The following is a 57,500-nucleotide window of genomic DNA, read 5'->3' as shown; positions in this document are numbered from 1 at the left end:
AAGCGCGGCGACAATTTCGGCAAGGGCGAGATCGAGGGCGTGCTGGCGCCGGAGACCGCGGCGCACGCCGCCGGCACCGCCGCGCTGCTGCCGATGCTCGCGCTCGGCATCCCGGGCTCGGCGACGGCGGCCGTGCTGCTCGGCGGGCTGATGATCTGGGGCCTGCAGCCCGGGCCGATGCTGTTCGTCGAGCAGAAGGACTTCGTCTGGGGCCTGATCGCGTCGATGTATCTCGGCAATGTCGCCGGCCTTCTGATCGTGCTCGCGACCGTGCCGCTCTTCGCCGCGATCATGCGGATCCCGTTCGCGATCGTGGCTCCGATCATCCTGGTGGTGTGCGCGATCGGGGCCTACACGGTCGGCAACTCGATCTTCGACATCTGGCTAATGCTGCTGTTCGGGGTCGTGGGCTACGTGTTCAAGAAGCTCGGCTTCCCGCTCGCGCCGATGGTGCTGGCGCTGGTGCTCGGCGACCGCGCCGAAGACGCCTTCCGCCAGGCGCTGCTGGGTTCGGGCGGAAGCCTCAACGTGTTCTGGGCCAACGGCCTCGTCACCACGCTCGTCGTCCTCTCCGCCATCCTCCTCTTCTGGGGACCACTCTCAGACCTCATCGGATGGGCCAAGGGACGCGGCAAGTCGTCGGGCGGCGCGAGCCCGAGCGCAGCTCGCTAAGCCAAGGGCGTCATCCTGACGGCGCCGCAGCGCCGATCCGGGATCGTCCTCCGCATCGGCTTGAGCCTCATGCTGAAAGCGATCCCGGCTCTCCGCTCCGCTGCGGCCGGGATGACGCCACTGGATTGAGCACATGCACGGCACGTTCAAATCGCTGACCCGCAACACCGCCCTCGAACGCGCGCTCGGCAACGCGCTCGAAGGCGAGACGCGGTTCGACGCCTTCACCCGCGGCCGCTATTCGACCGACGCCTCGATCTACCAGATCATGCCGGCGGGCGTGGTCTTCCCGAAGTCCGAAGCCGACGTCCAGGCGGCGCTGACGATCGCGGCCGAACACGGCGTCCCCGTCATCGCGCGCGGCGCCGGCACCTCGCAGAACGGCCAGCCGATCGGCGCGGGGCTGGTGCTCGATTTCTCGCGCCACTTCAACGGGCTCATGGCCTTCGACGCCGAAGCGCGGACCGCGACGGTGCGGCCCGGCATGGTGCTCGAACATCTCAACGCGCGCGCCAAGAAGGACGGGCTGTTCTTCCCCGTCGAGCCCTCGACCCAGAGCCGCTGCACGCTCGGCGGCATGACGGGCAACAACTCGTCGGGAGCCCGGTCGCTGCGCTACGGCAAGACTGTCGAGAACGTCATCGGCATGCGCGCGCTGTTCCACGACGGCGAGGCGTTCTCGCTCGACGACGGGCCGGTGGGCGACAACGCCTCGACCCGCGCCCGCGATCTCATGTCCCGCCTGCTCGGCCTCGCGGACGCCCACCGCGCCGACATCGAGGCGATCTATCCCAAGGTCCAGCGCCGCGTCGGCGGCTACAACCTCGACGAACTTCTGCCCGCGCGGCCGAACCTCAGCCATCTGCTGGTCGGCTCGGAAGGCACGCTCGCGGTCACGACCGAGATCACGCTTCAGCTGTCGCCGCTGCCCAAGCATCGCGTGATGGGGGTCGCCCACTTCCCCGACTTCCGCTCGGCGATGGAGACCACCCAGCACCTGGTCGCGCTGGCGCCGGTCGCCGTCGAGCTCGTGGACAACAACGTGCTGGTGCTCGGCGCCGACATCCCGCTGTTCAAGCGCACGCTCGGCGACATCACGAAGGGCAAGCCCAACTGCCTGCTGCTGGTCGAGTTCGCGGGCGACGACCTGAACCTGCTGCGGCTCGACCTCAAGCGGCTCACCCAGTGCATGGCCGACCACGGGTTTCCGGACGCCGTCGTCGAGGTGCTGGAGCCCGCCCGGCAGGCCAATGTCTGGGGCGTGCGCGAGGCCTGCCTCAACATCATGATGTCGATGAAGGGCGACGGAAAGCCGATCTCCTTCATCGAGGACTGCGCGGTCCCGCTCGAGCATCTGGCCGACTACACCGACGCCGTCACCGCCGTGTTCGAGAAGCACGGCACGCGCGGCACCTGGTACGCGCACGCATCCGTGGGCTGCCTGCATGTGCGCCCGATCCTCAACATGAAGACGGAAGACGGCGCGCGGAAGATGCGCGCCATCGGCGAGGAGGCCTGCGAGCTCGTCCGCAAGTACAAGGGCAGCTTCTCGGGCGAGCACGGCGACGGCATCTCGCGCTCGGAATTCGTCGAACCGATGTTCGGCTCAAAGCTCACCCGCGCCTTCGAGCAGGTGAAGGACGGGTTCGACCCGAAGAACCACCTCAACCCGAACAAGATCGTCCGCGGCCCGAAGTTCGACGACCGCGAACTGATGCGCTTCGCGCCGGGCTACGAGACGCCCGCGCCCGCGACGCCCGCGCTCGACTGGTCCGAGCAGGGCGGCTTCGGGCAGGCCGTCGAGATGTGCAACAACAACGGAACCTGCCGGAAGATGACCGGCGGGACCATGTGCCCGTCGTACCGCGTCACGAAAGATGAGCAGCACCTCACCCGCGGGCGGGCCAACACGCTCAGGCTTGCGATTTCGGGCCAGCTCGGCGAGGACGCCTTCACCTCGGACGAGATGAAGGAGACGCTCGACCTCTGCGTCTCCTGCAAGGGCTGCCGGCGCGACTGCCCGACGGGCGTCGACATGGCGCGGATGAAGATCGAGTTCCTTTCGGCCTACCACGCCAAGAACGGCCTGCCGCTCAAAGAGAAGCTGATCGCGCATCTGCCGGCCTATGCGCCCTGGGCGGCGAAACTGTCGTGGCTCATGAACCTGCGCGACCGGCTGCCGGGCGCGGCGAAGCTCACCGAAAAGCTCCTCGGCTTCTCGGCCCGCCGCACGCTGCCGCAGTGGCGGCGCCCCTGGGCGCAGAAGGGCGCGCCGTCCGATCCGTCTCGCGTCGAGGGCGACGGCCGCGACGTCGTGCTCTTCGGCGACACCTTCAACCGCTACTACGAGCGCGAGAATCTCGAGGCCGCCGAGCGGGTGCTGGCGGCCGGCGGCTATCGCGTCCACCGCGTCGAACCGGCGGACCGAGGCCGGCCGCTCTGCTGCGGACGCACCTATCTTTCGGCCGGCATGGTGGAGGAGGCGCGGAAGGAAGCGCGGCGCACGCTCGACGCGCTCTCGCCATACGTCGCCAAGGGCGCGCGCGTCGTGGGGCTCGAACCCTCCTGCCTCTTCACGCTCCGCGACGAGTTCTTCGCGCTGCTTCCGAAGGCCGACGTCCAGCCGATCGCCGACGCCGCGCTGCTGATCGAGGAACTGATCGCGGCCGACAAACCCGAACTCCCGCTCAAAGACCAGGGCGGCCGCGTCGCCCATCTTCACGGCCACTGCCACCAGAAGGCCTTCGACGCCATGGGCGCGGTTCAGGCGGCGCTCAAGTCGGTGCCGGGCCTCGACGTCCGACCGATCGAGTCGAGCTGTTGCGGCATGTCGGGCGCCTTCGGCTATGGCGCGAAGACCATCGACGTCTCGATCGCCATGGGCGAGCTCTCGCTGCTGCCGGCGGTGCGCAATGCCGGCCCGGACGACGTCGTGGTCGCCGACGGGACCAGCTGCCGCCACCAGATCCATGACGGCGCCTCGCGCGAGGCGCTGCACGTCGTTCGAATTCTCGACTTGGCGCTGGAGGGCTGACGACCGCCGCCGACGCGATGCGACGCCCGGATCAACCGGGCGCGACATGGGAGGACTGGCATGCGAACCAAGAAACGGACGATGACGCTTGCGTTCTCGGTCGCCGCGCTCGCGGCGGCGACCGTCGCGGGCGGACCCGCGCTCGCGAAAGACTACTTCCTCGCCTCCGGGCGGTGGGACAACGTGGTCCTGGTCATCGACCTCGAGAAAGCGATCGACCCCAAGAACGACGCCACCCCCAACGCCGTGATCAACCGGCTGCGCGTGACGCCCGACATCGAGGTCGAGGGCAAGACCATTCCGGCGAGCGGCCAGCCGATCATCGTCACCATCGCGCCCGACGAGAAGCGCGCCTACGTCTCGCTCCACTCCGGCGCCACGACGCCTGAAAAGGCCGAGGCCTTCCAGCACGGCTGGCCCGGCATGGTGACGGTGGTCAATCTCAAGAAGGCGCTCGACCCTTCGGTCAACGGCACGCTCGGGGCCGTGGAGGGCTTCATCGACTCGAAAGGCTTCGGGGCGACCGGATTCGCGCTGCTGCCGGACGGCAAGCATGGCGCGCTCGCCCATGCCGAGATGAAGCACCACGAGGACGGCGGCCGCCACATCAACGTCGTGGACCTGAAGCGCATGGAGGTGACGTCGCGGATCAAGCAGCGCTTCGGCGAGCCGGGCTTCGAGTGCCCGCCGCCCGTGATCCCGAAGCGCGCGCCCGATCCGAACTTCGGCTGCTTCCCGGATTCGAACGGCGTCACCGTCAGCCCGCTCGGCGGCGGAACGATCTTCACGGCGAACGGCGGGACAGACGACGTCTCGGTCATCAGCGTCGAGAAGGCGCTCAAGGGGCTGGCCAAGCCGGAGGTCGCCCGCATCCCGATGCAGGCCGGCGGCTTCGGAATCTCGACGAGCCCTGACGGGACGCTCGTCGCCCACGCCTCGCGCGAGAACGCCCAGACAGGCAAGGAGGGCAACACCGTCTCGCTGATCGACGTGAAGAAGGCGCTGAAGAACCCCGCCAAGGCGGAAGTGGCGCGCATCCGCGTCGGGACCGACGACAAGAAGGTCGGCACCCGGCCGTTCGTCGCGGCCTTCACGCCGGACGGACAGCGGCTCGTCACCACGCAGTTCCGCACCGACAACGTCGACATCGTCGACGTGAAGAAGGCGCTGAAGGGCAAGAACGCCACGCTGAAGCGGATCACGCTCAAGACGCCGGACGGCGGACCGTCGAACCCGCGCGGGATCGCGATCACGGCCGACGGACGCTATGCGGCGATCACCGGCGTGCCGCGCGGAGCGTCGAACTCCAGCGTCGTCTGGATCATCGACCTCGAGACCTACAAGGTCCGCGGCCGGGTCACGCAGATCGGCAACGAGAGCTACATGATCGGCGCCTTCCGGGGCGATTGACGAGACCGAACGGCGAATCCGACGCGCGGCCCAGGGGCCGCGCGTCGCCTGCCTCATCGCCTCGTCGCGAAGCTTTGATGGCCGCTGCGTGCGGGGCCGGGGCCCTAGACCCTCCAATTTTGCATTCATAATTATCACAAATCACTGCTTGGCGCGTGCATAGTGATCGGCGGATCGAGGAATTCGATCGTCGATCCCGATGCGCCGGCGACCGCATGACCGGCGCTCCACAAGCATTTGGGAGACGGACCATGAGCGGCCGATACAAGATCCTGATCCTCGGGGCGTCCTACGGATCGCTGCTCGGGACAAAACTGCTCCTCGCCGGAAACGACGTCACGCTCGTGTGCCTGCCCGCCGAGGCCGAGCTCATCAACGCCGAGGGCGTACGCATCCGCATGCCGCTGAAGAGCGGCGAACGGGTCGAGGTCGACACGCGCAAGGCGCCCGGAAAGCTCTCCGCCGCGGGTCCCGACGCGGTCGATCCGGCGAAGTTCGATCTCGTGTGCCTTGCGATGCAAGAGCCGCAATATCGCTCGCCCGGCGTCCGCGAGCTGCTCGCGCGCATCGGCCGCGCCAAGGTTCCGGCGATGTCGATCATGAACATGCCGCCGCTGCCCTATCTCGCGCGGCTGCCGGGCGTCGACGTCCGCTCGATCGGCGCCGCTTCTGCCGATCCGTCCGTCTGGGCGCCGGTCAGCCCCGAGCTTCTCACCCTGTGCAGCCCGGACCCGCAGGCGTTCCGGCCGCAAGGGCAGCCCTCAAACGTGCTGCAGGTCTCGCTGCCCACGAACTTCAAGGCGACGCGCTTCGAGCAGGACGCCCACACCAAGATCCTGCGCGACCTCGAGGCGGGCGTCGACGCGGTGCGCTGGCCGGCGGGCTCGGACGTCGAGCTGCCGGTGAAGCTCAGGGTGCATGAGAGCGTGTTCGTGCCGCTCGCCAAATGGGCGATGCTGCTCACCGGCAACTATCGCTGCGTGACGCCGCAGGGTCCGCGCGCGATCCGCGACGCGGTCCATTCGGACATCGAGGCCTCGCGCGCCGTCTACGCCTGGGTCCGAGACGTCTGCGTCGCGCTTGGCGCGCAGGAAAGCGATCTGGTGCCCTTCGAGAAATACGCAAACGCGGCGAAGGGGCTGTCGAGCCCGTCCTCGGCCGCGCGGGCGCTGTTCGCCGGCGCGCAGAACATCGAGCGGGTCGACAAGCTCGTGCAGACGCTTGCGGCGCAGAGGGGGATGCGGAACGAGACGCTCGACGAAACCGTCGCGCTGATCGACGCGCGGCTCGAACAAAACCGCCGCGCCGCGGCTTGAATATGAATTCAAAATGACACGGGTCCCGGGCCGGACGCCGCGACGGCGCCCGGCCCGGGCGAGGGTCAGGAGCCCTTGGCCTTCTCGGCCATGCGCTTGGCGTAGTCGGTCGGGGCGATGCCCCACTTCTTCTCGAGCTCGACGATCTTGCCGGTCTTGAACCAGTCGTTGGTCGTGTCGGTCAGGAACTTCGCGAAGGCGGTCTCGCCGTGCTTCACGCCCATGATCCAGGGCGTCTCGAGAATGCCGGGCAGCGGCATGCCGTAGCCCTCGCTCCACTCGGCGTCGAGCAGCTTCCCCTGCACGAAGGTCTGGTCGTAGAGATAGCCGACGCACTCGCCCTGCTTCAGCGCGAAGAGCGGCTTCTCGGAGCCGTCGAAGGCCTTCACGGTCGCGCCGTACTTCGCCTCGACCTCCTTGTTGTAGAAGGCGCCCGAGGTGCCGCAGAGCGTCTTGCCCTTCAGCTCCTCCCAGTTCTTGAAGCTGGCCTTCTTGTTCATGAGCACGTTGACCGAGTCCGAATAGTATTGCGGGTCGATCGCGAGCACCGACTGACGGCGCTCGGGCTTGTCCGACATGGTCGCGACCACGAGGTCGATCTTGCCCTGGTTCACGAACTCGATGCGGTTCGACGAGACCACCGGCACGATCTCGAGCTTCACGCCCAGCCGCTGGGCGATGTCGGCCGCCAGATCTGGCTCGATGCCCACCACCGCGCCGGACGTGTCGCGGAAGCCGAACGGCTTGTAGTCGGCCTTGATGCCCACGATCAGCGTCCCGCGCGCCTTGATCGTCTCCATCACGTCGGCGGAAGCCGGGAGCGCCGCTCCGGCGAGCAGGAGGGCGGAAAGGGCTGCGATTTTGAGCATGTCGAGGTCCTGTTGTGTCCGGCGAAGGGCGCCGCGGCCCTGGCACGCAAGCGATATGCCACTTTGGTCGTATCCTGCTTCACGTTTGATCCAGCCCAGGGCGGCCTGCGTCGATCCCTCAGCTGGTCCATTTTGAGGGAGCTACGCGTTCCTGAGGGGCCCCGTCTGCGGACATGCGGGTCGCATTCCGCGTCAATCGTGGTTTTATCGCGCAGCGGCGCGCCAAGACGCCGCACGGAGGAGGAAGCGTCATGTCTGGCCATCACGCGCCGGATGCGCCGTCGCGCGCCGAGCTGCTGAACCGCCTGACAGGCGTCGTCGGAAGCGCCGACGTCCTGACCTCGGACGCCGAGACCCGCCGCTACGTCAAAGGCTTCCGCTATGGCGGCGGCCCGGTGGCCGCGGTGGTGCGGCCGGGCTCGCTCGTCGAGATGTGGCGGGCTCTCAACGTGATCGTCGAGGCCGGGCGCGCGGCGATTTTCCAGGCGGCCAACACCGGGCTCACGGGCGGCTCGACGCCCTGGGGCGACGACTATGACCGCGAGATCGTGCTGGTCAGCGTCATGCGGCTCAAGGGCGTCCACCTGATCGAGGAGGGCCGCCAGGTCTGCTGCCTGCCCGGCGCGACGCTCGACTCGCTCGAAAAGCTGCTGCGGCCGCTCGGGCGCGAGCCGCATTCGGTGATCGGGTCGTCCTGCATCGGCGCCTCGGTGCTCGGCGGCGTCTGCAACAATTCCGGCGGCTCGCTGATCCAGCGCGGGCCCGCCTACACCGAGATGACGCTGTTCGCCGAAGTCCGCGAGGACGGTTCGGTGGCGCTCGTGAACCATCTCGGCTTCGATCTCGGCGAGGATCCGGAGGAGCTTCTTTCTCGCGTCGAGCGGGGCGATCTGCCGGCCCCGCAGCCCAGCAACGCCTGGGCGTCGGACCGCGAATACGCGAGCCATGTCCGCGACGTCGACGCCGACACGCCCGCGCGCTTCAACGCCCATCCGCGTCGCCTGCGCGAGGCCTCGGGCTGCGCCGGAAAGCTCGCGGTGTTCGCGGTGCGGCTCGACACCTTCGCGGCCGAGACCGAGACCGCGGTGTTTTATGTCGGAACCAACGATCCCGCCGAACTGACCGAGATCCGGCGCCATGTCCTGGCGAGCTTCGAGACCCTGCCGATCGCCGCCGAGTACCTTCATCGCGAGGCCTACGACGTCGCGGCGAAATACGGCAAGGACACCTTCCTGTTCATCCAGAAGGCCGGCACGGACCGGATGCCGGCCTTCTTCAGCGCGAAGTCGCGCGTCGACGCGCTGACCGAGCGCCTGAAGCTCGGCGCCACGGTGTCGGACAGGCTGGCGCAGGCCGCCGCGGCGCTGACGCCGCAGCATCTTCCGGCGCGCATGAACGGGTTCCGCGACGCCTACGAGCATCACCTCATGCTGAAGATGGGCGGCGCCGGCGTGGCGGAGGCGCAGGCGTATTTGTCCGTGATCTTCCCCTCGAAGACCGGCGCGATGTTCCGTTGCACGCCGGAGGAGGGCAAGGCCGCGTTCCTCCACCGTTTCGCGGTGGCGGGCGCCGCCAACCGCTACCGCGCGATCCATGCGCGCGAGGTCGAGGACATCGTCGCGCTCGACATCGCGCTGCGTCGCAACGACCGCGACTGGGTCGAGCGCCTTCCGGCCGAGATCGAGGCCAAGATCGAGAAGAAGCTCTATTACGGCCACTTCTTCTGCCACGTCTTCCATCAGGATTACGTGGTCAAGAAGGGCCATGACTGCATCGCGGTCGAGCACGAGATGTGGAAGCTTCTCGACCAGCGCGGCGCGGAATATCCGGCCGAGCACAATGTCGGCCATCTTTATCACGCCAAGCCCGCGCTCGCCGATTTCTACAAAAAGCTCGATCCGACCAACAGCCTCAATCCGGGGATCGGCCAGACGTCCAAATGTCGGCATTGGGGCTGCGCGGATGCGGACGTCGGCGGCCACGGCCCTAGATGCGTGCCCGCTGCTGCGGAAGTCTGACGGATGTTCAGCGATGCTTAGGCTAGCGTTCAGGCAGGACGCCGAATTCCACGGGCGCCGGGCATCGAGGCGGTCGCCCCCAAAGAGACAAGAACAGGCAGGGAGAGCCCGATGATGGACCACGACGACGGAGACGCCCTCGAAGTCCAGGACTGGCTGGAGTCGCTCGAAGCGCTGAAGGAGCGGCGCGGCGAGGGCCGTGCGAGCCACATCGTCGACGCCGTGCTCGAGGCGGCGCGGCGCGAGTGGCTCTACGTTCCCCAATCCCTGACGACGCCCTACCGCAACACGATCCCCGTCGCCGAGCAGCCGCAGCTTCCCGGCGACCGCGCGCTCGAGCGCAAGCTGCGCTCCATCATCCGCTGGAACGCGCTCGCCATCATTCTGCGCGCCAACAAGGAGAGCTCGGAACTCGGCGGCCACATCGCCAGCTTCCAGTCGGCCGCGACCCTCTACGACATCGGCTTCGGCCATTTCTGGCACGCGCCGACGGAGGGGCATGGCGGCGACCTGATCTTCGTGCAGGGCCATTCCTCGCCCGGCATCTACGCCCGCGCCTTCCTCGAAGGACGCCTGACGGAAGAGCAGCTGCTCAACTACCGGCAGGAGACCGAAGGCAAGGGCATCTCGAGCTACCCCCATCCCTGGCTGATGCCGGACTTCTGGCAGTTCCCGACCGTCTCGATGGGCCTTGGGCCGCTGATGGCGATCTATCAGGCGCGGTTTCTGAAATATCTCGAAAGCCGTGGATTTGCTGAAACAGCAAATCGCAAGGTCTGGGCCTTCATGGGCGACGGCGAGATGGACGAGCCGGAGTCGATGGGCGCGATCTCGCTCGCGGGCCGCGAAAAGCTCGACAACCTGATCTTCGTCATCAACTGCAACCTGCAGCGCCTCGACGGACCCGTGCGCGGCAACGGCAAGATCGTCCAGGAGCTCGAGAGCAACTTCCGCGGCGCCGGGTGGAACGTCATCAAGGTGCTCTGGGGCACCGGCTGGGACGCGCTGATCGAGAAAGACAAGTCCGGCATGCTGCTGAAGCGCATGGAGGAGTGCGTCGACGGCGAGTACCAGACCTTCAAGTCGAAGAGCGGCGCCTATGTGCGCGAGCACTTCTTCGGGAAATACGAGGAGACCAGGGCCCTCGTCGCCGACATGAGCGACGACGACATCTGGAAGCTGACCCGCGGCGGCCATGACTCCGCGAAGGTGTTCGCGGCCTATGCGGCGGCGGTGAAGCACACGGGCCAGCCGACGCTCATTCTGCCGAAGACCGTCAAGGGCTACGGCATGGGCGAAAGCGGCGAAGGCCAGATGATCGCCCACCAGGCCAAGAAGATGACGGCCGGGGCGTTGAAGGGCTTCCGCGACCGTTTCCAGATCCCGGTGTCGGACGAGGACCTCGACAAGGTCCCCTTCATCAAGCTGCCCGAAGACGCGCCCGAGATGCAGTATCTGCGGGCCCAGCGCGCGGCGCTCGGCGGCTCGCTGCCGCAGCGGCGGCAGAAGTCCGAAGCGCTCGAGATCCCGGCGCTGTCGAGCTTCCAGCGCCTGCTCGACAACTCCGGCGAGCGCGAGATCTCGACCACCATGGCCTTCGTGCAGATGCTCGGAAGCCTCGTGCGCGACAAGCAGATCGGCAAGCGCATCGTGCCGATCGTGCCGGACGAGAGCCGCACCTTCGGCATGGAGGGCATGTTCCGCCAACTCGGCATCTACTCGTCGGTCGGCCAGCTCTACCGGCCGGAAGACGCCGACCAGCTGATGTACTACCGCGAGGACAAGCAGGGGCAGGTGCTGCAGGAGGGCATCAACGAAGGCGGCGCGATGTCGAGCTGGATCGTGGCGGCGACGTCCTACAGCACGAACAACGTGCCCATGATCCCGTTCTACATTTTCTACTCGATGTTCGGACTCCAGCGCGTCGGCGACCTCGCCTGGCTCGCCGGCGACATGCGCGCCCGCGGCTTCCTGCTCGGCGGCACCGCCGGCCGCACCACGCTGAATGGCGAGGGCCTGCAGCACGAGGACGGGCACAGCCACGTCTTCGCGGCCGCGATCCCGAACTGCATCTCCTACGACCCGACCTTCGCGTATGAGGTCGTCACGATTATCCGCGACGGCATGCGGCGGATGTATCAGGAGCAGGAGGACGTCTACTACTACGTCACCCTGATGAACGAGAACTACGCCCACCCCGGCATGGCCGAGGCCGCGGCGGGAGACGAGACCGAGGAGGGCATCCTTCGCGGGCTCTATCTGCTGCGCAAGGGCGAGCGCCAGGCGTCGGGCAAGACCGTCCAGCTCGTCGGATCGGGCACGATCCTGCGCGAGGTCATCGCCGCCGCCGAACTCCTCGAGAAGGACTTCGGGGTCGCGGCCAACATCTGGTCCGCCACGAGCTTCAACGAGCTGCGCCGCGACGGCATGGCGGCGGAGCGCTGGAACATGCTGCATCCGACCGAGGATCGGCGGAAGAGCTGGGTCGAGGCCAAGCTCGGCGCGCATGACGGGCCGGTGATCGCCTCGACCGACTACGTCCGCAACTACGCCGACCAGATCCGCGAATACGTGACCGCGGCCGGAAAGCGCTACGTCGTGCTCGGCACCGACGGGTTCGGGCGCAGCGACTACCGGGTGAACCTCAGACGCTTCTTCGAGGTGGACCGCCACTATGTGGCGGTGGCCGCGCTGAAGGCGTTGGCGGACGAGAACATGCTGCCCTCCTCCGTCGCCGCCGAAGCGATCGCGAAGTACGGGCTCGACCAGGGGCGCGCCGCGCCCTGGACGGTCTGACGGCGACATTCGGAGGACAAGACGATGAGCAATGCGATCGACATCGAAGTCCCGGACATCGGCGACTTCACCGACGTTCCCGTCATCGAAATCTTCGTGAAGCCCGGCGACTCCGTGAAGGCGGAAGACCCGCTGATCTCGCTCGAATCCGAAAAGGCCACGATGGACGTGCCGTCTCCTCGGACGGGCGTCGTCAAATCGGTCTCGATCAAGGTCGGCGACAAGGTCAGCGCCGGCGTCGTGATCATGCAGATGGAAGGCGAGGGGGCTCCGGCCGCCGCCGCCGAGGCGCCTGCGCGCACGAACCTCACCGCGCCGCCGCCGTCCGTCAGCGCGCCGACCGGCGTCGCCGAGGTGCGGGTGCCCGACATCGGCGACTTCAAGGACGTGCCGGTCATCGAGATCTTCGTGAAGCCGGGCGACGAGGTGAAGGCCGAGGATCCGCTGCTCGCGCTCGAAAGCGAAAAGGCCACGATGGACGTGCCCTCGCCGCTGTCGGGCAAGGTGCAGGACATCCGCATCAAGGTCGGCGACAAGGTGAGCGAGGGCGCGGTCATTCTGACGCTCGCCTCCGGCGACGGGGCGGGCGTGACGGCCGCGACGCCGGCGCCCGCGGTGAGCGCCGCCGCGGCTGCGGCGCCGGCGGCTCCCGCGTCAGCGCCGGGCGGGGCGATCGACGAAAAGGCCTTCACGCTCGCCTACGCCAGCCCCGCGGTGCGAGGCCTCGCCCGTGAGAAGGGCGTCGACCTCGGCAAGGTGACCGGATCCGGCAAGCACGGCCGCATCACCCGCGAGGACGTCGAGGCCTTCGCCCAGGGAGGCGGGAAAGTCGGCGGCGCGGCGGCGCCCGCCAAGGCCGCGTCCGGTCCTGCGGCCTCCGGCGGCGGGATCGGGGGCGTCGACCTGCTCCCCTGGCCCAAGGTCGACTTCGCCAAATACGGGCCGGTCGAGCGCAAGGAGCTTAGCCGGATCAAGAAGATCTCCGGCGCAAACCTCCATCGCAACTGGGTGGTGATCCCGCACGTCACCAACCACGAGGAGGCCGACATCACCGACCTCGAGCAGTTCCGCGTCCGCATGAACAAGGAGCTGGAGAAGAGCGGCGTGAAGCTGTCGCTGCTGCCCTTCATGGTGAAGGCCGCGGTCTCGGCGCTGAAGAAGTTCCCCGAGTTCAACGCCAGCCTCGACGGCGACAGCCTCGTCTACAAGAACTACTGGCACATCGGCTTCGCGGCCGACACGCCGAACGGTCTGATGGTCCCGGTGATCAAGGACGCGGACAAGAAGTCGATCCCCGAGATCGGCAAGGAGATGAACGACCTCGCCAAGCTTGCGCGCGAGGGCAAGATCAAGCCCGCCGACATGCAGGGCGGGACGTTCTCGATCTCCTCGCTCGGCGGCCTCGGCGGCACCTACTTCACGCCGATCATCAACGCGCCCGAAGTCGCGATCATGGGCGTGTGCAAGAGCTTCTGGAAGCAGCACTCCGCCGACGGCAAGAACTGGGAGGCGCGGCTGACGCTTCCTCTGTCCCTCTCATGGGACCACCGCGTGATCGACGGCGCCGCCGCCGCCCGCTTCAACACCCACTTCGCCGCTGTCCTCGCGGACATGCGGCGCGTGCTGTTCTGAGAGGGAGGGCGACGAGATGGCGAACCAGATCGAAGTGAAGGTTCCGGACATCGGCGACTTCAAGGACGTCGCCGTGATCGAGGTGCTGGTGACGCCCGGCGAGACGATCCGGGTCGACACCAGCCTCATCATGGTGGAATCCGACAAGGCCTCGATGGAGATCCCGTCCTCGACGGCGGGCGTGGTCAAGGACATCCGGGTCAAGGTCGACGACAAGGTCTCGGAAGGCGCGGTGATCCTGACCGTCGAGGCGGCGGCCGACACGGCCTCCGCCTCCGCGCCGAAGGACGCGGCCGCGGCTCCGGCCGCCTCGGCGCCCTCGGCGGCGGCCCCCGCGCCATCCGCCGCCCCGGCGCCGGCCGCCGCGGTTTACGGCGGCAAGGCCGACATCGAGTGCGAGGTCGTGGTGATGGGCGCAGGCCCCGGCGGTTACTCGGCGGCCTTCCGCTCCGCCGATCTCGGCATGAAGACGGTGCTGGTCGAGCGCTACGCGACGCTCGGCGGCGTGTGCCTCAATGTCGGTTGCATCCCGTCCAAGGCGCTGCTGCACTCGGCCTTCATCGTGGATGAGGTGGCGGCGCTTAGCCGCCACGGCATCTCGTTCGGCGCGCCGCAGGTCGATCTCGACAAGCTGCGCGGCTTCAAGGACGGGGTGATCGCCAAACTCACCGGCGGTCTCGCGGGCATGGCCAAAATGCGCAAGGTCGAGGTCGTCACAGGCGTCGGCGCCTTCCTCGATCCGCACCATCTCGAGGTCGAGACCTCGTCGGGCAAGAAGACGGTGAAGTTCGCCAAGGCGATCATCGCCGCCGGCTCGCAGGCGGTGAAACTGCCGTTCCTGCCGGAGGATCCGCGCATCGTGGATTCGACCGGCGCGCTGCTGCTGAAGTCGATCCCCAAGCGCATGCTCGTCATCGGCGGCGGAATCATCGGGCTCGAGATGGCGACGGTCTATTCCACGCTGAGCGCGCGCGTCGACGTCGTCGAGATGCTCGACGGCCTGATGCCGGGCGCGGACCGGGACCTCGTGAAGGTGTGGGAGAAGAAGAACGCTCCCCGCTTCGACAACGTCATGCTCAAGACCAAGACGGTCGGCGCCAAGGCGACCGAGGCCGGCATCGAGGTGACGTTCGAGGGCGAGAAGGCTCCGGCCGGGCCACAGCTCTACGACCTGGTGCTGGTCGCGGTCGGCCGTTCGCCGAACGGCAAGAAAATCGGCGCGGAGAAGGCCGGCGTCGCGGTCGGCGACCGCGGCTTCATCTCCACGACCAAACAGATGACCACCAACGTGGCTCACATCTACGCCATCGGCGACATCGTCGGGCAGCCGATGCTGGCCCACAAGGCGGTGCACGAGGCCCATGTCGCGGCCGAAGCCGCGAACGGCCAGCCCTCGCATTTCGACGCGCGCCAGATCCCCTCGGTCGCCTACACCGACCCGGAGATCGCCTGGACGGGCAAGACCGAGGAGCAATGCAAGGCCGAGGGGATCAAATACGGCAAGTCGGTGTTCCCCTGGGCGGCCTCGGGCCGCGCCATCGCCAACGGCCGCGACGAGGGCTTCACGAAGCTCATCTTCGACGAGGCGACGCACCGGGTGATCGGCGGCGGGATCGTCGGCACGAACGCCGGCGACCTGATCAGCGAGATCTGCCTCGCGGTCGAGATGGGCTGCGAGCCGGCCGACATCGGCAAGACCATCCATCCGCATCCGACGCTCGGCGAGTCCATCGGCATGGCGGCGGAAGTGTTCGAGGGCGTCTGCACCGACCTGCCGCCGCAGAAGAAGAAGTAGCGCCGGCGTCCAGGATCGCTTGAACGCGTTCTGGTATATGGTATGCCAAGATGCGGGCGTGTCCGCCGCCGTTCGAGACATGCGGCGGCGGCGAGCCTGTCTGGAAGAAAGTTCAACGACAAGATTGCCAGAGTTGCTCTAAAGGGAGCAAATGCTGCGCGGCCGTGGGCGTACGCCCGCACGGTCCGCAATCCCACCCAATGTCGTCGTTTGACGGCCGCTCTCCTTTCCGGCTGTTCCGCCGGAGCATGATCCAAGGGTTCTAGGGGGTCCTTAGTGAAAATCGGTTCGCCAAAAGAGACGTTCGCAGGGGAGTCGCGCGTCGCGATGACGCCCGACAGCGCGGCGCAGCTTCAAAAACTTGGCCATGAGTGCCTGATCGAGGCCGGCGCCGGCGCCGCCGCGGGCTATCTCGACGACGCCTATCGCGCCGCGGGCGTCGAGGTGGTTCCGACCGCCGAGGACCTCTGGGCGAAGGCCGACGTCATCGCCAAGGTGCGCCCGCCGGAGGACGCCGAGGCGTCGCGGCTCTCTTCGGGCAAGACCCTGATCTCGTTCTTCTACCCGGCGCAGAGCGAAGAGCTGCTGAAGCGTTGCGCCGACACCGGCGCGACCGTCGTCGCGATGGACATGGTGCCCCGCATCAGCCGCGCGCAGAAGATGGACGCGCTGTCGTCGATGGCGAACATCGCCGGCTATCGCGCGGTGATCGAGGCCGGCGCCAACTTCGGCCGCTTCTTCACCGGCCAGGTGACCGCCGCGGGCAAGGTGCCCCCGGCCAAGGTGCTGGTGATCGGCGCGGGCGTCGCGGGACTGGCCGCGATCGGCACCGCGACCTCGCTCGGCGCCGTCACCTATGCGTTCGATGTGCGCCCGGAAGTCGCCGAGCAGATCGAGTCGATGGGCGCGAATTTCGTGTTCCTCGACTTCGAGGAGAGCCAAGCCGACGGCGCAGCGACCGGCGGTTACGCGGCTCCCTCGAGCCCCGAATTCCGCGAGAAGCAGCTGGCCAAGTTCCGCGAGCTCGCGCCCGAGATGGACATCGTCATCTCGACCGCGCTGATCCCGGGACGCCCGGCGCCCAAGCTCTGGCTCGCCGACATGGTGGCGATGATGAAGCCGGGCTCGGTGGTGATCGACCTCGCGGCCGAGCGCGGCGGCAACTGCGACCTCACGGTCCCGGACCAGAAGGTCGTGAGCCCCAACGGCGTGACGATCGTCGGCTACACCGACTTCCCGAGCCGCATGGCGACCCAGTCGAGCGCGCTCTACTCCACCAACATCCGCCACATGATGACGGACCTGACGCCCGAGAAGGACGGCGTCATCGTCCACAACATGGAGGACGACGTCATCCGGGGCGCGACGGTGACCCATGCGGGCGCCGTCACCTTCCCGCCGCCGCCGCCCAAGATCGCGGCAATCGCGGCCCAGAAGCCGAAGGAGAAGGCCAAGGAGCTGACGCCTGAGGAGAAGCGCGCCAAGGAGCTCGCGGGCTTCAAGGCTCAGACCAAGAGCCAGGTAACGACGCTCGCTGCCGGCGCGGCCGTCATGCTGCTCGTCGGCGCCTTCGCGCCCGCGAGCTTCATGGCGCATTTCGTCGTGTTCGTGCTCGCCTGCTTCGTCGGCTTCCAGGTGATCTGGAACGTCAGCCACTCGCTGCACACGCCGCTGATGGCCGTCACCAACGCCATTTCGGGCATCGTGATCATCGGCGCGCTGCTGCAGATCGGCTCGAGCTCGACGATCGTGGCGATTCTCGCGGCCATTTCGGTGCTGATCGCGACCATCAACATCGTCGGCGGCTTCCTGGTCACGCGCCGGATGCTCGCCATGTTCCAGAAGTCGTGAGGGCGATCCCATGAGCATCGGAATCGTCTCCGCCGCCTATATCGCGGCCGCGGTCCTCTTCATCCTCTCGCTCGGCGGCCTCTCGGGCCAGGAAAGCGCCAAGCGCGCCGTGTGGTACGGCATCGTGGGCATGGCCGTGGCGGTCCTCGCCACAATCCTCGGCCCGGGCGTTGGGCATCTGTGGCTCGTCATCCTGATGGTCCTGATCGGCTCGGCCGCCGGCTGGTACGTAGCCGGCAAGGTCCAGATGACCGAGATGCCGCAGCTCGTCGCGGCGCTGCACAGCTTCGTCGGCCTCGCCGCGGTGTTCATCGGCTACAACGCCGACATCGAGCTCTCCCACGTCCAGTCGCTCGACGAGGCGGGGCGCGCGGCGCTCACCGGCTTCGCCGCGATCCTCGCGCACAAGTCGGGCGTCGAGATCGCGATCCTGAAGGTCGAGGTGTTCCTCGGCGTCTTCATCGGCGCGGTGACGTTCACCGGCTCCGTGGTGGCCTTCGGCAAGCTCGCCGGCAAGGTCGACGGCAAGGCCGTCAAGCTGCCGGGCGGCCATGCGCTGAACGCCGGCGCCGCGGCCGGGTCGCTGCTGCTGCTGATCCTCTACTGCAACGGCGCGGGCATCTGGGCGCTGATCCTGATGACGGCGCTCGCGCTGTTCATCGGCTGGCACCTGATCATGGGCATCGGCGGCGCCGACATGCCCGTCGTCGTCTCGATGCTGAACTCCTATTCCGGCTGGGCCGCGGCCGCGATCGGCTTCACGCTCGGCAACGACCTGCTGATCGTGGTCGGCGCGCTGGTCGGCTCCTCGGGCGCGATCCTGTCCTATATCATGTGCAAGGCGATGAACCGGAGCTTCATCTCGGTCATCCTGGGCGGCTTCGGCACGACCACCGGCCCCGCGCAGGTGATCGAGGGCGAGCAGGTGGCGATCGACGCCGCCGGCGTCGCGGCGGCCCTCAACGACGCCGACAGCGTCATCATCATTCCGGGCTACGGCATGGCGGTGGCGCAGGCGCAAGGCTCGATCTCGGAGCTGACCCGCAAGCTGCGCGCGTCCGGCAAGACGGTGCGCTTCGCCATCCACCCGGTGGCGGGGCGCCTGCCCGGCCACATGAACGTGCTGCTCGCCGAGGCCAAGGTGCCGTACGACATCGTCCTCGAAATGGACGAGATCAACGAGGACTTCCCCTCGACCGACGTCGCGATCGTGGTGGGCTCGAACGACATCGTGAACCCGGCGGCCCAGGACGACCCGAACTCTCCGATCGCCGGCATGCCGGTGCTCGAATGCTGGAAAGCGCGTCAGGTGTTCGTCTCGAAGCGCGGCCAGGGCGCGGGCTATTCGGGCATCGAGAACCCGCTGTTCTTCAAGGAGAACACGCGCATGTTCTACGGCGACGCCAAGGCCTCGGTCGACAAGCTGCTGCCGATGATCAACTGAGGCTGCGGACGGCCGAACAAGGAGGCGCGGCGAGCGATCGCCGCGCCTCTTTTCGTTTCGAGCATCGGCCTGCCGGGGCTGGCCTTGTCTCCGCCTCCGCACGCTCCGGGCGGTCGGTTGGCTCGCGCCGCCCTTGCGTCGGCGGAGCCGGGCGTCGGCGATCGGCCGGATCGTGGATCTCCGATTCGGAAGGCGCGGACGCCGGAGACGGGGCGCCCGGAGCGCGGCGCCGGAGCACGACGCCTTCAGGCTGACCCGCCACGTCATGCCCGCGTCTTGGCGGGCGTCCGCGACTTCGACCTAAGGCTCGCCGGTGCGGGAACGTCGTGGATGCCGGGGCCGCCGGGCATCACGGCGGGAGCGGACGAGATCGCATCACGCTTCAGCCGGCTCGCTCGCGAAGCCTGTGAGGCGGCGCCGGCCGCATCGTCCCTCGCTCCCCTTGCACCCAGACACAAAAAAACGGCGAGCCCACGTTGGAGCTCGCCGTGTCCATAAGTTATGCCCGGGCCGAGGGAGGAGGAAAGCCCGCGCGACTGCGCATGGAAGTTCGTCGTGGGCGGCCCCCCGGCAGGGCGCCGCCCTAGACCTCGTCAATTCGTGGGAAGGTGGAAGACCGTGAGCTGGCCGCCGAGAGCGGTGTAGTTGGCGAGCGCCGCGTAGCCGCCGACCGCGCCGAGGCCTTCGGTGCCGCCGGTGAGGCCCGCCGCGAGGCCGATGCCCGCCCAGCCGCCGACGCCCGAGAGCACCGCGACGTACTGCTTGCCCTTGTTCTCATAGGTCATGACGTTGCCGATGATGCCCGACGGCGTCTTGAACTTGTAAAGCTCCTTGCCGGTCTTGGCGTCGACGGCCTTCAGGTAGCCTTCGAGCGTACCGTAGAACACGATGTCGCCGGCGGTCGCGAGAGCGCCCGACCACACCGAGAACTGCTCCTTGTTCGACCAGACGATCTTGCCCTTGAGGTTGTCCCAGGCGACGAAGTTGCCCATGCCGCCATGGCTGTTGGGGGCCGGGTACATCGACAGCGTCGCGCCGACATAGGGCTGGCCCGCAGTGTAGCTCACGCGGAACGGCTCGTAGTCCATGCAGACGTGGTTGGTCGGCAGGTAGAACAGCTCGGTCTTCGGCGAATAGGCCGAGGGCTGCTGGTCCTTGGTGCCAAGCGCCGCCGGGCAGATGCCCTGGCTGTTGGTGTCTTCGCCGTTCTGCTCGGTCGAGTATTTGGCGACGACCAGCGGGCGGCCGTAGGTCTTGGACGACTTGTCCATGTCGATCTTGGTGGCCCAGTTCACCGCCGGGTCGAACTTCTCCGCCACCAGCAGCTCGCCGGTCACGCGGTCGAGCGTGTAGGCGAAGCCGTTGCGGTCGGGATGCGTCAGCAGGTGGCGCTCCTTGCCGTCGATCTTCTGATCCGTGAGGATCATCTCGTTGACGCCGTCGTAGTCCCACTCGTCATGCGGGGTCATCTGGTAGACCCACTTGGCCATGCCCGTGTCGGCGTCGCGCGCCCAGATGGTCATCGACCACTTGTTGTCGCCGGGGCGCTGCTTGGGGTTCCAGGTCGAGGGGTTGCCCGAGCCGTAATAGATCAGGTTGAGCTTCGGGTCGTAGGAGTACCAGCCCCAGGTGGAGCCGCCGCCGATCTTCCACTGATCGCCTTCCCAGGTCTTCAGCGACGAGTCCTTGCCGATCGGCTTGCCGAGCTCGGTGGTCTTCTCCGGGTCGACAAGCAGCTGGTCGTCCGGGCCGACCGAGTAGCCGCGCCACACGCGCTTGCCGTCGGCGATGTTGTAGGCCGTGAGGGAGCCCTGGACGCCGAACTCGCCGCCCGAGATGCCGACGATCAGCTTGTCCTTCACCGGCATCACGGTCGCGGTGTTGGTCTCGCCCTTCTTCGGGTCGCCGTTCTGGACCGACCACTTCTTCTGGCCCGTCTTGGCGTCGAGCGCGACGACGGTCGTGTCGGCCTGGTGCAGGAAGATCATGCCGTCGGCGTAGGCGACGCCGCGGTTGACCGTGTCGCAGCACATCACCGGCACGACGTTGTTGTCCTGCTTGGGCTCGTACTTCCAGATGATCTTGCCTTCCTCGTTGAGGTTGAGGGCGTAGACCGTGTTCGGGAAGGGCGTGTGCACGTACATGATGTCGCCGACCACGAGCGGGCCGCCCTCATGTCCGCGAAGCACGCCGGTCGAGAACGACCAGGCCACCGTCAGCTTCTTGACGTTGTCCTTGTTGATCTGGTCGAGCTTGGAATAGCGGGTGTTGGCGTAATCGCCGGTCTGGATGCCCCACTGCTTGGGGTCTTTCACGATGGCTTCCACGCTGTCGTTGGCGAAAGCCGGAACGGTTCCGGCGAGCAACGATGCGCCGAGCCCGAGAAACAGTGCGCGTTTCATGGACGTCCTCCGAAAAAGCGGGCGGCGGCGCCGGCGTTACGGCATTCTTTTTCGCCCCGTGGGCGTCCCGTCCGCAGAGGACTGTGAAACTGCTAATAAGGGCGCGAAACCGTAGAGCCGGCTTCCCGGGGTCGGCTGGGAGATTTTCCCGATCTTGCGCGAGAGGCTTGCGCGCAAGCCTCCAGTTTCGGACACCAAGACGTTGAGCTGAAAGGCGAAAGCCATGTCCTTGCTGACTGGACTCATGCTGCGCGTCTTCGCCGTCGTGGCCGCCTGTCTGGCGGGCGCCAGCGCCTGGACCATGGTCGAGGCCAACCAGTCCATAAGAACCGAGCTCGCCGCCACCGCGACCCGCGTCCAGACCGAGGCGCGGTCGCTCGCCTGGCGTGAGGTGATGTTCCGCGGCAACGAGGGCTCGCAGGCGCGGCTGGCCTTTCCCGAGTGGCGCACGGCGAATTCGCTCAGGATCGTCGGGCCGGGCTATTGCGTGACGCTCGAATGGAACGGCGACGCGCCGGCGCGGGTGTGCGGCGGCGATCCCGGCCGCAAGACCGGCGCCGCTCCGGAGTGGTTTTCGAACTTCAACGCCGCATTGTTCGGACCGATCGAACCGGAGCTGAGAACCGTCACCTCGGGCCGGCACGAGGTCGGGACCATCCGCGCCGAGGCCGACCAGGCGATCGTGGACTGGCAGGCCTGGCGGCAGGTCAGCGTGGTGGTGGGGGTCGCGGGCGCGATGGCGGTCGCGATCGCGCTTCTGGCGAGCTTCGCCATCGGGCATGCGCTGCGGCCCGCCGAGGTCATCACGCGCGGCCTGAAGAAGCTCGAGGACGGCGACCTGAGTGTCCGCCTGCCGAGTTTCGCGGCGCGCGAATTCGCGCAGGTGGCGAGCGCCTTCAACGAGCTTTCCGAGCGCCTCGCGCGCTCGACCGAGCAGCGCGCGGCGGTGACGCGGCGCCTGTTCCAGGTGCAGGAGGACGAGCGCCGCTCGCTCGCCCGCGACCTTCACGACGAGTTCGGCCAGTGCCTCGCCGCGACGCGCGCGCTTGCGGCCGCGGTCGCGGTCAGCTCGCGCGACCGGCCGGCGGTCTGGGACAGCGCGCGGGAGATCGGCGTGATCAGCGAGGGCATGGCGGCGACGCTGCGGAGCACGCTCGCGCGGTTGCGGCCTCCCGAGCTCGACGAGATCGGCCTGCGGCCGAGCCTCGAGCATTTGGTCTCCGGCTGGAACGCCCGGACCGCGACCGCGACGCGGCGGCCGACCTTCCGCCTCGAGGTTTCGGACGATTTCGACGACCTCGCGGCCCCGACCGCGCTCGCCGTCTATCGCATCGCGCAGGAGGGGCTCACCAACGCCGCCAAGCACGGGGCGCCGAGTCTCGTGCGCATCAGGGTGGCGCGCGTCTCGGCGCCCGAGCCGGGCGTCGCGGTCTCGGTCGACGACGACGGCGGCGGCGACGCAAGCGCGCTTTCCGGAGGCGGGACCGGCCACGGCCTCATCGGCATCCGCGAGCGCGTCGACGCGCTCGGCGGCCGCTTCGTGGCCGAGGCGTCGGACCTCGGCGGCGTCAGGATCGCGGCGAGCCTTCCGCTCGGCGCGGCGTCGGCGATGGCGGCTTGATCCGATGGGCGACCGCACCGTTCTCCTCGTCGACGATCATCCCGTGGTCCGGGCCGGCTACCGGCGGCTGATCGAGATGCAGCCCGGCTATTGCGTGATCGCCGAGGCCGACAGCGCTTCCGCCGCCTATCTCGCCTATCGCCGGGCCCCGGCCGACCTCGTGATCATCGACCTCACCATGCCGGGCACCAGCGGCCTCGAGGGCATCCGCCGGATCAAGGCGGTGGACCGCAAGGCGCGCATCCTCGTCTTCACCATGCATGACGGGCTGTCCTACGCGCTGAAAGCCTTTGAGGCGGGCGCGTCGGGCTATGTCACCAAGTCGAGCCCGCCCGAGGCGTTGATCTCGGCGATGGAGCAGATCTGCCACGGCGGCAAGGCGGTGAGCGACGACATCGCGCGCGAGATCGCGGCCGAGCGGCTGCTCGGCCGGCGCTCCGCCGTCGAGGGGCTCGGGCCGCGCGAGGTCGAGATCCTCAAGCTGATCGCCTCGGGCATGACCACCGAGGAGATCGCCGACGCGCTCTCGCTCAGCCAGAAGACGATCCAGAACTACCACTCGGCCATCAAGGCCAAGCTCGACGCGCGCACCGACGCGCGGCTGGTGCGCATCGCGATCGACGCCGGGTTGATCGACCTCTCGCCGGCGGACGTCGCTTGAGCGTCAACGCGCCGGGACGGTCACGACCGGGCCGCCGCCCTGGGGCGTCTCTGCGAGCGACATCAGCATCTGGATGACCGAGAAGGCGAGCTTGCTGTCGAAGTCGTCGTTCTCGATCCAGTAGGCGCGGCCGCGATAGTCGATGCGGGAGAATGCGTCCTTGGGGGCCTTCTCGCCGCTGCGCACCACGACGGCGGGCCGGCGCAGGATGTCGGCGTAGCTCGCCGTGCCCATGGTCGAGCCGCGCGAGACGTCGGCCTCCGACACCTCGACTTCGGAGGCGACGAAGCTCAGCACGCCGAGCATCGAGCGGGTCAGCACCGAGACCTTGCCGCCGGCCGAGGGCGCGCGGCCATAGACGACCTCGGCCTCCGTGGAGCCCGGCCTGAAGCCGAGCATCGCCCGCGTCTCGTCGGCGACGGCGCGCGACGCCGGGTCTCCGCCGGCCGCGATGGTCAGCATCAGCCGGCCGGCGGCCTTGGCCTTCGGGTCGCCGCCGCCCTTCTGGTCAAGCCGCACGCCGATGAGGTCGGCCTTCTGCAGCCGGCGCAGGTTCACGAGGAGCTTGGCGAAGCCCGACGAGCCGCCGCGGCCGCCCGATTCGAGCAGCCGCACATTGGTCAGCCCGTTGACCGACTGCACCGACAGGCGGAACAGCACGTCGACCGGGATGCCGCTCACCGTCAGCGGCAGCAGCTCGCTCGGCGAGAGCGGGCGCACGAAGCTCTGCGCGAGCGCCTCGCCGGTGACGGGCTGATAGGTGAAGGTCGGGGTCTGGCCGACGGTGACGCCGGGCGTGCCGACGACCGAATTCCAGCCCGCGGACGGCACAAGGCTCGCGCCCACCGTCTGCTGCAGCGAATAGCCGGAGATCACCTGCGTGGTCTTCAGGAACACCGGGAAATCGCCGTAGCGCAGCCGCACCACGTTGAGCAGCGTCTGGGCCTTCTGGCTGTCGCCGAGCGACTCGGAGTAGCCGATCTGGTCCTGGTAGAGCCGCTCGGGCGCGAAGCTCGAGCAGCCCGAGAGGCTAAGCGACGCCACGGCGCCGAGGCTCAGGATGAGTTTCGAGATGCCGGCCCCCGCCCGTTTCATCGCGCGACCCTAGCGGCGCGGGGCCACGCCGAAAACCCTCGGTCGGCGTTATGGCGACCACGCGTCGCAAGTTAGGGCAGGGGCGCGCCGGCGGGGCGAACGGCCGCCGGCGCGAGGAGACTTCAGGGCTTGGCGCGGGTCTCAAGCCCCGCCCATTTCGCCGCGAAGGCCCACATGTCCGCGACCTCGGCGATCATCTTGTCGGTCGGCTTGCCGCCGCCGTGGCCGGCGCGCGCCTCGACGCGGAGAAGGCGCGGCTTGGGGCCGAGATCGGCGGCCTGGAGCGCCGCGACATATTTGAAGGTGTGGCTCGGGACCACGCGGTCGTCGGTGTCGGCGGTGACGGCGAGCACCGCGGGATAGTCCGCGCCGGACCGGACGTTGTGATAGGGCGAGTAGGCGATGAGCGTCGCGAAGTCCGTGTCCTTGGCCGGGTCGCCATATTCGTCGACCCAGAACTGCCCGCCGGTGAAGCGGGGGAAGCGGACCATGTCCATCACGCCGACGCCTGGAATGGCGGCGGCGAACAGGTCCGGCCGCTGGTTGGCGACGGCGCCGACGAGAAGTCCGCCGTTCGACTCGCCCTGGATCACGAGGCCGTCCTGCGAGGCGATCCCCTGCGCCTTCAGGAACTCGCCCGCCGCGATGTAGTCGTCGAACACGTTCTGCTTGTTGGCCCGCCGGCCGGCGTCGTGCCAGGCCTTGCCGTATTCGCCGCCGCCGCGAAGGTTGGCGACGGCCGCGACGCCGCCCTGTTCGACCCAGGCGAGGAGCGGCGGCGAGTAGAACGGCGCGAGCGGAATGCCGAAGCCGCCATAGCCGTAAAGCAGAGTCGGCGCCGGCCCCTCGACGTCCTTGCGGCGGATGACGAAGATCGGGATCTTGGCCCCGTCCTTCGATCCGTAGAAGCGCTGCTCCACCACGATCCTGTCGAGGTCGATCGGGACCTTGGGCGCGGCCCAGACCGTGCTGGCGCCGGTCTCGACGTCGTAGCGATAGATCGTGGTCGGGGCGTTGTAGCTCGTGAAGACATAGAAGACCTCACGGTCGCTCGCCTCGCCGAGGAAGCCGCCCGCGGTCCCGACGCCCGGCAGCTCCACCTCGCCCGCCGGCGTCCCGTCGGTCTCGAAGCGCCGGACGCGCGTCTTGACGTCCTCGAGATAGGTCAGGATCAGCTTGCCGCCGAGCAGGCCGCCGCCGCTCAGGACCGTCTGGCGCTCCGGGATGAGGTCGCTGAAGACCGGCTCGTCGCCGCCGAGGTCCATCGCCAGGACCTTGCCGCGGGCCGCGCCCTTGTTGGTCATGACGTAGAGCGTCGGTCCCTCGTTTCCGACCACGTACCAGAAGTCGCCGTCGGCGGCCGCCACCGTCTTCGGCCGCCAGTCGGCGCTGTCGAGATCGATGATCGTCAGCGCGTTGTTGCCGGCGCCGGGCGTCGAATAGACCGCGAGATAGCGGCCGTCGTCGGTCGCCTCGACCGAGTGGATGAAGTGCGGCCGCTCGGGGTCGGAATAGACGAGGCGGTCGGCGGACTGCGGCGTCCCGAGCGCGTGATGGTACACCGCATGGCCCGAGACCCCGGCCTGGAAGGTTCCGCCGGCCACGGGCTCGGGAAAGCGCGTGTAGAAGAAGCCCGCGCCGTCCTTCGACCAGGCGATCGAGGCGAAGCGGGCCCACTCGATCTTGTCGTCCAGCACGTCGCCGGTGTCGACGTTCACGACCCTGATCACGCGCCAATCCGAGCCGTCGTGCTGGATCCCGTAGGCGACGTGCTTGCCGTCCTTGGAGGGCGCCCATTCGCCGAGCGCGGTGGCGCCGTCCTGCGACCAGCCGTTCGGATCGATGAGGAGGCGGTCCTTGCCCGCGGCGCCGTCGCGCACATGCAGCGCCGCCTGGTTGTCGAGGCCGGCGTTGCGGGTGAAGAAATAGCGGTCGCCGCGCTTGCGGGGCGGGGCGAGCCGCTCGTAGTTCAGCAGCGCCGAAAGCCGGTCGCGGAAGATCTTCCTGCCCGGCAGGGCCTCGAGATAGGCCTCCGTGACGTCGTTCTGCGCCGCGACCCAGGCCGCGACCTCGCCGTCTTCCCGGATGTCGTTCTCCAGCCACCGGTAGGGATCGGAGACCTTCTGTCCGAAATGGTCCTCCACCAGTTCGACGCGCTTGGTCTGGGGATGGGCGAATGCGGGCATGATCGTCTCCGATAGCGGATTGGCGAATGAGGGCGAGGGGAGGGCGGCGACCGGCAGGGCGAGCGCCGCGCACAGCAGCGCGGCCCGGAGGGGCGGCGAAGGAGGCGAGGGGCTGCGCGTCACGGCCTGCCCCCGAAGACGTTCGGAATCACGGGATCGCAGATCGGCAGCGTGCTCGCCGCGCGGATCGCCTTCGCCATCTGCTCGACCACGTCTTCGAGCGTGAATGTCTGCTTGTGGCGGATCGCCGCGACGCTGATGGTCTCGTCCACGATCCGGATCGCCGCCACCATGGTGGCGGCGCACAGGCGCACGTCGAAATCCTTGACCGAGCGGTCGAGCCGGTCGGCCACGATCGCGATCAGGGCGTCCTCGGTCTCCTGACAGGACATCAGCCAGACCGAGCGCAAATCCGGCTCCTCCGGCATGACGGCGATGAGGCGCACGATCAGCACCTCGTCGGCGATCTCCTGCTGCGTCTTGGCGTCGAGCCGGAAGCACTCCCTGAGATGGGCCTCGATCGTGGCCTCGCGCGGCCAGCGCTTCAGCTTCTCCAGAAAGCCGCGGTGAGAGGCTGAGAACAGCGGGTCGACGCAACTCTCCTTGGTCCGGAAATACCGCCAGACCGTGCGTTTGGAGAGCCCGGCCGCGGCGGCGATGTCGTCGCCGCTCGCGCCCGAGACGCCGCGCTCGAGGAAAAGCTTCGCGGCGTGGCGCGCGACCGACAAACGGGCGTCATCTCGATCGTCGACCATTGTTCCGCGTCGATGTGTGTCACTAAGTGACATTTATCGTGGCGCAAAGTGTCAGAAGTGGGGCGCGGTCGTCGACCATGCGCGATGGGCGCAGATGGCGGCCTCCGGCGCGGATGACGAAGTCGCGGACGGCGCACAAACTGTCTGGCGGATACGTATTTCTACCTATACGGTCCGTCGCGGCGATCGTCGCCGGTTGGGGGGTCCATGAAGCTCGTTCGGTCGGCGCGGCTGTGGTTCAAGGAAGGAACCTCGGACAAGCTCTACGAAGTCGATCTGATCGAGAACGACGCCCTTCAGTCCGACCAGCGCTTCATCGTCAATTTCCGTTACGGCCGCCGGGGCGCGACGCTGCGCGACGGGTCGAAGACGCCGCAGCCCGTCGCGGCCGCCGCTGCCGAAAAGATCTTCGACAGCATCGTCGTCTCCAAGGTGAACGACGGATATCGCCGGACCGACCAGCCCGCCGCCGCCGCCCAGACCCCCGAAGCCCCCGGGGCGTCCGGCCCGACCGCCCTGCAGGGCGAGGCGCTCGACGGACGCGGCCGCGAGCTGATCGCGCGGCTCGAGGCCTGCGTGCGAAGCCCCTGGCCCGCCCGCGACCTCGACCGGCTGGTCTGGCGCATCGGCCAGCTGAAGCTTCGCGCCGCCGGTTCCTTGCTCGTCGAGCTCGCGTCGCGGATCGGTCCTTCGGAGGCGAGCTACTCGCTCGTCTGGGCGCTTGCGCGCGCTGGGCAGGAACGCGCCGCGCCGATGCTTTCGGAGGTCGCCGCCAAGTCGAAAAGCGCGCTGACCCACGACCTCGCACGTTTTGCGCTCGCTTCGACGCTGATGGGCGAGGCGCGGATCCACGACAGCCGCGACGGCGACATCCTCGACGCCGTCTCGCGCGCGGCCGCCGAGGCCGGCGGCCTCGTCCAGGCGCTTGTCGATCTCGGCTCGCGCGAGCCGGCCCGCGTCGGCGGCGTGATGGCGGCGCTCGCGCGTCGCGCGCAGGGCGATCGGGCGCGCCACGCCGCGCTCGTGGCCGCGATCCGGTCGCTGCCTGCGCGCCCGCCGTTCCTCATCGGCCTGCGCCGCCTCTTCAAGCACGCCGAGATGGCCGACGACGCCGCGCTGTTCGCCGTGACGGCGCGCGCCTTCGAGACCGCGCGGCCGATGTATGTCCGGCCGAACTATCCCAACGCCCGGCCCTGGATCCCGGAGCTCGGCGCGGCGATCCGGATCGCCGACGTCGCGGGCCGGCCGGACGCGAAGGTCGGCCTCTCCAACGTCACGCTCGCCTATCTCAAGCGCCGCATCTGGCGCTCGCTGCGCAAGCGCGGCGAGGTCGGCGACCCGGCCTACGCCGAGCTCAGCTGCGGCTATCTGCTCAGCCTTCGGTCCGAAGACATGTCGCCCCCTGTCGTCAAGACGTTCTGGAAGCGCGGCGACAACGGGCGCTGGAGCCGCGAGGAGCGCGCGACCGGCGGAGGCCTCAACCGCAACTGGTCCGCGAGCCAGATCCTGCGCCGCGACGATCCGCTCGCCGAGCCGCGCTATGCGAGCCTCACCTTCGGCGAGAAGCCCTCCGACACGGGCGCAACCGAGCGCCCGGAGGCCTTCGCCGCGCTCTGGGACGCCCGGCCGGACCTCGCGCTCGATCTCGCGGCCGACGGCGCGGTCGAGCCCGTGTCGCGGCTCGGGGTGCGGGTGCTGAAGGCCAATCCCGGCTTCCTGAAGAGCGTCGACGCCGCGGCGCTGCTGCGCCTGCTGCGCTCGGTCGACGTCGCGGCCCAGGGGCTCGGCTTTTCGGAGGCGCGCGACCGCCTGGCGAGCGGCGAGGCCGATCCGGCGCTGCTCGCGGCGTTGCTCGCCGCCGACTTCCCCGAGGCGCGCCGCCTCGCCGTGACGCGGATCGACCGCGACCCCTCGCTGCCCTGGAGCGACGCCGGGCTCGGCCTTGCGGCGCTCACCTCTCCGCATGACGACCTCTCCGACACCGTGCCGCGCTGGGCGGGCGAGCGGCGCGTCGACGCCGTCGTCGGGGCCGAGCTCGCCGACCGCCTCGGCGCATGGCTTCTCGCCATCGCCCCGGAGCCCGAGGAGGCGACCCAGGCGCTTATCCGCCGGGTGCGCGAACGCATCGGCGCGCTCTGGCGCGACGGCGACATGCCGATCGGCCACGCGGCGATCGACGCGCTGTTCGCCCATCCCGCGGCCGCGGTCGTGGCCGCCGGCATCGACATCCTGGCGCTTGCGGGCGCGGACGTGTCGTCGGTTCCGAACGAGCGCTGGGCCGCGCTGCTCGGCTCGTTCGAGACCGACGTCCAGAGCGCGGCGTTGCGCCTCTTCGGCCGGCTCGACGACGACACGCTCGCAAGCCATGCGAGCCTCGTCGTCGCCTTCGCCACCGCGCCCTCGAGCGAGCTCCGCCGCGCCGCCCGGCCGCTCGTCGTGCGGCTCGCGGCGCGCGATCCGGGCCTCGCCGAGCGCCTGTCGCGCGATCTGATCGACAGCCTGTTCCGGACCGCGCCCGACGAGGCCTATCCGGGCGACGTGGTGGCGCTGCTCAAGGAGGCGACGCCCGCGCAGGTCGCCGCCATCGATCCCGGGACGCTGTGGCGCCTGCTGCAGGCCCGCGCCAAGGGCGCGCAGCTGCTCGGCTCGACCGAGATCCAGAACCGCCCGGCCTCGCAGCTTTCTGTGCGCCAGATCGCGCGGCTCGGAAACCACCCGCATCTTGCCGCGCGGACATGGGCGCTCGCCGCGTTCCGCGACGATCCCGGCCGCTTCCAGAACGAGGCCGAGGACGCGGTGCTGCTGGTCGAAAGCGACTGGGACGACGCGCAGGAGTTCGCGCGCTCCTACTTCGACGGCTGGCCGGAGGACGCCTGGAGCCCGGCGGCGCTCGCCGTCGTCACCGACAGCGTGAAGCCCGACGTGCTCGCCTTCGCCCGCCGCCTGCTGCGCAGCCGCCTCGCCCCCGGCGACGCCGCGGCGCAGCTGACGCGCCTGCTCGAGCACCCCGCGCAGTCGATGCATCTGCTCGCCACCGAGCTCATGACCGAGGACGCCGCCGCAAGCGAGGAGGCGTTCGACAAGCTCCTGCCGCTCGCCCGCATCGTCATGCTGCAGGTCCACAAGGGACGCATCGCCAAGGACCGCGTCACGGCCTTCCTGCTGAAGGAGGCGCTGCGCGACCGCGGCCGAGCCGAGCGCGTCGCGCCGCTGTTCGCCGATCTCTCGATCGCCGGCGTCGCGCGCGACCGCGCCGCCGCGATCCTGGCGTTGCGCGACATCGGCGCGGCCCATCCGGGAATCGAGACACCGCTCAATCGGCGCGCGGCGCCCGTGAGGGCCGCCTGATGAATTTCGTGCATCGCTATTTCGGCGCGACCTCGGCGTCGTCGGACGCGCTTTCGACCGCGCTCGCCTTCGCGCCCGACCTCTTGCGCGAGCCCACTTATTTCGTCGGCAAGGTGCGCCGCCACCTGCCGTTCCGCGAGGCGATCTCGGCGCTGCATCACGTCGTGGTCTCGGACCTGCGCTTCAAGCCGAAGGACCGCACCGCCTATTTCGCCTGGCTGAAGGACCACGAGGAGCAGCTGCTCGCCGAGGCCGTCGCCGAGCGCGGCGCGGTGAGGGAGCGGATCGACGCGCTTCGCGTGGAGTTCGCCGACATCCACAAGCTGTCGAGCGAGATCATGCGCCCGTTCTACGGCGCCCAGAAGCGCTACTTCGACTGGCTCTACCAGAACAACCGCGACGCCTGGTTCGTGCTGGACCCGGTCATCACCGTCCATCCCGACGAGGTGTTCTTCGAGTGCTTCAGCCTCGACGAATCCACCTATGGCCGGCTGTCCTGCGACCACGACGTGTTCGAGCGCGTCGAGGAGATGGCCTGTGGCACCACCAACATCGACTACAGCCACGCGCTCTACGACGAGTTCCAGAAGATCCGCAGCTATCGCGACACCTCGCTCACCATCGAGCCCTCGGGCTTCGAGGTGCAGACGGCGGGCGAGGCCAATTTCCGCGAGGAGAAGATCGACCTGCCGGACAGCTGGATGCGCGGCTTCCTGCAGGTCTCGAGCGCGATGGCGCAGCCGGCCCACGTCGTCGACCTCGCTCCGGTCGACATGCACGCGATCCTCAGCCGTCTCGCGGCCAAGCGCGAGCGCCACGGGCCGCGGTCGCTGCGCTTCCTGCTGGAGCCCGACAAGCCGGTCGAGGTGCTGATCGAGCCGTGGAACGACCGGCTCACCTTCCGCCGCTCGATCTACAAGGGCTCCGAGCCCGCCGAGATCCGCATCTGGGGCCGGCGCCGGCTCGCCATCCTCGAACGCGCGCTGCCGCTCGCGAAATCGGTGCGGCTGCATCTGCTCGGCAGCGGCCTGCCGTCCTTCGCGGTCGTCGACTATGGCGGCCTGCGCTTCACGCTCGGGCTTTCGGGCTGGACCGCCAACGACTGGTCGCGCGCCGGCCAGTTCGACCTGCTCGCGCCCCGCACGGAGGTCGACGAGACCACCGCGCAAAAGGTGTTCGACGCGCTGAAGGGCCAGCATTTCGCGACCGTCCCCGAACTCGCCTTCGAGACGGGGCTCGACCGCTCGATCGTGGCTGGCGCGCTCGGCCTCTATGTGCAGGCGGGCCGCGCGATGTACGACCTCGACAAGGGCGTCTATCGCCTGCGCGAGCTCGTGCGCGACCCGCTGAAGCCCGGCGCGCTGCGCTTTTCTTCGGAACAGGAGGAGAAAGCCGACCGCTTCGTCGCGGCGAGGCTCGTCACGATCGGCTCGGTGGATACGCGCGAGGGAAAACGCGTCGTCTCCGGCGAGGTGATGGACGACGGCAAGACGCATCATCCGCGCCTCGTCATCGACGCCGACGATCGGCTCTCGACCGCGGCCTGCGACTGCTGGTTCTACGGTCACAACAAGCTGATGCGCGGCCCCTGCGAGCACATGCTGGCGCTGCGCCGGCTCTATCACTTGGAGGTCGAGGGCAAGCCCCGCGCCTTCCGGGCGGAGGGCGTGGCGTGATGGTTTGCCATGCAGGCGCGGGAGCCGCGACGCTGTCCGTCCTCGCAAGGGGGAGGGGCGCGCGCGCGGCGCGTCCCGCGTTTTCGAGATTGATGGATCGGCGCGGGGCCCCTAAGCTCCGCGTCATGAGGGGCGCCGGCCGGCGAGGACCTTGCAATCCGGGCGGCGTTTCGCCGTCCTTGCACCTTGCCCGGCAAAGCGTCACTGGCCCGCTCTTCACTGGGGCGGCATTGGGCACCGGTGCGTGTTTACGGTTTGGGTTCGTTGAACCCAAACACGCACCGGTGCCCATGCCGCCTTCGAGTGGACCGGTCCAGTCCCAGGACGAGACGAAGGCAAGCCGTCCGGCGCTCCTCATCTCCCCCCTTAAGACGATCTCCGCGGGGCCGCGCCCATGAACGCGCAGCCCGGCTCCATCACGCGCCAGCAGCTTCACGACCGCATCCGCGAATCCTCGCGCGACGAGGTCATCCTCGAGGAGATGATCCGCCTCGGCTTCTGGCCGGGCGGCGAGGACAAGCCCAACCTCCCCGAGGGCCTGATCCGCCGGCGCGGCGAGATCACCCGCGAGCTCTCCGAACTCGCCGCCAAGGACGCGCGCCTGCGCGACCCCGAAGCCGCGATCAAGGAGATGCACAAGCGCCGCAAGAAGGCGGCGATGGAGCGGCGCAAGGAGACCAGGAAGAAGAACGCGCAGGGTCGCTACGATCGCGCGCTCGCCTGGAGCGAACGGCGCAGGAGCGAGCTCGTCTATCTCGGCGAGGGCGTCTCCGGCGGCCTTCAGGCCGAAGACGCGCCCGCGACGCCGAAGGCGGGCCTGCCCGACATCGCGAGCCCCAAGGCGCTCGCCGACGCGATCGGCGTGCCGCTTGCCGAACTCCGCTTCCTTGCCTTCGACCGCAAGCTGACGGCGATCAGCCACTATCAGCGCTTCTCGATCGCGAAGAAGACCGGGGGCCTGCGCCAGATCTCGGCCCCGATGCCGCGGTTGAAGCGCGCCCAGTACTGGATCCTCGACAACGTCCTGGCCAAGGCCGCGATCCACGAGGCGGCGCATGGCTTCGTCCCAGGCCGCTCGATCGTCACCAACGCGCAGGCGCATGTCGGCCGCGACGTGGTGGTGAACCTCGACCTCAAGGACTTCTTCCCGACGCTGACCTTCCGCCGGGTGAAGGGCAAGTTCCGCGGCCTCGGCTATTCGGAGCCGGTCGCGACCGTCCTGGCGCTGCTCACCACCGAGCCCGACGTCGACGAGGTCGAGATCGACGGCGAGCGCCTGTTCGCCTCCAAGGGGTCGCGTCTCCTGCCGCAGGGCGCGCCAACGAGCCCGATGCTCACCAATCTCGTTTGCGTGCGGCTCGACAAGCGCCTCGCCGGCCTCGCGAAGTCGATGGGCTTTTCATACACCCGCTACGCCGACGACATGACGTTCTCGGCCTCCGGCGAGGCCGCCGCCAAGGTCGGGGCGCTGCTGAAGTTCGTGGGCGAGATCGTGGCGGCCGAAGGCTTCACGGTCCATCCCGACAAGACGCGGGTGATGCGGCGCGGGACGCGCCAGGAGGTCACGGGCCTGACCGTCAACGATCGCGTCGGCGTGCCGCGCGACGTGCTCCGCAACTTCCGGGCTCTGCTCCACCAGATCGAGAAGACCGGCCCCAACGGCAAGCGCTGGGGCAAGGCCCGCGACGTGATGGACGCGGCGACCGGCTTCGCCTGCTTCGTGCGGATGGTGACGCCCGAGACCGGTGAGGCGCTGCTGAGCGAGGTTCGCCGGCTCGACGCGCGCCAGGGCCGGGCGGTCGCGGCGCCCGCGCCGTTCCGCGCGAAGTCGGCCGCCGGCCAGCAGCCGCTCGAGCGCTGGTGGACGCCCGCCGAACCGGCGCCCCCTCAGCCCGAGCCGGTCCTGCTCGAGCCCGAGCCGCAGCCGGAGCCGCCCTCCGAGAAGAAGCCGCGCAGCGCGTTCGACATGGCCGGGATGCGGGCCCAGATGCGCGACCGCGTCGCCCAGCCCGCCGAGCCTGAGCCGATCGACGAGCCCGAAGGCGGCATGAAGCCCTGGGTCGCGGTGATCGGCGTCATCGTGCTGGTGCAGTTCGCGTTCGCCGTGAACCCGCTGCTCGGCCTGCTGGTCGCCTTCGCAGCCGGCTTCATCGCGTTCCGCCGCTGGCTCCGGCGCCGCAAGCGCAACCGTCGCTGAAGGCGCGAGGTCTTGGAGATCGCGCGCCGGGCCGCATGGCTGCTGGTCGGCTTTTCGGGCCGGGTCACTCGGGGCGCCTATCTCGCGGGACTTATCGGCTCCGCTGCCGCGCTGATCCTCGCGCTGCTGGTCTTCGAGCCGGCGGCGCTGGAGGCTGAGACGCTCGCCTTCACGCCGACGGTCACGGCGGCGCTCGTCGCCGGCTGGTGGACCTGGCTTGCGCTGCTGGTGAAGCGCCTGAGGGACGTCGGCCTCGGATGGGGCTGGTCTCTGCTCCTTCTGCTGCCGGGGCTCCAGCCCGTCGTCCTCGTCGGTTTCGCGGTTCCGAAAAGCCGGCCGGCGGACGGCGAGCGGCGTCAGGGATAGGGTTCGCGCTCGAGCGGCTTCAACTGGAGCACGTCCTCACCGCGGCGCATCCGCAGGCTGAGGCGGAAGGAGCCGCCGATCCGCTCCGAGCGCTCGATCCAGAAGGCCGCGACGTCGGGCGGGCAGATCTCCTCGACCGTCAACCGGAACAGCGCCAGCCATCGCCGGAAATGCGCGTCGCCGAGCTCGGGCAGGCGGATGTGCTTGGCGAGCGGCCGGCCGTCGTAGCGGCGGGTTCCGAGGAGCATCGAGCTCCAGAAATCCACGATCGTGTCGAGATGCGCCGACCATCTCTCGTCGGGGACCGCGGCGACGAAGACGGGGCCGATGACGGCGTCCTGGCGGGCGAGCGCGTAGAAGCGATCCACCACCGCGCGGATCATCGCCTCGTCGAGCCCGGAGGCCGAGAAAACCGGGACGTTCCGCGCGGGCGGCGTGGCGGATTGCGTCATGGGCGCGCCTCGCAAAACGCCGCGCCGACATGGTCGAGGAACCGCTCGAAGGCCGCCGTGAGCAGGCTGTCGGTCCGATGGACCAGCAGCGTCCCGACCCGCCCTTCATCGTCCGCAAGGCGGTGCATCGACACCCTTCCGGCGCGCTCCATCGGCTCGGCGACCACGCGCGGCAGCAAAGAAACGCCCATGCCGGCCTCGACGCAGCCGATGATTCCGTCAAGCGTTCCGAACTCCATGCGCCGGACATGGACGAGGCCGTGCGCGGCGAGAAAGGTCTCGAACCGCTGACGATAAGAACAGCCCGACCTGAAGACGAGAATTCTCGCCTCGCGCTTCTGCGCGAGCATGGAGACGACTTCGTCGAAGCTCTTGATCCTCGGGGCGGCGACGAGCACGAGCTCCTCGTCGAGCACGGGATACGACGTCAGCTCCGCCTGGAAGATGGGGCCGGCGACGAAGGCGGCCTCGACGCGACGGTCCAAAACCGCGGCGAGCAGGGCCTCGGTCGGGCCGAGCTCCAGCTCGACGTCGACCTCGGGAAAGGCCGCGGCGTAGCGCGTCAGCAGCTTCGGCAGCCTGAGCGCCGCCGTCGTCTCCATCGCGCCAAGACGCAGAGATCCTTGGGGAGTTTCATCGGAGAGCACGGCCTGCTCGGCGTCGGCGAGCAGCCGCGAGACCTGCGTGGCGTAGGGCAGCAGCCGTTCGCCCGCCCGCGTCAGCGTCACGCCCTTGGCTCCCCGGTAGAACAGCGGCGCGCGCAGCTCCTGCTCGAGCGAGCGGATCCGGCCCGTGACGTTCGACTGCACGGTGTTGAGCGCAAGGGCCGCTCGGCCGATGCCGCCGGCCTCGGCGACGGCCGTGAAGAAGGCGAGGTCGGTGCTGTTCATGGCATCGTCAATCGAGATGAGGGTGATCTGAACTAATCATTATTCGAGAAGGCGTCGGCGCGCTAGGTCTGGCTTCGACGACCCGCGCCGTTCCGCGGCGCCGCGACCTGGAGCCGCCATGACGCTCAAGACCCGACTGACCGAAACCTTCGGACTCCGCTGCCCCATCGTGCTCGCGCCGATGGATCCGGCGTCCGGCGGAGAACTCGCAGCCGCCGTCAGCCGCGCCGGAGGCCTCGGCCTGATCGGCGTCGGCTATGGCGACGGCGCGACCCCCGAGGCGGAGTTCGCCAAGGCCGGCGGGGCGTGCGTCGGCTTCGGCTTCATCACGTGGGCGCTCGCGAACGCGCCGGACCTGCTCGACCGGGCGCTGGCGCTGAAGCCGGCGGCCGTGATGCTGTCCTTCGCCGATCCGACGCCCGTCGCGGGCAAGATCCGCGCAAGCGGCGCGCCTCTGCTCTGCCAAGTCCACAGTCTCGACCACGCCAGGCGCGCGCTCGACGCCGGCGCGGACGTGATCGTGGCGCAGGGAAGCGACGCCGGCGGCCACGGGCTCACCACGCGCGGCACGATCTCGCTGGTCCCGCACGTCGTCGATCTCGTCGCCGCGAGGCGTCCGGAGGTCCTCGTGCTCGCGGCCGGCGGGATCGCGGACGGGCGCGGGCTGGCGGCGGCGCTCACGCTCGGCGCCGACGGGGCGCTGCTCGGCACGCGCTTCTGGGCGACGCGCGAGGCCAAGATCCCCGACGCCGCCAAGGCCCGCGCGCTGGCCGCGACCGGCGACGACACCATCCGCACCACCGTCTACGACATCGTCCGCGACCGCGACTGGCCGGCCGAATACACCGGGCGGCTGCTGCGGAACCGCTTCGTCGACGAGTGGCACGGCCGCGAGAACGAGCTCCGCGCCATGGACCTCGGCGCGCGCAAGGCCGCCGAGGAGCAAAGCCGCGGCGGCGACCCGGTCTCCAACGTGACGGTCGGCGAGGCCATCGGCCTCATCGACGACCTTCCGCCGGCGGGCGAGCTCGTCGAGCGCATCGCCGCCGACGCCGAACGGCGGCTCAGGGCCGCGTCGCAGGCGCTGTCCGCCGACTGATCTCACGCCTTGGGAGAAGACCCGCCATGCCGCTTTTGCGCTTCGATCTCGTCGAGGGCCGCAGCCCTCAGGAACTGCGGACGCTGCTCGACGCCGCCCATGAGGCGATGCTCGCCGCCTTCAAGGTTCCGCCGCGCGACCGCTACCAGATCGTCCACGAGCATCCGGCCGCCCATATGGTCGTCGAGGACACCGGTCTCGACATTGCGCGCAGCGATCAGCGCGTCGTCCTACAGGTGACGACGCGCCCGCGGGGACGCGAGATGAAGGAGACGTTCTACCGACTGCTCTGCGAGCAGCTCGAGGCCCGGTGCGGGATTTCGCCCGCCGACGTCGTCGTCTCGATGGTCGAGAACGGCGACGAGGACTGGTCCTTCGGCCACGGGCGCGCCCAGTTCCTCACCGGGGAGCTGTGAGCGCCAGACGCGAAACGAAAAAGGGGGCGACGCGACGCGCCGCCCCCTTCGCTCGTCATCGGACCGATTACTTCAGGCCCATGCAGTTGGCGTAGTAGCTGACGGGCGCCGGCCAGTCGGAGAAGATCGCGCGGGCGCCGACGTCCTGCGCCAGCACGTCGATGACGCGCATCAGGTCGCCCTCGCGGCTGACCGCCCGCTCGATTGTCTGGTAGTAGAAGTCGCCGTTGAGGTCGGCGAGGCGGCCGGACCGCTCGAGCGACCAGATGATGAGGTCGAGGCCCGCGGCCTTGGCGTTCTTGGCGGCCTTGGACGCGACGATCTCGTTCTTGCCGTTCACCGCGAGCGCGGCGAAGACCGGCGGCGCCCAGATGCGGATGCCCTGGTCGCGATAGCTCTGCAGCTCGGCGGCGTTCGGAAGATCGGCGACCGTGTTGGCGTCGTCGAGATAGACCGCCTGGCGGCCGAACGTCGGCTCCTTCTGGACCCAGTACAGCACGTCGTTGATGTCGAAGGACTGAGGGAACACGTCCTTGGCCTTGACGCCCGCTTCCTTGTACTCGTTGATCAGCTTCTGGGCGTAGTCCTGCTGGCTGAAGCCGCGGAACGGCATCTCGACCACGGGGCTCTTCAGCTCCGGCGTCATCTTCACGCCGAGCTTCTTGAAGAGCTCGATGCTTTCCTTGTGCGTCATCAGGTGGCCGCTGGTCTCGCCGGCATAGAGATCCGTGCGCCACTTCGCGGTGCCGTCGACGAACTCCTCGACGGTGGTCGCGCGCGGATTGAAGGCGTCCATCTTGCCGCGCAGCGACTTGAACTCGGCGAGCGTGATGTCGCTCGTCCGGCACTCGGCGCTCGCCGGGGTGACGACCTCGCCCTTGTCGTTGATCTCCGCCGGCGTGAAGCCATTGGTGCACTTTTTCGCGAGCGGGGTCAGCAGGATGTTGGTGGTCGTGTGCAGGTCGTTCTGCGCGTGCCGGCAGACGAGCTCGAGATCCTTGGTGAAGGCGACGTCGCATTCGAGCACGCCCGCGCCCATGCGGGCGGCCGCCTCATAGGACTCGACGGTGTGCTCGGGGAACTGAAGCGGCGCGCCGCGGTGGCCGATGGAGAACTCGGTCGGCTTGAGGCTCTTGTTCTCGCACTGCTGGAGCTTGCGCTTCAGCGGGCCGTTGTCCATGTCGTTGATCAGGAAGTACGGACGCGGGCCGAGCTGCACGTTGATCTGCTGCTTGCCTCCCTTCGCGCCCTCCTGGGCGGCCGCCTTGTCCGCGACGGCCAGCGCCGACGCCGCGACGGCGAGCGCGAGGCCGAGTGTGACAATCTGCTTGCGCATTGTGATCCCTCGTTGGGCGATACCGGGACCATTCCGATATCGGCCGGGACCGTAGCGGCCCGTTCTGACGGCGCGGTGACGACGGACCAGCGACCGGGCGGAAAGCCTATCGACTTCGTCAGAGCGAGACGAGATCGTCCTCGAGCCACTCGCGCCGAGGCAGCGGGCGAAAGCGCGCGTCCGGGTAGATCGCCTGCGCCGCGGCCGCGATCACGTGAGCGGTCCGCGGTCCGAAGCCCGTGAAGGCGAGCGCGTCGGCGACCGCGACCCTGTTCTCGCGCGCGGCGGCCGTCCCCTTGAGCGCCGGATGGGCGGAGACGTCGGCCGCGAGCAGCGGCGCGCCGATCGACAGCGCGACGACGGCTTCCGGCTCGAGCGCCGCGACCTGATCGTTCTTGAGCGCCTTCCAGCCGCTGAAATGTCCTGTCGCGTTGACGCCGCCGGCCATTTCGAGCGCGAGCGCGGCCGGCGAGCCGGCGCCGCCGACGATCATCGGGTGGCCGCTGCCGAGGCCCATGACGATGAGGGCGCGTCGCCGCGCAGGCAGGCGGCCGAGATCGTCGGACAGGGACGAGAGATCCTCCGCCACTGCGTCCGCGAGCGCCGCGCCGCGGCCGGGGTCGCCGACCGCGTCTCCTGCGGCGCGGATCCGCTGCGTGACGTCGCTCGCCCGCCGCACGGACTTGAGCGAGGAGACGCGCACCGAGGACCGCGCGAGCGCGTCCTTCACGTCGGCGATGCTCGTCTCCTCGCCGCTGACCACGAGATCGGGCGCATGGGAAAGAAGCTGCGCGGCCGAGAGGTCGTCATGGAAGCCGGCGTCGCCCTTGCGCCGGGCCGCTCCCGGAAAGCGGGAGGTCTGGTCGACGGCCACGATCTGGTCGCCGCACCCGAGCCCGAACAGGATCTCGGTGATCGGGCCGCCGATGGCGATGATGCGTTTGGGTCTCCAGGCCGCCGCGAGCCCGATGTTGGGAGCCGCGAGCGCGCCGATCGCGCCAGCGATCAGGCTGCGTCTCGAAAGCATCGTCGATCTCATAATTATTACAATTCGCTATATACTGTTTCTTTGGCTGCTTATTTTCTGCCTGAGTTGAAGATTGCGACAAAGAATTATTGAACGTCGTGACGATGAAGTGTTGATATTAGATTTTATTGATTATTGAACTGCGGCCGGCCATCCGTCACGATGGCGCCTAGTCGCCGATAGCCCCGCCTGCCTGGCCGCCGAATGTGTCCCGGCGGCGGGCGCCGCTCCGGCCTTCATGATTGGCGACGCGATAGGCTTAATGCCGCGAGAGCGGGCGCCGGGCCATCGGGGCGAAACCCGGCGCGACAGCAAACGCTTATTTGCCAATGGCTTGAGCGCCAGCGCCCTGATCAGGAAGGCGCTCGCATCTGCAAAAACTTTGCTCTTGGGCGTCCCAACCAACATTTGTAGGCTGCTCACAGAACATTCGTGGGGCGGCCAAATGTCCAGCTCGAACAGTCATGGCGACGGCGGCGCGCCTTCGGCGAAGATCGCGATGCACGACGCCACGCTCAAAGGAAACCAGGCCTACGACCTGCTGAGGCGAGAGATCGTCTCCTGCCGGATCATGCCTGGCGCGCGCTTCACCGAGCCGGAGATGATGGAGCGCTTCGGCCTCGGCAAGGCGAGCCTGCGGATCGCGCTCCAGCGCCTGACCGAGGCCGGCCTCATCGCCTCGATCCCCCGCCACGGCTACCGGGTCGCGCCCGTCACGGTGAAGGACGTCGACGAGGTCTTCGCGATGCGCGTCGTGCTGGAGCCGCTCGCCGCGAGGCTTGCGGCGGGCCGCGTGAACCGCGCGCATCTCGAGCGGCTCGAGCGCGCCTGCCGCGGCCAGATGCCCGGCGACGTCGGCAACCAGCTCGACTTCTTCCTCGAGGCCAACCGCTCCTTCCACATGGCGATCGCGACCGCGTCCGGGAACGGGCGGCTGTGCCGCGCGCTGTCGGGCCTGCTCGACGAGATGACCCGGCTCGTCGCGCTCGGCTTCGGCGTGCAGCGCGTGCGCCCCAACATCGAGAACGACCACACGCTGATGATCGACCATCTCGTCGCCGGCGACGCGGACGCGGCCGAAGAGGTCGCCCGCCGCCATGTCGAGACCTTCCGCGCCATGGTGATGGAGAAGGTCATCGCGAGCCTCACCGAAAGCGCCGCGGTCGTGCCGGTCGGCGTCGCGGTCAAGGCGCGGGAATAGAGCCATGGCGTCGGTCAAGCTTCAGTGCGTCAGCAAGTGGTTCGAGCGCCGCGACGGCGACAGCCTCCACGTGCTCCAGAACATCGACATCGACGTGCCCGAGAAGTCGATCGTGGCGATCGTCGGCGCGTCGGGCTGCGGAAAGTCGACGTTGCTCAACATCGTGGCGGGCCTCGTGAAGCCCGACCGCGGATGCCTGTTCCTGAACGGCGTCAAGGCCGCCGACTTCAAGGACTGGCGCTCGATGACCTACATGTTCCAGGAGGACCGGCTGCTCCCCTGGCGCACCGCCGCGCAGAACGTCTCCTTCGGGCTCGAGGCCGGGGGCGTCGGCCGCGCCGAGCGCAAGGAGCGCGTCGCCGAGACGCTGGCGCTTGTCGGCCTCTCGCAGTTCGCCGACGTCTATCCGCATGAGCTTTCGGGCGGCATGCGCAGCCGCGTGGCGCTGGCGCGCAGCCTCGTCACGCGGCCGACCCTGCTGCTCATGGACGAGCCCTTCTCCAAGCTCGACCCGACCATCCGCTCGCAGATGCACGGCGAGGTTCTGCGCATCGCCGAGCTCATGTCGATGACCATCGTGTTCGTGACCCACGACGTCGAGGAGGCGGTGGTGCTCGCCAACAAGGTGGTGGTGCTCAACCCGCGCCCCGGCCGCGTGCGCGAAACGCAGACGATCGATCTTCCCTATCCGCGCGACCCGGCCTCCGCCGAGGTCCACGAACAGGCGCGCGCCCTGCGCGGGAGACTCTGAGCATGGCGGCCTCGCCTCCCAAGACGCTAGCGCAGGAAGTCGCGGGCGCCCCGATCCGGCCGCACGCCGCGCGCGAGCGCCGGTTCCGCCTGTTCATGCTGCGCATGGGCCTTCTCGCGCTGCTCGTCGGCGTCTGGCAGATCGCCTCGCTCGGCGCGCCGGCCTTCGTGCTTCCAGGGCCGGCGCGGGTCTACGCCGCCTGGTCGAGCCTCGTCGCGACGCCGAGCTTCTGGAACGACTTCGGCATCACCTTCTGGCGCGTCTTCATGGGCTTCGCCATCGCGGCGGTCGTGGGCGTGCCGCTCGGCCTCGTCCTTGGAGCCAGCGAAAAGCTCGGCGAATTCTTCGAGCCGGTGCTGACCGTCATCAACACCGTGTCGTCCTCGATCTGGGCGATCTTCGCGCTGATCTGGTTCGGCCTCTCGGACTGGACCACCATCTTCGTCGTCTTCATGACCGCGATGCCGCTGATCCTGACTAACGTCTGGCAGGGCACGCGTACGGTGAACGCCGACTTCATCGAGCTCGCCCAGACGTTCCGCATGTCGCGGGCGCAGGTGCTGACCAAGATCTACCTGCCGACCATCCTGCCGCCGTTCTTCTCGGCCGCGCGCCTCGCCTTCGGCTTCGGCGCCCGCGTCAGCCTCGTGGCCGAGACGCTCGGCGCCTCGAGCGGCATCGGCTACCGGCTCCGCCAGGCCGCCGACCTCGTGCAGACCGACCAGGTGTTCGCCTGGACGCTCACGCTGATCGCCCTGATGATCGTGCTCGAAGCCCTTATCCTGAAGCCGCTCGAGAACCGCCTCTTCCGCTGGAAGAAGAAGGCCGGGTCGCAGTGACGCGTCCTTCCTCCCAAGACCTGAAACCTGAGACTCGGAGCATCCGCATGAAACGCATCGCAGTTCTCGCCGCAGCCCTCGCGGCCGTCGTCGGGGTCGCGGGACCCGCGCACGCCGACAAGGTCCGCATCGGCTACTGGAGCTCGGGCGTCAGCCTCGGCTTCGGCGCAGTGATGGAGGCCGGAAAGTTCGTCGAGAAGGAAGGCCTCGAGGTCGAGTATGTGAAGTTTCCCGACGTCAACGCCCCCACCAAGGCGATGGCCGCCGGCGCGATCGACTTCGGCATCGGCGCCGCGGCGGGCGGCTCGCTGAGCGTCGCGGCCGATGGCCTGCCGATGTCGATCATGCTCTCGACCCAGGTCGCCGAGCTCGACTTCGTCGTGCCGGAAGACAGTCCGATCAAGACCATCGAGGAGCTGAAGGGCAAGAAGATTGGCTCCTCGCCGGCCGGCAGCGCGACCGCGGCCATCACCGCCGCGATCCTTGAGAAGAACTACGGCATGAAGGCCGGCGACTACACGGCCGTGCCCGGCAACGACCCGCGCCTCGCGCAGTTCCTCGCCCAGAAGGACATCGACGCCGCGGCGCTGCGCACGGTCACCCAGGCGCTCGTCAAGGACATGAAGCTGAGGAAGCTCGCCTCCTTCCGCGACGAGTGGAAGAAGATCACGCAGCAGGACGCCCCGCCCGTGCTCGGAGTCGGACTCGTGCGCAACGAATGGTTGAAGGCGAACCCCGAAGCCGCCGCCAAGCTCGTGGTCGCGATGCGCAAGACCTACGAGTTTGGCAAGGCCGACAAGCCGGCCGTGGCCAAGGCGCTCGTCGCAGCCGCCAACATGAACGAGGAAGACGCCAAGAACTACGCGGCGCTCTGGGACGGCATCTACGCCGTCTCGATGGAGCCGGCCGACGTCGCCTCGCTCAAGGCCGAGTTCGAGGTGTTCAAGTCGGTGGGCGCCGTGAAGGGCACGCTGCCGGACAGCGCCCTCGTCACCGCGCCTTACGAAGCCTCGAAGTCGATGAAGTGACCGGCGTCGACTGAGCGCCGCGCAACCTGCCTCCTCCCCAATCGGGGAGGGGCAGGCCCCGACCAGCCCCTCCCCAACGACAAGCGCGCAAGCGCCGCAAGAAGAGAAAGCATTCCGATGACTGCGACTATGAAGGCTTTGCTGCTCAAGCAGCACGGCGACGTCAGCGATTTGACCGTCGTGGACGACTATCCGGTTCCGACCGCCGAGCCCGGCCATGTGGTGATCCGCGTCGGCGCCTCCTCGTTCAACTACCACGACGTGTTCACCGTGAAGGGCATGCCCGGCATCAAGGTGCCGCTGCCGGTGATCATCGGCCTCGACATGGCCGGCGAGATCACCGAGCTCGGCGAGGGCGTCACGGGCTGGAAGGTCGGCGACCGCGTGCTCGTCAACCCGCTCTACCCGAACAAGGGCCTGATGGGTGAAATGCTCGACGGCGGCATGGCGCAGTACTGCCAGGTCTCGGTCGGCCAGCTGATCGCGATGCCGGACAAGGTCACTTATTCCGAGGCCGCCTCGCTCCCCGTCGCCTACGGCACCGCGCACCGCATGCTGGTCACCCACAAGACCATCAAGCCGGGCGACAAGGTGCTGATCCTCGGCGCTTCGGGCGGCGTCGGCACGGGCTGCGTGATGCTGGCGAAGCAAATGGGCTGCGAGGTCATCGCCTGCGCGGGTTCGCAGGACAAGATGGACCGGCTGAAGGAGCTCGGCGCCGACCACGTGGTGAACTACCGCGAGACCGACTTCTCCAAGTGGGCGATCCAGCAATACGGCAAGCCGCAGCGCCGATCTTACGAGGGCGGCGTCGACGTCGTCATCAACTTCACCGGCGGCGACACCTGGGCGCCGTCGCTCAAATGCGTGAAGCGGGGCGGCGTGATCCTCACCTGCGGCGCGACCGCCGGCCACGATCCGAAGGAAGACCTCCGCTACATCTGGAGCTTCGAGCTCAAGATCATCGGCTCGAACTCGTTCTACGACGACGACCTCTCTTCCCTTATGGACATGATCCAGGAAGGCACGCTGAAGCCGGTCATCGACAAGGAGCTGTCGCTTGAAGAGGCGGCGGAAGGCCTGCGGATGATCCGCGACCGCGAGGTCATGGGCAAGATCGTGGTGACGCCGTGAGCGAAACCACAACGCTCCCCACCGCGGCCGAGATCGAGGAAAAGCTCCTCAAGGGCCCGTTCCACCAGTGGCTCGGCCTGAAGGTGCTCTCCGTCGGCGACGGGACCATCGAGCTGAAGGCGACCTGGCGGCCCGAAATGGTCGTCAACGCCGAACGTGGGTATATGCACGGCGGTATCCTCGCGACGCTCGTCGATCTCACGGCCGACTGGGCGCTGGTGTCGAAGACCGGCCGCGGCGTGCCGACGGTCGATCTGCGCGTCGACTACCATCGCGCCGGCATGCAGGGCGACCTGATTGCCAAGGGCAAGGTGGTCAAGTTCGGCTCGACGCTCTCGGTGGCGGAAGCCGAGATCCTGTCGGAAGACGGCAAGCTGCTCGCGAGCGGCCGCGGCGTCTACATGACGGCGAGCCCTAAGTGACCGAGCCGCTCGACCACGTCGTGGTGAACACGCTCCGCGGCATGGAGGCGGCGGCTGAGATCTTCGCGGCGTTGGGTTTTCGCCTGACGCCGCAGGGCCGCCACTCGCTCGGCTCCATTAACCACCTGATGGTGGCGCCGCGCGCCTATCTCGAACTGGTCGGGGTGCCGAGCGAGGGCAAGCAGCGCCAGGAGGTGCTGGACAGCCCCTTCGGATTGAACGGTCTGGTGTTCCGCAGCGCCGACATCGAGGCCACGTATCGGCGGCTCGAAAAGGCGAAGCTGTCGCCGTTCGAGCCGGTCGCCTTCTCGCGGCCGGTCGAGATCGACGGCGAGGCGAAAGAGGCGAGCTTCCGCACGGTGCGCGCGCCCAACGGCCTGTTTCCCGCGGGCCGGGTCTATTTCTGCCAGCACCTGACGCCCGAATATGTCTGGCGCGACGAGTGGCTGGCGCATCCGAACGGCTTTAACGGCTTCGACCGCATCGAGGTCGCGTCCCGCTCGCCGGAGGCCGACGGTCGGCTTTACGCTTCTGCGGCGGGCTCTGCCCCCGAGCCGCATGGCGAGGGCTGGCGCGTGATCTCGGACGGCTTCGCGATCGACGTCGTGGCCGGCGAGGCGCCGCGCTTCACCGCGCTCGGGCTTCGCTTCGACGGGCTGGACGCGCTTGCGGGCTTCGCAAAGGCTGCCACAGGCGTGACGTGGACCGACGCCGGCGCCGACGGCGTCGCGGCCCTCGAAATTCCTTCTCTCGACCTGCGCATGGAATGCCGGAGCGCCTGATGACCCAAGCGACAAATCTCGGCGACGTCCTCCGCCGCGACGGCCATCCCGACGCGCCCGTGATCATCGGGGTCGGGCTCGACGGCGCCGAGACCGTGCTGACCCGCGGCGGGCTCGACCAGATGGCCGACGCCTTCGCCCGCGGCCTCGTGGCCCGCGGTTTTCAGCGCGGCGACCGCATCGCGATCCTCTCGGCCAACCGGCCGGAGTTTCTCGCCGTCATGCTCGGCGCGATGCGCGCCGGGGTCGTGCCGACGCCGGTGAACTTCAAGTTTCCGAAGCCGACCATCGCCCATGTCGTGGCGGATTGCGGCGCGCGGGTCGTGTTCTGCGACGCCGCCCGCCGCGACCAGCTCGACGAGGGCGTCGAGGCGGTCGAGTTCGACAGCGCCGATTTCGGCGACTGGCTCGACGCCGGCCCGTTCGATCCCGTCGAGCCGCGCGCCGACGAGGCCGCGCTGATGCTCTACACCTCCGGCTCGACCGGGCGCCCCAAGGGCGTTCTGCTCTCCCACGCGGCGCATCTCTGGGTCGTTTGCGCCCGCATGGCCGAAGACGATCTTTCGGGCGACCGGGTGCTGATCGCCGCGCCGCTCTACCACATGAACGCGTTGGCGAATTCGCTTCTGGCCATCGCCGCCGGCGCCTCGATCGTGCTGCTGCCCCAGTTCCAGGCCAAGGCCTATATCGAGGCGATCGCGCGCCACCGCTGCACCTGGGCGACCGCGGTGCCGCCGATGATCGCCATGATGCTGCGCGAGAAAGAGGCGCTGTTCGGCGCCGATCTTTCGAGCGTCCGCGTCGTGCGGATGGGCTCCGCGCCCGTCAACGACACGCTCGCCGACCAGATCCGCGAGCTGCTACCCAACGCCCGCATCATCAACGCCTATGGCACCACCGAGGGCGGCCCCGTGGTGTTCAACGACAAAGGCGGCGCGCCGAGCGGGTCGGTGGGCAAGGTGCACGCGGGCGTGGAAGTTCGTCTCGTCGGCGAGGGCGCGCCCGAGACCGGCGTGCTCCAGATGAAGAGCCCGGCCGTCATGCTCGGCTATCACAACCGCCCGGACGTGCGCTCGCCCGTGACCGCGGACGGCTTCTACGACACCGGCGACGTGTTCCGGCAGGACGGGGAGGGGAACTTCTATTTCGTCGGCCGCGCCGACGACATGTTCGTCTCCGGCGGCGAGAACATCTTTCCGGGCGAGGTCGAGGCGGTTCTGGAGACCCATCCCGAGGTGCTTCAGGCGAGCGTCGTGCCGGTCGACGACGACATCAAGGGCCAGAAGCCGGTGGCCTTCATCGTGCGCAAGCCCGGCTCGACCGTGGACGAGCAGGCGATCAAGAGCTTCGCGCTCGAGCATGCGCCCGCCTACCAGCATCCGCGCCGGGTCTGGTTCCTCGACCAGATGCTGCTGGCCTCCACCAACAAGATCGACCGCGCCGCGCTTCGCGCCCGCGCCGAGGCGGAGCTGAAGGCCCGATGAGCGGCGCCGCTCTCGCCAAGGCTCACGTTTCCGCAGCCGATCCCGATCGCCGGGCCTGGGTCGCCTGGGCGATCTCGCGGCTCGAGGCCGACGTCAACCGCTCGGCCGACACCCATCTCATCAAGCTCGACCTGCCGCGCGCGCCAGGAATCAGCCTCTATCTCAAGGACGAGTCCAGCCACCCGACCGGGAGCCTGAAACACCGGCTGGCGCGTTCGCTGTTCCTCTATGCGCTCTGCAACGGCTGGGTCGGGCCCGAGACCACGATCGTGGAGTCCTCCTCCGGCTCGACCGCGATCTCGGAGGCCTATTTCGCCAAGCTGCTCGGCCTGCGCTTCATCGCCGTGATGCCGCGCACGACCGCGCGCGAGAAGATCGCGGCGATCGAGTTCCATGGCGGAAAGCCGCATCTCGTCGACCGCGGCGACGTCTCGGGCGAGGCCGAAAAGCTCGCGCGCGAGATCGGCGGACACTTCATGGACCAGTTCACCTACGCCGAGCGGGCCACCGACTGGCGGGGCAACAACAACATCGCCGAGTCGATGTTCGCGCAGCTCTCCCATGAGGACCGGCCGGTCCCCGACTGGGTGGTGTGCGGCGCCGGCACCGGCGGCACCTCGGCGACGATCGGGCGCTACATCCGCTACCGCAAGTTCCCGACATCGCTCTGCGTCGCCGATCCCGAGAGCTCGGTGTTCCACCGCCACTACGCCGAGCGCTCGGTGCATCGGGTGGAATGTTGCGACAGCGTGATCGAGGGCATCGGCCGCGCCAAGGTCGAGGCCTCCTTCGTGCCGGACCTCGTCGACCGCATGATCGCCGTTCCGGACGCCGCCTCCATCGCCGCGGCCCGCATGACGAGCGCGCTTCTGGGGCGCGCCTGCGGCGGCTCGACCGGCACCAATGTCTGGGCGTGCCTGAAGATCATCGAGGAAATGAAGGCGGCAGGCCAGGAGGGGACCATCGTGACGCTGCTCTGTGATTCAGGCGAGCGCTACCGGTCCACGATTTTCAACGACGCATGGCTCGCTGAACGCGGCCTCGACCTCGCGGATCCCCACGCGCGGCTCGAGGCCGTGTTCGGCGGGGCCTGAGCGAGCTATGTAGCGCGGCTGAAGAGGCCGACTGCGCGCTTCGAGACGCTTGGCTGACGCCAAGCTCCTCGAGCCATGAGGGATGTTTGTGGGAGTGAAGCCTCGCACGGTCCTCATGCTGAGGAGCCGTCCGCCAGGACGGCGTCTCGAAGCACGCAGTTCGTCTCCGCGAATGGAGTTGTGATGACCCAGAATTTTGACTGGACCGCGGGATATCCGTCGCGCCGCCTACCGATGTTCGGGCGCAACATCGTCTCGACCTCGCACCCGCTGGCGGCTTCGGTCGGCCTCAAGATCATCAGCCAGGGCGGCAACGCGGTCGACGCCGCGATCGCGACCGCGGCCGCCATGGCGCTGGTCGAGCCCTGCTCCAACGGCCTCGGCTCCGACGCCTACTGCATCGTGTGGGACGGAAAGAAGCTGCACGGCCTTAACGGGTCGGGCAATTCGCCGGAGACCTGGACGCCGGAGTACTTCGCGAAGAAGCACGGCGAGGGTCACGCCCGCCCGCCGATGCGCGGCTGGGACTCGGTGACCGTCCCCGGCGCGATCGGCATGTGGGTCGCGCTGCATGAGCGGTTCGGCAAGCTGCCTTTCGGCGACCTGCTCCAGCCCGCGATCGAGATCGCCGAGCGCGGCTATCTCTGCCCGACGGTGGTGCAGGGCAAATGGGCCGCCGCCGCGCAGGTGAAGGACCTCGTGGCCGCGCCGGGCTTCGCCGAAATGTTCCTGCCGCGCGGCCGGGCTCCGGAAGTCGGCGAGCTCGTGACGCTGAAGGGCGCGGCCAAGATGTTGCGCGCGGTCGCCGAGACCAAGGGCGCGGCGCTCTATGGCGGCGAGATCGCGCAAGCCATGGAAGCCCATTCGCGCGCCAATGGCGGCTCGATGACCGCCAAGGACATGGCCGGCTTCAAGGCCGAATGGGTCGAGCCGATCGAAAAGAAGTATCGCAGCTACACCGTCCACGAGATCCCGCCGAACGGGCAGGGGATCGCGGCGCTGATCGCGCTCGGCATTCTGGGGAACTTCGACCTCGCGGGCATGGCGGCCGACGGCGTCGACGTCACCCATCTCGAGATCGAGGCCATGAAACTCGCTTTCGCGGACACCTATGCGCATGTGGCGGACCTCGCCCACATGAAGGTGACGCCCGCGCAGCTGCTCGACGACGCCTACCTCTCGGAGGCCGCCAAGCTCATCGATCCGAAGCGCGCCCAGAAATTCGCGGCGCGCAATCCCGTGCGGGGCGGCACGATCTACCTCACGGCCGCCGACGAAAACGGCATGATGGTGAGCTTCATCCAGTCGAACTTCATGGGGTTCGGCTCGGGCGTGTGCCTGCCCGAATGGGGCCTGTCGCTCCAGAACCGCGGCCACGGCTTCGTGCTCGATCTGAACCACGCCAACGTGGTCTCGCCGGGCAAGCGCCCGTTCCAGACCATCATCCCGGGCTTCCTGACGAAGGATGGCCAGCCGGTGATGAGTTTCGGGGTCATGGGAGGCAACATGCAGCCGCAGGGCCACCTGCAGACGCTCGTCCGCATGATCGACTTCGGCCAGAACCCGCAAGCCGCCTGCGACGCGCCGCGCTGGCGCTTCAACGCCGGGCTCGACATCAACGTCGAGGCCGGGATGGCGACGGAGACGGTGGCGGCGCTCCGCGAGCGCGGCCACGAGATGAGCGTCATCAACGACAGCTATCAGGACTTCGGCGCCGGCCAGTTCATCTGGCGGATGGGCGATCCGGCCGTGGAAGGCTATGCGGCCGCGAGCGATCCCCGCCGCGACGGCTACGCGGCGGTCGGCTGACGGAAAGTATACGAGAGCAAGCCTGCGCCGCCGGCCATTCCCCTCCCCACAATGGGGAGGGGGCGGAGGCGCCGAGGCTGTTTCGCTGAAATTTGAAGAAACGACGGAAGAAAAGGAGACCGGCATGGCCGGAGAGATCGAAGCCAAGCTCGCCGAACTCGGCGTCACCCTGCCTCAGCCGGTCGCGCCGGTGGCGAACTACGTGCCGGCGGTGCTCGCCGGAAAGCTGCTGCACATTTCCGGCCAGTTGCCCATCGGGCCCGAGGGCTTGAGCCTCAAGGGCACGCTCGGCGCCGGCGTGTCGGTGGAGGACGCGCAAGCCGCCGCCAAGCTCTGCGCCATCAACATCCTGGCGCAGGCCAAGGCGGCGGTCGGCGATCTCGACAAGATCGTGCGCGTCGTGAAGCTCGGCGCCTTCGTGGCCTCGACCGCGGACTTCTTCGACCAGCCCAAGGTCGTCAACGGCGCGTCCGACTTCATGGTCGCGGCGCTCGGCGACAAGGGCCGCCACGCCCGCTCGGCGGTCGGCGTCGCCGCGCTGCCGCTCGGCGCCGCGGTCGAGATCGACGCGATCCTCGAGATCGCGTAAGGGCGCTTTCTAGTCGCCCACCTCAAAGTCGCCCTTCTGGGGCGGCGCGATCGGGGTGAACTGGCACCGGTCGGGCTTGAGGTCGATCAGGGGCGTCCCGTCGAGGCAGTCGAGGCCGCGCACCAGAACGGTCGCGCCCTCGACGCCGACGAGCCTCGCGAGAGACGTTCCGATCGGGTTCGGCCGCACGGGCGAGCGCAGCGCGAACACGCCGCGCGTCGTCCCGTCGTTCGCCGGGCTCTGGCGGACGAGATCGCGACGCGACTGGTCGAGCCAGTAGAGCACCTCGACCCGCTCGAAGTCCTCGAGCCCTGCGAGGCCCTGGGCCCAGGGCTCGAACAGCTCGATGCGGCATGTCGGGCCGTCCTGGCGCCCCTGCCGAGGGCAGTCGAGCCGCGACGTCCAAGGCGTGCGGATGCGGCCGATGAAGACGAGGCCGGCGTCGGTCGCCGCCGGCGGATCCACCGCCACCTCGCCGGACCGGATTTCCTGCAGTCGAACCATGGGCTTGGCGTTCGAGGCTTTCGCGCGTCATCGCAATTCTAGGCGGCGGAGGCGTTCTGGCCTCCGCCGCCTGGGAGCCTATACGTTCGAGCCGTCGGCGAAAGCCTCAGATCATCGCCTTCGGCAGCATCATGTGGATGCCCTTGTTGCCGTCGACGAGCTGGGTGACGCGCAGGTCGCCCGCGAGCGAGCACAGCATGTAGGCCTCGTTGCGCGAGAGATTGGAGCGCAGGCAGACGTGCCGCACCATTTCGCGCACCGCCTGTTTGGCCGCGTCGTCGAGGTCTTCGTCGAGGCCGATCGACATGAGATGCGTCTCGCTTTCGGCGAAGGGGAACTCGACCGCCATGTCCTTGCGCACGGTCAGGCGGAACGTGCCCTCGATGCCCATTTCGAGCGCCGTGATGCAGACCTCGCCGTCGCCCTGCACGCCATGGCCGTCGCCCGCGAAGAACAGCGCGCCCTCGTTGAAGACCGGGAGATAGAGGGTGACGCCGGGCTTCAGCTCCTTGTTGTCCATGTTGCCGCCGAAGGCGCGGGGCACCGGCGAGCCGCAGCGGCCCCAGGCCGGGGGCGGGGCGACGCCCATGATGCCGAAGAACGGATCGAGCGGAATGTCGACGCCCCAGGGCATGGTGCAGACATTGGCCTGGGAGTCGATCTTGGGGTGGATGGTCTCGTAGTCGGTGAACTCGTCGGGCAGCGTGCCGAGCAGCGGCAGGATCGCGACGAAGCCCCAGTCCATGGTGGGCTTGGCCTCGAGGATCTCGACCTGCAGCGTGTCGCCGGGCTCTGCGCCCTCGACATAGATCGGGCCGGTGATGAAGTGCGGTCCGCCGCCCTGGGTGAGCGTGTCGAGCGCCGCCATGTAATCGGCAGGCACGCGGCTCGCGTCGGGCGGCAGGCATTCCTTGCCGCCGGCCGGGAAGGACGTCAGCGTGACGGTGTCGCCGGAGGCGATCCGGCAGACCGGCTTCAGCGCGCTGTCCAGATAGCCCCAGACCATGTTTTCAGGCGCGGACGAGATCGTGTGGTGACGGGCCATTGGGCTCCCTCTCTCCAGTTTCTTCAGACGGACATGAATTTTGAGAGCCGCTCGCGGCTCATCTCGGCGCGCGCGCCCTCGTCGACCACCTGGCCGCGCGAGAGCACGACGAAGCGGTCCGCGACCGCGGTCGCGAAGTCGAGATACTGCTCGACCAGCAGGATCGAGAGCTTTCCCTTGAGGCCGGTCAGCACGGTCTCGATCAGCTGGACGATCGACGGCTGGACGCCCTCCGTGGGCTCGTCGAGCACCAGCACCTTGGGCTTGGTCACGATCGCGCGGGCGAGGGCGAGCTGCTGCTGCTGGCCGCCCGACAGCGCGCCGCCGCGCCGTCCTGCCATCTCGCGCAGCACGGGGAAGAGGCCGTAGACCTCCTCGAAGGCTTCCTCCGTCGCGGGGCCGTGCGGGCGGGCCGCCGCCACGAGGTTTTCGCGCACCGTGAGCTCGGCGAAGATTTCGCGGCCCTGCGGCACGTAGGCGAAGCCGGCGCGGGACCGTCGGTGGCTCGGCGCGCGCGCCATGTCGACGCCGTCGAATTCGATCGCTCCCCGTGTGACGGGGAGCACCCCTGCAAGGCACTTCAGCAGCGTCGACTTGCCCGCGCCGTTTCGCCCGAGCACCGCGAGGCACTCGCCGGGCGCGATCTCGAAACTGACGCGGCGAAGAGCCTGCGCCGATCCGTAGTGCTGGTCGAGGTCGCGGACGGTGAGCTTCATCGCGTCAGCGTCCCAGATAGACGTCGACGACGCGGGCGTCGGTCCGCGCGCGGGCCATGGAGCCTTCGAACAGCGTCCGGCCCTCGTGCAGCACCGTGACCCGGTCCGCGATGGTCTCGACGAAATCCATGTCGTGCTCGACCACGATGATGGCGCGCTCGGGAGATTTGAGCGCGCGGATCAGCGCCGAGGTGCGCTCGGTCTCCTCGTCGGTGAGGCCCGCGACCGGCTCGTCGAGCATCAGCACCTTGGGCTCGGACACCACCACCATGGCGATCTCGAGCCACTGCTTTTGGCCATGCGCCAGTTCGCCCGCGAGCCTGCCGGCCTCGCCCGCAAGCCCCACCGTTTCGAGCGTCGTCTCGACGCGCTCGCGGGCCGCGGCGTCTTTCGCGCCGCCGAGGCCGATCTCGACGTTGTCCCGGACCGTCAGCGCCTCGAACACGCTCGGCTTCTGGAATTTACGGCGCACGCCCGAGCGCGCGATCTGGGCTTCGGAGGCGCGCGTCAGCTCCAGTTTCTCGTCGAAAAGGATGCGGCCCCGCCTGGCGCGGCTCACCCCCGAGATGACGTCGAGCAGCGTCGTCTTTCCGGCTCCGTTCGGGCCGATCACGGCGCGGACCTCGCCATAGTCGATCGCGAGCGACAGGTCGTCGATCGCGCGAAAGCGGCCGAACTCGACGGTGAGGGCCTCCACCAGAACCGCGACCGTCATGGCCAAGTTCTCATGGCGTGACGTCCTTGGGCTGGAGGGCGTCGCTCCGCGAGATCCAGGTCGGCTTCCAGCGGCCGATGTCCAGGAGGCCGTTGGGGAAGATCAGCGCGACCAGGATCACGAGCCCGGCCAGCACGAAGGGCCAAAGCTCCGGCATGGTGGCCGACAGCGAGAACTTGATCGCGTTGACCAGCACCGCGCCGATCACAGCGCCTGCGAGCCGTCCGCGCCCGCCGATCGCGACCCAGACGGCGATCTCGAGCGAGAGTTCGGGCGACAAGACCCGCGGATTGATGATGCCGACCTGCGGCACGTAGAGCAGGCCCGCTATCCCTGCGAGAACGGCGGAAAGGCACCAGACCCCGAGCTTCAGGCGCAGCGTCTCGTAGCCGAGCGAGCGCAGCCTCGTCTCGTCGTCGCGGGTCGCGACCAGCAGACGCCCGAACCGGCCGATCATCAGCATCCGGCAGGCGACAAGCGCGATCGCCAACACGACGAGGGACGTCACCGCCAAGGCCTTGGCGACGCCCGGCGTCTGGAACGGCACGCCGAAGATCGTCTGGAACCCGGTCATGCCGTTGTTGCCGCCGAAGCCGGTGTCGTTCCGGAACATCAGCAGCATCGCCACATAGACGAGCGCCTGCGTGATGATCGCGAAATACACGCCGCCCACACGGGAGCGGAACGACACCCAGCCGAACACGAAGGCCACCGCGAAGGAGACTGCGAGCGCAGCTATGAGCGCCACGGGGAAGCTTTCGAGCGGGCCCCACCAGTCCGGCAGCGCCTTCCAGCCCATGAACTGGACGATGTCGGGCGTGACGCCGGTGGTCGCGACCGAATGCTCCAAGAGGTGCATGCCGATCACATAGCCGCCGATGGCGAAGAACAGGCCGTGGCCGAGGCTGAGGATCCCCGCATAGCCCCAGATCAGGTCGAGCGAGAGCGCGAGCAGCGCGAAGCAGGCGAGCTGCCCGACGACGTTGACGCGGTAGCCCGAGAGCCCGGGGAAAAGGGTGACCACAAGCGCCGCGAGCGCGACCGCCGCCGCGACGCCGACGAAGATGCGGTCCTCCATCGCGCGCTGGAGGATGTTGGGCTTGGCCGTCATGGGCGCTGTACCCACGTCGATGGAGCGCGACGTTCCCGTCCCCCTCTCCCGCCGAGGCGGGAGAGGGTAAGGGTGAGGGGCGTCAGCGCCGAAGGTTCAGGATCGAGCGAGACGCAAGCGGACGCGCGGTTCTTGGCGACGTCGGCGCCATGCGCCCTCATCCGTCCCTTCTCCCGCAAGCGGGAGAAGGGACGGCCGGCGTCGCGCCTATGCCCCCTCACTTCCGTCGCCCCTTCACCGCGAACAGCCCTTCGGGCCGCCACTGAAGGAATGCGATGATCATCAGCAGCACGATGACCTTGGCGGCGACCGCGCCGTAGAGCGGCTCGATCAGCACGTTCACCTGGCCGACGCCGAGCGAAGCGATCACCGTGCCGGCGAGCGTGCCGACGCCGCCCAGCACCACGACCATGAAGCTGTCGACGATGAAGTTCGAGCCCATCTGCGGGTTCACGTTGTAGATCGGGCAGAGCGCGAGCCCCGCGAGGCCGGCCAAGCCCGAGCCCAGCCCGAACGCCATCATGTCGACGCGCCGCGTCGCGATGCCGAGGCACCCCGCCATGGCGCGGTTCTGGGTGACGGCGCGGATTTCCAGGCCGAGCGGCGTGCGCTTCAGGACAAACCACGTGAGAGCCAGCGTCAGGACCGCGAAGACGATCGCGAACAGGCGGTTCCAGGTGACGATGAAGTCGCCCATCAGCAGGTGGCCGCCGGACATCCACCAAGGCGTCGCGAACTGAAGGTTCTGCGTGCCGATCGCGACCCGAACGAGGTTGACGATGAGGAGGCTCACCGCCCAGGTGGCGAGCAGCGTCATCAGCGGCCGCGTGTAGAGCCGGCGGACGAGCGTCGCCTCGAGGATCACGCCGACGCCGGAGGTGGCGAGGAACACGATCGGGATCGCGACGATCAAGTACCAGTCGAGCAGGCCCGGGAAGGCGGCGCGGATCGTCTCCTGCACCGCATAGGTGACATAGGCCCCGATCATGATGAACTCGCCCTGTGCGAGGTTGATCACGCCCATGAGCCCAAAAATGATCGCGAGCCCCGCCGAGGCCATGAACAGGATCGAGGCGAAGGACAGGCCGTTGTAGAGCGTGTTGAGCGCGGTCGAGACCTGCAGCCGCCGCTCGATCGAGGCGACGCCGGCGTCGACCGCGGCCTTGAAGGCGGCGTCCTTGGCGTAGGCCGGGTCCGACGTGAGGCCCGAGATCTGCGTCAGCGACCGCCTGTCGGCGCTCGCCGAGATCCGCTCGATCGCGGCGACCCGCTTCGTGACGTCGGGAGAGTTCAGCAGCGCGGCCTGCCCGACGCCGAGGATGCGATCCTTCAGCCCGGCGTCGGTCTCCGCTTCGGCGGCTTTCTCGAAGAGCTCCGGAGGCAGGGATCCGGCGCGGCGCTCGAGGGCGACGAGCGCCGCGCCCCGCTCGCTCGCCGTCGCGCCTGAAAACAGGCTGGCGGCGGCGCGCGCGGTCTCGAACAGCGGACGATTCTTGAGGCTCAGCAGCGGCGAGGAGCCCTCACCGGACGCGGCCGGCTCAAGGGTGGCGGCGTTCAGCACGCCGCCGGAGGACGCGATGACGGGCGAGGGCCCGCATTTCAGCGTGCGGTCGATCGCTGCGCCTGCGAGCGTCGCGGCCCAGGCGGCGTCGTCCTTCGAAGCCGTCGCGACGCCGTTCGTCAGGGCGTTGGCGGCCTCGGTCATGCCGGCCGCGCCGCCGCAGGACTGCGCGACGATCGCCGCGCGGTCGAAGGCGAGGGCGGGAAAGCATATCCCCAACAGGCAGACGATCATCGCCAAGCGGCCGCTCGCCATCGTCCATCGGCCGCCGGACTGCATGCTTCGAGACGGCCGCTGTCGCGGCCTCCTCAGCATGAGGACTGTCTTCGTTTCCCAGACCACAAACCGACC

Annotated in this window: 44 protein-coding genes; 29 read left to right on the top strand and 15 right to left on the bottom strand. The window is 68.7% G+C overall.

Annotation, left to right across the window (positions count from 1 at the left end):
* The 4 genes from ACFOWB_RS19710 to ACFOWB_RS19695 all read left to right on the top strand — a co-directional run.
* The coding region (locus ACFOWB_RS19710) for a tripartite tricarboxylate transporter permease (protein WP_378148900.1) at positions 1-672 on the top strand (672 nt) is incomplete at its 5' end.
* A 133-nt stretch (positions 673-805) separates the two neighbouring features.
* Positions 806-3,706 (top strand): FAD-binding and (Fe-S)-binding domain-containing protein, encoded by a 2,901-nt coding sequence (locus ACFOWB_RS19705; RefSeq protein WP_378148899.1) that lies wholly within the window; start codon positions 806-808, stop codon positions 3,704-3,706.
* 60 nt (positions 3,707-3,766) lie between these two features.
* Entirely contained in the window at positions 3,767-5,116 is a 1,350-nt protein-coding gene (locus ACFOWB_RS19700) for a YncE family protein (RefSeq protein ID WP_378148898.1), read from the top strand.
* Positions 5,117-5,367: 251 nt separating this feature from the next.
* Positions 5,368-6,432, top strand: coding sequence for a hypothetical protein (locus tag ACFOWB_RS19695; protein WP_378148897.1), 1,065 nt, complete (start codon positions 5,368-5,370; stop codon positions 6,430-6,432).
* Positions 6,433-6,497: 65 nt separating this feature from the next.
* Here ACFOWB_RS19695 and ACFOWB_RS19690 read toward each other — a convergent pair whose 3' ends face one another.
* The gene (locus ACFOWB_RS19690; RefSeq protein ID WP_261401952.1) at positions 6,498-7,301 is read right to left on the bottom strand and encodes a transporter substrate-binding domain-containing protein; all 804 of its coding nucleotides are present in this window, start codon (positions 7,299-7,301) and stop codon (positions 6,498-6,500) included.
* Positions 7,302-7,552: 251 nt separating this feature from the next.
* Between ACFOWB_RS19690 and dld the strand changes: the two genes are divergently transcribed.
* The 6 genes from dld (at position 7,553) to ACFOWB_RS19660 (ending at position 18,837) form a co-directional block, all read left to right on the top strand.
* On the top strand, positions 7,553-9,319 hold the full coding sequence (dld, locus tag ACFOWB_RS19685) for a D-lactate dehydrogenase (RefSeq protein ID WP_378148896.1): 1,767 nt from the start codon (positions 7,553-7,555) through the stop codon (positions 9,317-9,319).
* A 111-nt stretch (positions 9,320-9,430) separates the two neighbouring features.
* On the top strand, positions 9,431-12,115 hold the full coding sequence (gene aceE, locus ACFOWB_RS19680) for a pyruvate dehydrogenase (acetyl-transferring), homodimeric type (RefSeq protein WP_261401955.1): 2,685 nt from the start codon (positions 9,431-9,433) through the stop codon (positions 12,113-12,115).
* A gap of 24 nt (positions 12,116-12,139) precedes the next feature.
* Positions 12,140-13,747, top strand: a complete 1,608-nt coding sequence (locus ACFOWB_RS19675; RefSeq protein WP_261401956.1) for a dihydrolipoyllysine-residue acetyltransferase — start codon at positions 12,140-12,142, stop codon at positions 13,745-13,747.
* A gap of 16 nt (positions 13,748-13,763) precedes the next feature.
* On the top strand, positions 13,764-15,542 hold the full coding sequence (gene lpdA, locus ACFOWB_RS19670) for a dihydrolipoyl dehydrogenase (RefSeq protein ID WP_378148895.1): 1,779 nt from the start codon (positions 13,764-13,766) through the stop codon (positions 15,540-15,542).
* A gap of 276 nt (positions 15,543-15,818) precedes the next feature.
* Positions 15,819-17,393 (top strand): Re/Si-specific NAD(P)(+) transhydrogenase subunit alpha, encoded by a 1,575-nt coding sequence (locus tag ACFOWB_RS19665; protein WP_378148894.1) that lies wholly within the window; start codon positions 15,819-15,821, stop codon positions 17,391-17,393.
* Between the two features lie 10 nt (positions 17,394-17,403).
* Entirely contained in the window at positions 17,404-18,837 is a 1,434-nt protein-coding gene (locus ACFOWB_RS19660) for an NAD(P)(+) transhydrogenase (Re/Si-specific) subunit beta (RefSeq protein ID WP_378148893.1), read from the top strand.
* Positions 18,838-19,430: 593 nt separating this feature from the next.
* Here ACFOWB_RS19660 and xoxF5 read toward each other — a convergent pair.
* A complete protein-coding gene (xoxF5, locus tag ACFOWB_RS19655; protein ID WP_378148892.1) occupies positions 19,431-21,239 on the bottom strand; it encodes a lanthanide-dependent methanol dehydrogenase XoxF5 in 1,809 nt (602 codons plus the stop codon).
* A gap of 223 nt (positions 21,240-21,462) precedes the next feature.
* Between xoxF5 and ACFOWB_RS19650 the strand changes: the two genes are divergently transcribed.
* Positions 21,463-22,860 carry a histidine kinase gene (locus ACFOWB_RS19650; RefSeq protein ID WP_261401959.1) on the top strand — a complete coding sequence of 466 codons (1,398 nt, stop codon included), beginning with the start codon at positions 21,463-21,465 and terminating at the stop codon, positions 22,858-22,860.
* A 4-nt stretch (positions 22,861-22,864) separates the two neighbouring features.
* Positions 22,865-23,521, top strand: a complete 657-nt coding sequence (locus ACFOWB_RS19645) for a response regulator (protein ID WP_261401960.1) — start codon at positions 22,865-22,867, stop codon at positions 23,519-23,521.
* Between the two features lie 3 nt (positions 23,522-23,524).
* Here ACFOWB_RS19645 and ACFOWB_RS19640 read toward each other — a convergent pair whose 3' ends face one another.
* The 3 genes from ACFOWB_RS19640 to ACFOWB_RS19630 all read right to left on the bottom strand — a co-directional run bounded on the left by ACFOWB_RS19640 (position 23,525) and on the right by ACFOWB_RS19630 (position 27,557).
* Positions 23,525-24,616, bottom strand: a complete 1,092-nt coding sequence (locus tag ACFOWB_RS19640; protein WP_261401961.1) for a hypothetical protein — start codon at positions 24,614-24,616, stop codon at positions 23,525-23,527.
* Positions 24,617-24,738: 122 nt separating this feature from the next.
* Positions 24,739-26,802, bottom strand: a complete 2,064-nt coding sequence (locus tag ACFOWB_RS19635) for a prolyl oligopeptidase family serine peptidase (RefSeq protein WP_378148891.1) — start codon at positions 26,800-26,802, stop codon at positions 24,739-24,741.
* Between the two features lie 119 nt (positions 26,803-26,921).
* Positions 26,922-27,557: a TetR/AcrR family transcriptional regulator gene (locus ACFOWB_RS19630; protein WP_378148890.1), complete on the bottom strand. Its 636-nt coding sequence runs from the start codon at positions 27,555-27,557 to the stop codon at positions 26,922-26,924.
* 207 nt (positions 27,558-27,764) lie between these two features.
* Here ACFOWB_RS19630 and ACFOWB_RS19625 point away from each other — a divergent pair, with 207 nt between their 5' ends.
* The 4 genes from ACFOWB_RS19625 to ACFOWB_RS19610 all read left to right on the top strand — a co-directional run bounded on the left by ACFOWB_RS19625 (position 27,765) and on the right by ACFOWB_RS19610 (position 35,144).
* Positions 27,765-30,905 carry a hypothetical protein gene (locus ACFOWB_RS19625; protein ID WP_378148889.1) on the top strand — a complete coding sequence of 1,047 codons (3,141 nt, stop codon included), beginning with the start codon at positions 27,765-27,767 and terminating at the stop codon, positions 30,903-30,905.
* Positions 30,905-32,581 (top strand): SWIM zinc finger family protein, encoded by a 1,677-nt coding sequence (locus ACFOWB_RS19620; RefSeq protein ID WP_378148888.1) that lies wholly within the window; start codon positions 30,905-30,907, stop codon positions 32,579-32,581. Before ACFOWB_RS19625 ends, ACFOWB_RS19620 begins: the two co-directional genes overlap by 1 nt.
* A gap of 394 nt (positions 32,582-32,975) precedes the next feature.
* Positions 32,976-34,778: a reverse transcriptase family protein gene (locus ACFOWB_RS19615; protein WP_378148887.1), complete on the top strand. Its 1,803-nt coding sequence runs from the start codon at positions 32,976-32,978 to the stop codon at positions 34,776-34,778.
* A gap of 12 nt (positions 34,779-34,790) precedes the next feature.
* Positions 34,791-35,144 (top strand): DUF805 domain-containing protein, encoded by a 354-nt coding sequence (locus tag ACFOWB_RS19610; protein ID WP_261401970.1) that lies wholly within the window; start codon positions 34,791-34,793, stop codon positions 35,142-35,144.
* Here ACFOWB_RS19610 and ACFOWB_RS19605 read toward each other — a convergent pair.
* Together ACFOWB_RS19605 and ACFOWB_RS19600 are read right to left on the bottom strand one after the other, a co-directional pair.
* Positions 35,135-35,596 carry a group III truncated hemoglobin gene (locus tag ACFOWB_RS19605; protein ID WP_261401971.1) on the bottom strand — a complete coding sequence of 154 codons (462 nt, stop codon included), beginning with the start codon at positions 35,594-35,596 and terminating at the stop codon, positions 35,135-35,137. The genes ACFOWB_RS19610 and ACFOWB_RS19605 overlap by 10 nt on opposite strands.
* Entirely contained in the window at positions 35,593-36,486 is an 894-nt protein-coding gene (locus tag ACFOWB_RS19600; protein WP_261401972.1) for a LysR family transcriptional regulator, read from the bottom strand. Before ACFOWB_RS19600 ends, ACFOWB_RS19605 begins: the two co-directional genes overlap by 4 nt.
* A gap of 118 nt (positions 36,487-36,604) precedes the next feature.
* Between ACFOWB_RS19600 and ACFOWB_RS19595 the strand changes: the two genes are divergently transcribed.
* The gene (locus ACFOWB_RS19595; RefSeq protein WP_261401973.1) at positions 36,605-37,585 is read left to right on the top strand and encodes an NAD(P)H-dependent flavin oxidoreductase; all 981 of its coding nucleotides are present in this window, start codon (positions 36,605-36,607) and stop codon (positions 37,583-37,585) included.
* 26 nt (positions 37,586-37,611) lie between these two features.
* Positions 37,612-38,001, top strand: a complete 390-nt coding sequence (locus ACFOWB_RS19590; RefSeq protein WP_261401974.1) for a tautomerase family protein — start codon at positions 37,612-37,614, stop codon at positions 37,999-38,001.
* A 67-nt stretch (positions 38,002-38,068) separates the two neighbouring features.
* Here ACFOWB_RS19590 and ACFOWB_RS19585 read toward each other — a convergent pair whose 3' ends face one another.
* Entirely contained in the window at positions 38,069-39,337 is a 1,269-nt protein-coding gene (locus ACFOWB_RS19585) for a glycerophosphodiester phosphodiesterase family protein (RefSeq protein WP_261401975.1), read from the bottom strand.
* Between the two features lie 118 nt (positions 39,338-39,455).
* Complete coding sequence (locus ACFOWB_RS19580) at positions 39,456-40,364, bottom strand: heme/hemin ABC transporter substrate-binding protein (protein ID WP_378148886.1); 909 nt, start codon at positions 40,362-40,364, stop codon at positions 39,456-39,458.
* A gap of 445 nt (positions 40,365-40,809) precedes the next feature.
* On the opposite strand from ACFOWB_RS19580, the gene ACFOWB_RS19575 reads away from it, so the two are divergent.
* From ACFOWB_RS19575 to ACFOWB_RS19525, 11 genes are all read left to right on the top strand, one after another.
* The gene (locus ACFOWB_RS19575) at positions 40,810-41,565 is read left to right on the top strand and encodes a GntR family transcriptional regulator (RefSeq protein WP_261401978.1); all 756 of its coding nucleotides are present in this window, start codon (positions 40,810-40,812) and stop codon (positions 41,563-41,565) included.
* Between the two features lie 4 nt (positions 41,566-41,569).
* Complete coding sequence (locus ACFOWB_RS19570; RefSeq protein ID WP_378148885.1) at positions 41,570-42,316, top strand: ABC transporter ATP-binding protein; 747 nt, start codon at positions 41,570-41,572, stop codon at positions 42,314-42,316.
* A gap of 2 nt (positions 42,317-42,318) precedes the next feature.
* Positions 42,319-43,155 (top strand): ABC transporter permease, encoded by an 837-nt coding sequence (locus ACFOWB_RS19565; RefSeq protein ID WP_378148884.1) that lies wholly within the window; start codon positions 42,319-42,321, stop codon positions 43,153-43,155.
* A gap of 47 nt (positions 43,156-43,202) precedes the next feature.
* Complete coding sequence (locus ACFOWB_RS19560) at positions 43,203-44,183, top strand: ABC transporter substrate-binding protein (RefSeq protein WP_378148883.1); 981 nt, start codon at positions 43,203-43,205, stop codon at positions 44,181-44,183.
* A gap of 117 nt (positions 44,184-44,300) precedes the next feature.
* Positions 44,301-45,317 (top strand): zinc-binding dehydrogenase, encoded by a 1,017-nt coding sequence (locus ACFOWB_RS19555; RefSeq protein ID WP_378148882.1) that lies wholly within the window; start codon positions 44,301-44,303, stop codon positions 45,315-45,317.
* Entirely contained in the window at positions 45,314-45,739 is a 426-nt protein-coding gene (locus ACFOWB_RS19550; RefSeq protein WP_261401984.1) for a PaaI family thioesterase, read from the top strand. Before ACFOWB_RS19555 ends, ACFOWB_RS19550 begins: the two co-directional genes overlap by 4 nt.
* Positions 45,736-46,521 (top strand): VOC family protein, encoded by a 786-nt coding sequence (locus ACFOWB_RS19545; RefSeq protein WP_261401985.1) that lies wholly within the window; start codon positions 45,736-45,738, stop codon positions 46,519-46,521. Before ACFOWB_RS19550 ends, ACFOWB_RS19545 begins: the two co-directional genes overlap by 4 nt.
* On the top strand, positions 46,521-48,005 hold the full coding sequence (locus ACFOWB_RS19540; protein WP_378148881.1) for a class I adenylate-forming enzyme family protein: 1,485 nt from the start codon (positions 46,521-46,523) through the stop codon (positions 48,003-48,005). The genes ACFOWB_RS19545 and ACFOWB_RS19540 overlap by 1 nt, the downstream gene beginning before the upstream one ends.
* Entirely contained in the window at positions 48,002-49,099 is a 1,098-nt protein-coding gene (locus tag ACFOWB_RS19535) for a PLP-dependent cysteine synthase family protein (protein ID WP_378148880.1), read from the top strand. The genes ACFOWB_RS19540 and ACFOWB_RS19535 overlap by 4 nt, the downstream gene beginning before the upstream one ends.
* Before the next feature lie 183 nt (positions 49,100-49,282).
* Positions 49,283-50,908 (top strand): gamma-glutamyltransferase family protein, encoded by a 1,626-nt coding sequence (locus ACFOWB_RS19530; RefSeq protein ID WP_378148879.1) that lies wholly within the window; start codon positions 49,283-49,285, stop codon positions 50,906-50,908.
* Between the two features lie 124 nt (positions 50,909-51,032).
* Positions 51,033-51,497, top strand: a complete 465-nt coding sequence (locus ACFOWB_RS19525) for a RidA family protein (RefSeq protein WP_261401989.1) — start codon at positions 51,033-51,035, stop codon at positions 51,495-51,497.
* A 9-nt stretch (positions 51,498-51,506) separates the two neighbouring features.
* Here ACFOWB_RS19525 and tsaA read toward each other — a convergent pair whose 3' ends face one another.
* The 6 genes from tsaA to urtB form a co-directional block, all read right to left on the bottom strand.
* Complete coding sequence (gene tsaA, locus ACFOWB_RS19520) at positions 51,507-52,001, bottom strand: tRNA (N6-threonylcarbamoyladenosine(37)-N6)-methyltransferase TrmO (RefSeq protein WP_261401990.1); 495 nt, start codon at positions 51,999-52,001, stop codon at positions 51,507-51,509.
* Between the two features lie 106 nt (positions 52,002-52,107).
* Entirely contained in the window at positions 52,108-53,046 is a 939-nt protein-coding gene (locus tag ACFOWB_RS19515) for an acetamidase/formamidase family protein (RefSeq protein WP_378148878.1), read from the bottom strand.
* A 23-nt stretch (positions 53,047-53,069) separates the two neighbouring features.
* Positions 53,070-53,762, bottom strand: coding sequence for an urea ABC transporter ATP-binding subunit UrtE (gene urtE / locus ACFOWB_RS19510; RefSeq protein ID WP_378148877.1), 693 nt, complete (start codon positions 53,760-53,762; stop codon positions 53,070-53,072).
* A gap of 4 nt (positions 53,763-53,766) precedes the next feature.
* Positions 53,767-54,477 carry an ABC transporter ATP-binding protein gene (locus ACFOWB_RS19505; RefSeq protein WP_378148876.1) on the bottom strand — a complete coding sequence of 237 codons (711 nt, stop codon included), beginning with the start codon at positions 54,475-54,477 and terminating at the stop codon, positions 53,767-53,769.
* Positions 54,478-54,487: 10 nt separating this feature from the next.
* Entirely contained in the window at positions 54,488-55,588 is a 1,101-nt protein-coding gene (urtC, locus tag ACFOWB_RS19500) for an urea ABC transporter permease subunit UrtC (protein WP_378148875.1), read from the bottom strand.
* A 217-nt stretch (positions 55,589-55,805) separates the two neighbouring features.
* On the bottom strand, positions 55,806-57,383 hold the full coding sequence (urtB, locus tag ACFOWB_RS19495; RefSeq protein ID WP_378148905.1) for an urea ABC transporter permease subunit UrtB: 1,578 nt from the start codon (positions 57,381-57,383) through the stop codon (positions 55,806-55,808).
* Positions 57,384-57,500: the final 117 nt, after the last annotated feature.

It is taken from the genome of Chenggangzhangella methanolivorans (genome assembly GCF_042648545.1).
Lineage (GTDB): Bacteria > Pseudomonadota > Alphaproteobacteria > Rhizobiales > Methylopilaceae > Methylopila > Methylopila methanolivorans.
Note: the sequence above shows the minus strand (reverse complement) of the source record. Positions and strands in the feature narration are given on the sequence as shown.

Coding starts and splice junctions, on each gene's coding strand:
- ACFOWB_RS19705 (WP_378148899.1), top strand. CDS start 806: ATGCACGGCACGTTCAAATCGCTGACCCGCAACACCGCCCTCGAACGC.
- ACFOWB_RS19700 (WP_378148898.1), top strand. CDS start 3,767: ATGCGAACCAAGAAACGGACGATGACGCTTGCGTTCTCGGTCGCCGCG.
- ACFOWB_RS19695 (WP_378148897.1), top strand. CDS start 5,368: ATGAGCGGCCGATACAAGATCCTGATCCTCGGGGCGTCCTACGGATCG.
- ACFOWB_RS19690 (WP_261401952.1), bottom strand. CDS start 7,301: ATGCTCAAAATCGCAGCCCTTTCCGCCCTCCTGCTCGCCGGAGCGGCG.
- dld (WP_378148896.1), top strand. CDS start 7,553: ATGTCTGGCCATCACGCGCCGGATGCGCCGTCGCGCGCCGAGCTGCTG.
- aceE (WP_261401955.1), top strand. CDS start 9,431: ATGATGGACCACGACGACGGAGACGCCCTCGAAGTCCAGGACTGGCTG.
- ACFOWB_RS19675 (WP_261401956.1), top strand. CDS start 12,140: ATGAGCAATGCGATCGACATCGAAGTCCCGGACATCGGCGACTTCACC.
- lpdA (WP_378148895.1), top strand. CDS start 13,764: ATGGCGAACCAGATCGAAGTGAAGGTTCCGGACATCGGCGACTTCAAG.
- ACFOWB_RS19660 (WP_378148893.1), top strand. CDS start 17,404: ATGAGCATCGGAATCGTCTCCGCCGCCTATATCGCGGCCGCGGTCCTC.
- xoxF5 (WP_378148892.1), bottom strand. CDS start 21,239: ATGAAACGCGCACTGTTTCTCGGGCTCGGCGCATCGTTGCTCGCCGGA.
- ACFOWB_RS19650 (WP_261401959.1), top strand. CDS start 21,463: ATGTCCTTGCTGACTGGACTCATGCTGCGCGTCTTCGCCGTCGTGGCC.
- ACFOWB_RS19645 (WP_261401960.1), top strand. CDS start 22,865: ATGGGCGACCGCACCGTTCTCCTCGTCGACGATCATCCCGTGGTCCGG.
- ACFOWB_RS19640 (WP_261401961.1), bottom strand. CDS start 24,616: ATGAAACGGGCGGGGGCCGGCATCTCGAAACTCATCCTGAGCCTCGGC.
- ACFOWB_RS19635 (WP_378148891.1), bottom strand. CDS start 26,802: ATGCCCGCATTCGCCCATCCCCAGACCAAGCGCGTCGAACTGGTGGAG.
- ACFOWB_RS19630 (WP_378148890.1), bottom strand. CDS start 27,557: ATGGTCGACGATCGAGATGACGCCCGTTTGTCGGTCGCGCGCCACGCC.
- ACFOWB_RS19625 (WP_378148889.1), top strand. CDS start 27,765: ATGAAGCTCGTTCGGTCGGCGCGGCTGTGGTTCAAGGAAGGAACCTCG.
- ACFOWB_RS19620 (WP_378148888.1), top strand. CDS start 30,905: ATGAATTTCGTGCATCGCTATTTCGGCGCGACCTCGGCGTCGTCGGAC.
- ACFOWB_RS19615 (WP_378148887.1), top strand. CDS start 32,976: ATGAACGCGCAGCCCGGCTCCATCACGCGCCAGCAGCTTCACGACCGC.
- ACFOWB_RS19605 (WP_261401971.1), bottom strand. CDS start 35,596: ATGACGCAATCCGCCACGCCGCCCGCGCGGAACGTCCCGGTTTTCTCG.
- ACFOWB_RS19600 (WP_261401972.1), bottom strand. CDS start 36,486: ATGAACAGCACCGACCTCGCCTTCTTCACGGCCGTCGCCGAGGCCGGC.
- ACFOWB_RS19595 (WP_261401973.1), top strand. CDS start 36,605: ATGACGCTCAAGACCCGACTGACCGAAACCTTCGGACTCCGCTGCCCC.
- ACFOWB_RS19590 (WP_261401974.1), top strand. CDS start 37,612: ATGCCGCTTTTGCGCTTCGATCTCGTCGAGGGCCGCAGCCCTCAGGAA.
- ACFOWB_RS19585 (WP_261401975.1), bottom strand. CDS start 39,337: ATGCGCAAGCAGATTGTCACACTCGGCCTCGCGCTCGCCGTCGCGGCG.
- ACFOWB_RS19580 (WP_378148886.1), bottom strand. CDS start 40,364: ATGCTTTCGAGACGCAGCCTGATCGCTGGCGCGATCGGCGCGCTCGCG.
- ACFOWB_RS19575 (WP_261401978.1), top strand. CDS start 40,810: ATGTCCAGCTCGAACAGTCATGGCGACGGCGGCGCGCCTTCGGCGAAG.
- ACFOWB_RS19570 (WP_378148885.1), top strand. CDS start 41,570: ATGGCGTCGGTCAAGCTTCAGTGCGTCAGCAAGTGGTTCGAGCGCCGC.
- ACFOWB_RS19565 (WP_378148884.1), top strand. CDS start 42,319: ATGGCGGCCTCGCCTCCCAAGACGCTAGCGCAGGAAGTCGCGGGCGCC.
- ACFOWB_RS19560 (WP_378148883.1), top strand. CDS start 43,203: ATGAAACGCATCGCAGTTCTCGCCGCAGCCCTCGCGGCCGTCGTCGGG.
- ACFOWB_RS19555 (WP_378148882.1), top strand. CDS start 44,301: ATGACTGCGACTATGAAGGCTTTGCTGCTCAAGCAGCACGGCGACGTC.
- ACFOWB_RS19540 (WP_378148881.1), top strand. CDS start 46,521: ATGACCCAAGCGACAAATCTCGGCGACGTCCTCCGCCGCGACGGCCAT.
- ACFOWB_RS19535 (WP_378148880.1), top strand. CDS start 48,002: ATGAGCGGCGCCGCTCTCGCCAAGGCTCACGTTTCCGCAGCCGATCCC.
- ACFOWB_RS19530 (WP_378148879.1), top strand. CDS start 49,283: ATGACCCAGAATTTTGACTGGACCGCGGGATATCCGTCGCGCCGCCTA.
- ACFOWB_RS19525 (WP_261401989.1), top strand. CDS start 51,033: ATGGCCGGAGAGATCGAAGCCAAGCTCGCCGAACTCGGCGTCACCCTG.
- tsaA (WP_261401990.1), bottom strand. CDS start 52,001: ATGGTTCGACTGCAGGAAATCCGGTCCGGCGAGGTGGCGGTGGATCCG.
- ACFOWB_RS19515 (WP_378148878.1), bottom strand. CDS start 53,046: ATGGCCCGTCACCACACGATCTCGTCCGCGCCTGAAAACATGGTCTGG.
- urtE (WP_378148877.1), bottom strand. CDS start 53,762: ATGAAGCTCACCGTCCGCGACCTCGACCAGCACTACGGATCGGCGCAG.
- ACFOWB_RS19505 (WP_378148876.1), bottom strand. CDS start 54,477: ATGACGGTCGCGGTTCTGGTGGAGGCCCTCACCGTCGAGTTCGGCCGC.
- urtC (WP_378148875.1), bottom strand. CDS start 55,588: ATGACGGCCAAGCCCAACATCCTCCAGCGCGCGATGGAGGACCGCATC.
- urtB (WP_378148905.1), bottom strand. CDS start 57,383: ATGATCGTCTGCCTGTTGGGGATATGCTTTCCCGCCCTCGCCTTCGAC.